This window comes from Stenotrophomonas sp. 116085_Sma, from assembly GCF_056479585.1.
The window spans coordinates 3,537,693-3,594,290 of the sequence record NZ_CM151057.1; the positions used below are offsets into that span (position 1 = coordinate 3,537,693).

Annotated in this window: 51 protein-coding genes and 1 pseudogene (2 of these 52 running past the window's edge); 24 read left to right on the forward strand and 28 right to left on the reverse strand. The window is 62.4% G+C overall.

The window, feature by feature from the left end:
• The 3 genes from ACZK0Z_RS16590 to ACZK0Z_RS16600 all read right to left on the reverse strand — a co-directional run.
• Positions 1–782, reverse strand: the 5' end (the start) of a protein-coding gene (locus tag ACZK0Z_RS16590; protein WP_169448808.1) for a DUF6119 family protein. Its footprint begins 862 nt before the window's first position; the window shows 782 of its 1,644 coding nt (coding positions 1–782); it begins with the start codon at positions 780–782; the stop codon falls past the left edge of the window.
• A 170-nt stretch (positions 783–952) separates the two neighbouring features.
• Entirely contained in the window at positions 953–3,925 is a 2,973-nt protein-coding gene (locus tag ACZK0Z_RS16595) for a M16 family metallopeptidase (protein ID WP_197577798.1), read from the reverse strand.
• Between the two features lie 62 nt (positions 3,926–3,987).
• Positions 3,988–4,563 (reverse strand): DUF6624 domain-containing protein, encoded by a 576-nt coding sequence (locus tag ACZK0Z_RS16600; protein ID WP_197577799.1) that lies wholly within the window; start codon positions 4,561–4,563, stop codon positions 3,988–3,990.
• 330 nt (positions 4,564–4,893) lie between these two features.
• On the opposite strand from ACZK0Z_RS16600, the gene ACZK0Z_RS16605 reads away from it, so the two are divergent.
• The 5 genes from ACZK0Z_RS16605 (at position 4,894) to ACZK0Z_RS16625 (ending at position 12,408) form a co-directional block, all read left to right on the forward strand.
• Positions 4,894–6,291 (forward strand): site-specific integrase, encoded by a 1,398-nt coding sequence (locus tag ACZK0Z_RS16605; protein ID WP_478449178.1) that lies wholly within the window; start codon positions 4,894–4,896, stop codon positions 6,289–6,291.
• A 119-nt stretch (positions 6,292–6,410) separates the two neighbouring features.
• On the forward strand, positions 6,411–6,779 hold the full coding sequence (locus tag ACZK0Z_RS16610) for an H-NS histone family protein (protein ID WP_080104296.1): 369 nt from the start codon (positions 6,411–6,413) through the stop codon (positions 6,777–6,779).
• Positions 6,780–7,578: 799 nt separating this feature from the next.
• Complete coding sequence (locus ACZK0Z_RS16615; protein ID WP_197577800.1) at positions 7,579–8,061, forward strand: hypothetical protein; 483 nt, start codon at positions 7,579–7,581, stop codon at positions 8,059–8,061.
• Between the two features lie 254 nt (positions 8,062–8,315).
• Positions 8,316–10,490, forward strand: coding sequence for a methyl-accepting chemotaxis protein (locus ACZK0Z_RS16620; protein ID WP_238562386.1), 2,175 nt, complete (start codon positions 8,316–8,318; stop codon positions 10,488–10,490).
• A 184-nt stretch (positions 10,491–10,674) separates the two neighbouring features.
• Positions 10,675–12,408 carry a sensor domain-containing diguanylate cyclase gene (locus ACZK0Z_RS16625; RefSeq protein ID WP_080104293.1) on the forward strand — a complete coding sequence of 578 codons (1,734 nt, stop codon included), beginning with the start codon at positions 10,675–10,677 and terminating at the stop codon, positions 12,406–12,408.
• A 285-nt stretch (positions 12,409–12,693) separates the two neighbouring features.
• On the opposite strand, the gene ACZK0Z_RS16630 is transcribed toward ACZK0Z_RS16625, so the two are convergent.
• Positions 12,694–13,170: a BLUF domain-containing protein gene (locus tag ACZK0Z_RS16630; protein ID WP_197577820.1), complete on the reverse strand. Its 477-nt coding sequence runs from the start codon at positions 13,168–13,170 to the stop codon at positions 12,694–12,696.
• Between the two features lie 311 nt (positions 13,171–13,481).
• Here ACZK0Z_RS16630 and ACZK0Z_RS16635 point away from each other — a divergent pair, with 311 nt between their 5' ends.
• From ACZK0Z_RS16635 to hxsA, 4 genes are all read left to right on the forward strand, one after another.
• The gene (locus tag ACZK0Z_RS16635) at positions 13,482–13,787 is read left to right on the forward strand and encodes a hypothetical protein (RefSeq protein WP_197577801.1); all 306 of its coding nucleotides are present in this window, start codon (positions 13,482–13,484) and stop codon (positions 13,785–13,787) included.
• 97 nt (positions 13,788–13,884) lie between these two features.
• Positions 13,885–15,270 carry a His-Xaa-Ser system radical SAM maturase HxsB gene (hxsB, locus tag ACZK0Z_RS16640; protein ID WP_458998387.1) on the forward strand — a complete coding sequence of 462 codons (1,386 nt, stop codon included), beginning with the start codon at positions 13,885–13,887 and terminating at the stop codon, positions 15,268–15,270.
• Positions 15,257–16,426 (forward strand): His-Xaa-Ser system radical SAM maturase HxsC, encoded by a 1,170-nt coding sequence (gene hxsC / locus ACZK0Z_RS16645; RefSeq protein WP_197577803.1) that lies wholly within the window; start codon positions 15,257–15,259, stop codon positions 16,424–16,426. Before hxsB ends, hxsC begins: the two co-directional genes overlap by 14 nt.
• Positions 16,427–16,428: 2 nt before the next feature.
• A complete protein-coding gene (gene hxsA, locus ACZK0Z_RS16650; RefSeq protein ID WP_197577804.1) occupies positions 16,429–17,091 on the forward strand; it encodes a His-Xaa-Ser repeat protein HxsA in 663 nt (220 codons plus the stop codon).
• Positions 17,092–17,742: 651 nt separating this feature from the next.
• Here hxsA and ACZK0Z_RS16655 read toward each other — a convergent pair.
• Complete coding sequence (locus tag ACZK0Z_RS16655) at positions 17,743–18,357, reverse strand: hypothetical protein (protein WP_414489307.1); 615 nt, start codon at positions 18,355–18,357, stop codon at positions 17,743–17,745.
• 61 nt (positions 18,358–18,418) lie between these two features.
• On the opposite strand from ACZK0Z_RS16655, the gene ACZK0Z_RS16660 reads away from it, so the two are divergent.
• Positions 18,419–18,718 carry a hypothetical protein gene (locus ACZK0Z_RS16660; RefSeq protein WP_065183090.1) on the forward strand — a complete coding sequence of 100 codons (300 nt, stop codon included), beginning with the start codon at positions 18,419–18,421 and terminating at the stop codon, positions 18,716–18,718.
• 435 nt (positions 18,719–19,153) lie between these two features.
• On the opposite strand, the gene ACZK0Z_RS16665 is transcribed toward ACZK0Z_RS16660, so the two are convergent.
• Complete coding sequence (locus ACZK0Z_RS16665) at positions 19,154–19,588, reverse strand: BLUF domain-containing protein (protein WP_197577805.1); 435 nt, start codon at positions 19,586–19,588, stop codon at positions 19,154–19,156.
• A 218-nt stretch (positions 19,589–19,806) separates the two neighbouring features.
• Here ACZK0Z_RS16665 and ACZK0Z_RS16670 point away from each other — a divergent pair, with 218 nt between their 5' ends.
• The 7 genes from ACZK0Z_RS16670 to ACZK0Z_RS16700 all read left to right on the forward strand — a co-directional run bounded on the left by ACZK0Z_RS16670 (position 19,807) and on the right by ACZK0Z_RS16700 (position 29,299).
• Positions 19,807–20,172 carry a hypothetical protein gene (locus ACZK0Z_RS16670; RefSeq protein WP_197577806.1) on the forward strand — a complete coding sequence of 122 codons (366 nt, stop codon included), beginning with the start codon at positions 19,807–19,809 and terminating at the stop codon, positions 20,170–20,172.
• Positions 20,173–21,406: 1,234 nt separating this feature from the next.
• Positions 21,407–22,132, forward strand: a complete 726-nt coding sequence (locus ACZK0Z_RS16675; protein WP_032954087.1) for a response regulator — start codon at positions 21,407–21,409, stop codon at positions 22,130–22,132.
• Between the two features lie 3 nt (positions 22,133–22,135).
• Positions 22,136–23,212, forward strand: coding sequence for an ATP-binding protein (locus tag ACZK0Z_RS16680; protein WP_005416065.1), 1,077 nt, complete (start codon positions 22,136–22,138; stop codon positions 23,210–23,212).
• Positions 23,213–23,306: 94 nt separating this feature from the next.
• Complete coding sequence (locus ACZK0Z_RS16685) at positions 23,307–24,233, forward strand: ABC transporter six-transmembrane domain-containing protein (protein WP_005416064.1); 927 nt, start codon at positions 23,307–23,309, stop codon at positions 24,231–24,233.
• 384 nt (positions 24,234–24,617) lie between these two features.
• Positions 24,618–25,649 carry an efflux RND transporter periplasmic adaptor subunit gene (locus ACZK0Z_RS16690; protein WP_336339790.1) on the forward strand — a complete coding sequence of 344 codons (1,032 nt, stop codon included), beginning with the start codon at positions 24,618–24,620 and terminating at the stop codon, positions 25,647–25,649.
• A gap of 79 nt (positions 25,650–25,728) precedes the next feature.
• On the forward strand, positions 25,729–28,872 hold the full coding sequence (locus tag ACZK0Z_RS16695; RefSeq protein ID WP_197577808.1) for a multidrug efflux RND transporter permease subunit: 3,144 nt from the start codon (positions 25,729–25,731) through the stop codon (positions 28,870–28,872).
• A 40-nt stretch (positions 28,873–28,912) separates the two neighbouring features.
• Positions 28,913–29,299, forward strand: coding sequence for an MFS transporter (locus ACZK0Z_RS16700; RefSeq protein WP_197577809.1), 387 nt, complete (start codon positions 28,913–28,915; stop codon positions 29,297–29,299).
• A gap of 1,127 nt (positions 29,300–30,426) precedes the next feature.
• Here the strand turns inward: ACZK0Z_RS16700 and ACZK0Z_RS16705 are convergent.
• From ACZK0Z_RS16705 to ACZK0Z_RS16715, 3 genes are read right to left on the reverse strand one after another with little or no spacing between them, the layout of a single operon-like run.
• Entirely contained in the window at positions 30,427–30,921 is a 495-nt protein-coding gene (locus ACZK0Z_RS16705; protein ID WP_308303961.1) for an ABC transporter permease, read from the reverse strand.
• Between the two features lie 45 nt (positions 30,922–30,966).
• Positions 30,967–31,329 (reverse strand): hypothetical protein, encoded by a 363-nt coding sequence (locus ACZK0Z_RS16710; RefSeq protein ID WP_197577810.1) that lies wholly within the window; start codon positions 31,327–31,329, stop codon positions 30,967–30,969.
• Positions 31,326–32,189, reverse strand: a complete 864-nt coding sequence (locus ACZK0Z_RS16715; protein WP_197577811.1) for a hypothetical protein — start codon at positions 32,187–32,189, stop codon at positions 31,326–31,328. Before ACZK0Z_RS16715 ends, ACZK0Z_RS16710 begins: the two co-directional genes overlap by 4 nt.
• A 207-nt stretch (positions 32,190–32,396) precedes the next feature.
• On the opposite strand from ACZK0Z_RS16715, the gene ACZK0Z_RS16720 reads away from it, so the two are divergent.
• Complete coding sequence (locus tag ACZK0Z_RS16720; protein ID WP_232054054.1) at positions 32,397–32,684, forward strand: helix-turn-helix domain-containing protein; 288 nt, start codon at positions 32,397–32,399, stop codon at positions 32,682–32,684.
• Positions 32,685–33,088: 404 nt separating this feature from the next.
• Here ACZK0Z_RS16720 and ACZK0Z_RS16725 read toward each other — a convergent pair whose 3' ends face one another.
• Positions 33,089–34,111: a TauD/TfdA family dioxygenase gene (locus ACZK0Z_RS16725; RefSeq protein WP_197577812.1), complete on the reverse strand. Its 1,023-nt coding sequence runs from the start codon at positions 34,109–34,111 to the stop codon at positions 33,089–33,091.
• A gap of 112 nt (positions 34,112–34,223) precedes the next feature.
• Here ACZK0Z_RS16725 and ACZK0Z_RS16730 point away from each other — a divergent pair, with 112 nt between their 5' ends.
• A complete protein-coding gene (locus tag ACZK0Z_RS16730) occupies positions 34,224–34,883 on the forward strand; it encodes a hypothetical protein (protein ID WP_197577813.1) in 660 nt (219 codons plus the stop codon).
• 59 nt (positions 34,884–34,942) lie between these two features.
• Here the strand turns inward: ACZK0Z_RS16730 and ACZK0Z_RS16735 are convergent, their stop codons facing one another.
• The 3 genes from ACZK0Z_RS16735 to ACZK0Z_RS16745 all read right to left on the reverse strand — a co-directional run bounded on the left by ACZK0Z_RS16735 (position 34,943) and on the right by ACZK0Z_RS16745 (position 38,231).
• Complete coding sequence (locus ACZK0Z_RS16735; protein ID WP_197577814.1) at positions 34,943–35,386, reverse strand: hypothetical protein; 444 nt, start codon at positions 35,384–35,386, stop codon at positions 34,943–34,945.
• Positions 35,387–35,520: 134 nt separating this feature from the next.
• Positions 35,521–36,294, reverse strand: coding sequence for a nucleotide-binding protein (locus ACZK0Z_RS16740; RefSeq protein WP_197577815.1), 774 nt, complete (start codon positions 36,292–36,294; stop codon positions 35,521–35,523).
• 11 nt (positions 36,295–36,305) lie between these two features.
• Positions 36,306–38,231, reverse strand: coding sequence for a site-specific integrase (locus tag ACZK0Z_RS16745; RefSeq protein WP_197577816.1), 1,926 nt, complete (start codon positions 38,229–38,231; stop codon positions 36,306–36,308).
• 106 nt (positions 38,232–38,337) lie between these two features.
• On the opposite strand from ACZK0Z_RS16745, the gene mutS reads away from it, so the two are divergent.
• The 3 genes from mutS to ACZK0Z_RS16760 all read left to right on the forward strand — a co-directional run bounded on the left by mutS (position 38,338) and on the right by ACZK0Z_RS16760 (position 43,508).
• Positions 38,338–40,959 (forward strand): DNA mismatch repair protein MutS, encoded by a 2,622-nt coding sequence (mutS, locus tag ACZK0Z_RS16750; RefSeq protein WP_404830717.1) that lies wholly within the window; start codon positions 38,338–38,340, stop codon positions 40,957–40,959.
• A gap of 195 nt (positions 40,960–41,154) precedes the next feature.
• On the forward strand, positions 41,155–42,798 hold the full coding sequence (locus ACZK0Z_RS16755; RefSeq protein ID WP_049429957.1) for a catalase: 1,644 nt from the start codon (positions 41,155–41,157) through the stop codon (positions 42,796–42,798).
• Positions 42,799–42,905: 107 nt separating this feature from the next.
• Positions 42,906–43,508 (forward strand): DUF937 domain-containing protein, encoded by a 603-nt coding sequence (locus tag ACZK0Z_RS16760; RefSeq protein ID WP_049429956.1) that lies wholly within the window; start codon positions 42,906–42,908, stop codon positions 43,506–43,508.
• Between the two features lie 111 nt (positions 43,509–43,619).
• Here the strand turns inward: ACZK0Z_RS16760 and ACZK0Z_RS16765 are convergent, their stop codons facing one another.
• The 3 genes from ACZK0Z_RS16765 to ACZK0Z_RS16775 all read right to left on the reverse strand — a co-directional run bounded on the left by ACZK0Z_RS16765 (position 43,620) and on the right by ACZK0Z_RS16775 (position 45,627).
• A complete protein-coding gene (locus ACZK0Z_RS16765; RefSeq protein ID WP_336339792.1) occupies positions 43,620–44,813 on the reverse strand; it encodes a glycoside hydrolase family 5 protein in 1,194 nt (397 codons plus the stop codon).
• Between the two features lie 157 nt (positions 44,814–44,970).
• The gene (locus ACZK0Z_RS16770; RefSeq protein ID WP_049446976.1) at positions 44,971–45,378 is read right to left on the reverse strand and encodes an RNA-binding S4 domain-containing protein; all 408 of its coding nucleotides are present in this window, start codon (positions 45,376–45,378) and stop codon (positions 44,971–44,973) included.
• A gap of 9 nt (positions 45,379–45,387) precedes the next feature.
• Positions 45,388–45,627 (reverse strand): hypothetical protein, encoded by a 240-nt coding sequence (locus ACZK0Z_RS16775; RefSeq protein ID WP_049446978.1) that lies wholly within the window; start codon positions 45,625–45,627, stop codon positions 45,388–45,390.
• A gap of 62 nt (positions 45,628–45,689) precedes the next feature.
• Between ACZK0Z_RS16775 and ACZK0Z_RS16780 the strand changes: the two genes are divergently transcribed.
• A complete protein-coding gene (locus tag ACZK0Z_RS16780) occupies positions 45,690–47,162 on the forward strand; it encodes an MATE family efflux transporter (RefSeq protein WP_049446980.1) in 1,473 nt (490 codons plus the stop codon).
• A 108-nt stretch (positions 47,163–47,270) separates the two neighbouring features.
• Here ACZK0Z_RS16780 and ACZK0Z_RS16785 read toward each other — a convergent pair whose 3' ends face one another.
• The 10 genes and pseudogenes from ACZK0Z_RS16785 to ffh form a co-directional block, all read right to left on the reverse strand.
• Complete coding sequence (locus ACZK0Z_RS16785) at positions 47,271–47,678, reverse strand: DUF1801 domain-containing protein (protein WP_049431216.1); 408 nt, start codon at positions 47,676–47,678, stop codon at positions 47,271–47,273.
• Positions 47,679–47,716: 38 nt separating this feature from the next.
• Positions 47,717–48,151 (reverse strand): DUF1801 domain-containing protein, encoded by a 435-nt coding sequence (locus ACZK0Z_RS16790; protein ID WP_049431215.1) that lies wholly within the window; start codon positions 48,149–48,151, stop codon positions 47,717–47,719.
• Positions 48,152–48,231: 80 nt separating this feature from the next.
• A complete protein-coding gene (locus tag ACZK0Z_RS16795) occupies positions 48,232–48,612 on the reverse strand; it encodes a DUF6404 family protein (RefSeq protein ID WP_049431213.1) in 381 nt (126 codons plus the stop codon).
• Positions 48,613–48,694: 82 nt separating this feature from the next.
• A complete protein-coding gene (gene rplS / locus ACZK0Z_RS16800) occupies positions 48,695–49,096 on the reverse strand; it encodes a 50S ribosomal protein L19 (RefSeq protein ID WP_005415736.1) in 402 nt (133 codons plus the stop codon).
• 154 nt (positions 49,097–49,250) lie between these two features.
• Positions 49,251–50,009 (reverse strand): tRNA (guanosine(37)-N1)-methyltransferase TrmD, encoded by a 759-nt coding sequence (trmD, locus tag ACZK0Z_RS16805; RefSeq protein WP_049431211.1) that lies wholly within the window; start codon positions 50,007–50,009, stop codon positions 49,251–49,253.
• Between the two features lie 8 nt (positions 50,010–50,017).
• Entirely contained in the window at positions 50,018–50,530 is a 513-nt protein-coding gene (rimM, locus tag ACZK0Z_RS16810; RefSeq protein WP_049431209.1) for a ribosome maturation factor RimM, read from the reverse strand.
• 44 nt (positions 50,531–50,574) lie between these two features.
• Positions 50,575–50,835, reverse strand: a complete 261-nt coding sequence (rpsP, locus tag ACZK0Z_RS16815) for a 30S ribosomal protein S16 (protein ID WP_005408594.1) — start codon at positions 50,833–50,835, stop codon at positions 50,575–50,577.
• 99 nt (positions 50,836–50,934) lie between these two features.
• A pseudogene (locus ACZK0Z_RS16820) lies at positions 50,935–51,745 on the reverse strand (aminotransferase class IV family protein).
• A complete protein-coding gene (locus ACZK0Z_RS16825; protein WP_049431204.1) occupies positions 51,742–52,818 on the reverse strand; it encodes an NAD(P)H-dependent flavin oxidoreductase in 1,077 nt (358 codons plus the stop codon). The pseudogene ACZK0Z_RS16820 and the gene ACZK0Z_RS16825 overlap by 4 nt, the downstream one beginning before the upstream one ends.
• Before the next feature lie 91 nt (positions 52,819–52,909).
• A complete protein-coding gene (ffh, locus tag ACZK0Z_RS16830) occupies positions 52,910–54,286 on the reverse strand; it encodes a signal recognition particle protein (protein ID WP_014036403.1) in 1,377 nt (458 codons plus the stop codon).
• Positions 54,287–54,408: 122 nt separating this feature from the next.
• On the opposite strand from ffh, the gene ACZK0Z_RS16835 reads away from it, so the two are divergent.
• On the forward strand, positions 54,409–55,203 hold the full coding sequence (locus tag ACZK0Z_RS16835; RefSeq protein ID WP_049431201.1) for a cytochrome C assembly family protein: 795 nt from the start codon (positions 54,409–54,411) through the stop codon (positions 55,201–55,203).
• 100 nt (positions 55,204–55,303) lie between these two features.
• Here ACZK0Z_RS16835 and ACZK0Z_RS16840 read toward each other — a convergent pair whose 3' ends face one another.
• Positions 55,304–55,768, reverse strand: coding sequence for a YqhG/Tai3 family protein (locus ACZK0Z_RS16840; RefSeq protein WP_049431198.1), 465 nt, complete (start codon positions 55,766–55,768; stop codon positions 55,304–55,306).
• A gap of 94 nt (positions 55,769–55,862) precedes the next feature.
• On the reverse strand, positions 55,863–56,598 hold the 3' end of the coding sequence (locus ACZK0Z_RS16845) for a tetratricopeptide repeat protein (RefSeq protein WP_197632046.1). 1,571 nt of this gene lie beyond the right edge of the window; only the last 736 of its 2,307 coding nucleotides appear in the window; its start codon lies beyond the right edge, outside the window; its stop codon occupies positions 55,863–55,865.

Here is a 56,598-nt window from a genome sequence, read left to right on the forward strand (position 1 = left end):
CCTGCGATGCGGGCCCAGTCCACCACATCCGGAATAGCAAGCCAACAACCCTCTACCCGCCCACCTTGCTGCCAAGCGATCTTTAGCTTCTCCACCAGCAGGGCATCTAGCTCTACTGCACGTTGACCCTTGGGCCTCAGCTGGCGAACCTGATCAACCCAAGGAAACTTCTCCTTGTAGTCGGTGGAAGAGTAGGCCCGAAGATAGCGGCGCAGCTGCCTCCTCAGCTCCGGGATATCCGCTTTGCTGGTGAAGTTGAGGGCATCCGATCCCGACAACCGGCGCCCCATCTCAGGCGCATCGGGATAGCCCACGATGCCCCGAATAAGGTCGCGCTCGATATCGATGCCGAATTCCAACGCAGCAGATGCCTGACTGGTTTGCACACGGCTGTTTTGGTCATCCACGAAGGCACGCTTATCCACACTACGTAGAGCATCCTGCCGCACGGAGTTCAGTGTTACGAGCAGCCCAAACCGCTCTTCAAAAGCCTCGGGCTTTAGTAGATGCCTTCCTTGGCCAAACGTAACGGCGAAAAGACGCTTGTCCACAGGAACGATGAGGACGGCTGCGGAGGACTGGACATGTCCAAGCTTTTTCTTGTCCACAAAGGGCGTGAACAAGGGAGACCACTTCGGCTCCCGTGGTGCGGTCGGCTTCACGAACAGAGTCCCGTAGTGGGACGCACCATCTACTACGGGAATGCCAGGAACTTGGACGGCGATCGCGTCGTAGTCCGTCTTTATGTCCTCACGCAGCAAGTAGACCGTGTAATTGTTCATACCCCTCCCTTGGACAAACAATTCAGCTGTGGTGCTACTACCCCGGCTGGGCGCCCCATGCCACTGATTCCTCAGAGCAGCCCATTCGCCCGCCGGAACGCCTAAGACGCATTGCATACAAATCTTCGTACCTGAGATCTTTGCAAGCAATCTAGACCCGATTGCCGCGTCTAGTTCATCCCACTCCCGCCCGACCGGGGCTTCTCATTTTGCAGAGGCGCACCTTGCGAATCGATCACGATCACCTCACCCAGCCCCATGGCACGCACGGGTGCCTCGATACGGGACAAGTCACCCACCACGACCCACGTCAACCTGCCGGCATCCAGCGCGGCGGCAGCGGCCCGGACCTCGTTGAGATCGAGTTGTCGAAGGGCGCTGCTGCGCTGCGTGGTCCAATCGTCTGGCCGGTCGAACCGCACGATGTCTGCGATCTCCGAGGCGACGGCCTCCCGCGTCTCGAAACTGCCCGCCAGACGCCGCACCTGGCTGTCCCGGAAGCGTGCAACCTCGTCCTGCCTGGCAGGCGCCGGTCCGGACGCGTACTCCGCAATCTCGCGGTGAATCTCCGCCATGGCCTCCGCCACGCGGTCGGACTGCACCGGCGCCACCACGCGCCAGGGTCGCGCTATCGGGGCGTTGGCCGCACTGGAGATCACCCCGTAGGACCAGCCCTTGGCCTCTCGTAGATTCATGTTGAGGCGTGCACTTGGCGATCCTCCCAGAACGGAATTGGCGACCTCGAAGGCCAACGTCTGGGGGTCTGAACTCGGCGCGACCAGTTGCCCGGCCACCAGGGTGGCCTGCAGAGCACCAGGGCTGTCGACCAGATACACCCGTGGCCTCGCCTGCGCGGGCAGGCGGTCGTCGATGCGCACCTCAGGGATCCCACCCGACCCGCGCCAGTCACCCAGATGCCTCTCAAGGACCGGGACCAGCTCCTGGAGCGTCGTATCCCCGACCACGACAAGCGTGCCCCGCTCCGGCCGGATCCAGGCGCGGTGGAACTCCACGAGGTCATCGCGGCGCAAAGCCTCAACGGAGGCCTCGGTGCCCAGTGCATTGAAGGATTGGGCGTACGGATGATCCAGCCCGTACAGCAACGCAGGCAATAGGATCGTGGCCAAGCGCTGCGGGTTGGCCGCCTCCTCCCGAAGCGCACCCACCTTGGCGGCACGCATGCGATCCATCGCTGCCGGCTGAAAGCGCGGTCGGCGCAGCATGTCCGCGTACAGCGCAACCGAATCGTCAAGCGTGTCTCTGAGACCGACCAGGGTCACCGCGCCGCTGCCCACGTCGACACTGGAACCCAGCTCCGCCCCCAGCGATTCAGCGCGCGCCGCGAACGCCAGAGCGTCGTGATCCCCGGCCCCTTCTGCCAGCATGCTGAACGCCATGTCTGCCAGACCCGCGGTTGCCGCGGGATCCACCGGGAACTGATAGGACATGCGAACAAGCGGGACGTCCTCCCGTCGAGCCAGGATCACGTGGGTGCCGTTCGACAGCGCCGCCCGCTCGATCGCAGGGAATCTCAACTCCGGATAGCTTTCAGGAAACGGCGGCCCTGCGCTGCGATCCACGCCCGGTGCTGCAGCGCGATGGCTTTTGCCTGAGCTTTGCGCGTGGGACACCGCGTCAGCCGGCTCGTCCTCCTCAGCGAACGCAGCGCGGGCACCTGGAATGACCGTCAGGATGTGATCCCCCTGCCCCAGCCAACGGCGAGCGACGCGAACCAGCTGGTCGGGCGCGACTGCTGCCACCACGTCAGCGGACCGCCGATAACAGCCTGCATCGCCTTCAAATACCTCACAGGCGGCGAGCACTTCTGCCTTTCCGTCCATCCCACCGTTACGCTCGATGCTCTTCACGAACTCGGCCCGCATCGCGGTCCGCGCGCGTTGCACCTCATCAAGGGTGGGACCGTCCGTCAGCAGACGCTGAAGCTCCACCTCCATGGCGGTTTCCACGGCCGACGGGGCGACACCGTCGCGCAAGTTGGCGACGATCATGAGCCGCGATCCGAGCTGCCCCCCTGCCTCGGCCGTGACGTCAGTGGCAAGTTGATCGGAGTGCACCAGGCGCTTGCCCAGCCGGGAGGCATTGCCTCCTCCCAGGATGTAAGCCAACACCCGCAGCTGATCAAAGTCCGGCGTCCCACGAGCTGCGATGTTCCATGTCCGGTGAACCCGCGCTTGAGGGACCTGATCGGACAAGGTTTCCCGGGTGGTAGACGCCCGCTTGGCGACGTCCACGGGATCCCTTGTTACGTCGGGCGCCGATGGGATATGCCCAAAATAGGACTCGACTTTCTTCCTGGCCTCTTCAACGCCAACATCACCTGACAGCACCAGCACCGCGTTGTTTGGGCCGTACCAGGTCCGGAACCAATCCTGGACGTCGGCAAGCGTGGCCGCCTGCAGATCGCGTGCGGATCCGAAGGTCGAATGATGGTACGGGTGCCCCGGCGGGTAGCTTGACCGGGAGAGCTGCTCCCATACGAGTCCGTAAGGCACGCCACGCCGCTGCAGCTTCTCGTTCTCGACAATGCCCCGTTCGGTATCCAGCGCCTTCTGATCGATGGCACCCAGCAGATGACCCATGCGATCGGACTCCATCCAGAGCGCCAGGTCCAGCGCCGTGGATGGAACCACCTGCATGTAGTTGGTGCGCTCCGGCGTAACCGTGGCATTGACGTCGGTGGCGCCCACGCGTTGCAGCGGGCCGTAGTAGGCGTCGCGGTAATGCTCGGTGCCGCGGAACATCAAATGCTCGAAGAGGTGCGCAAAACCCGTGCGACCGGCAGGCTCATCACCGGATCCGACCTGATACCACAGGTGAACTGCCACGATGGGGGCCTTCCGGTCGGTGTGCACGATGACACGCAGCCCATTGGGGAGCGTGAAGCGCTCGAAGGGGATGTCCATCGCATGCGGAGCTGCAGCCGGAGCGTGCGACGCCGCTTCCGGGTTGCGCGCCGCTACTGGCACGGTGAAAGCGCCCACTGCTAGCGCCGTCCAAAGCAGCCTCTTCGCACCACCCACGAAAGCCCCCATGCGTCCATCCCCCGCCAAGTAGTTGCCCGCCAGCAAGCCCTGCGACACCACGTTGGCCCACCGGAGTTGTTTGGGGCTCTCAAGGTCCATTTCAGAAAAGCAGGCCTCACCCCTGCCTCTCCGCGCGCAGTGCCCCAACTGCTGATTCGATCTTAACGCCCAAACTGCTCGCAGTGCTTGGAGACCATCGCTTGATACTCCGCCATGGGCGTCAGGCCCATTTGAGCACGACGCTGCTCAAGCTTCTCAGGCGCCTCGACCGCGCGGGGCTCCCAACGCCCCTTGTCCACACAACGCCCCTGCGTTCCGTAGCGCTGGGGGTCGTGGGTGCGGTCCCAAAGGTAGGCGTAATTGGACGCTTTGACCTGCCCCGTGGCTACCAAGGGCTGCATGGCTTCCGCAACAGAGCGCTGGAACGCCGGGTCCTTGTCGGCATGCTGGGCAAGCAACCAAGCCGCGTCCGCCCCGTCCTGGCCCACCTGCGCCACGGTCGGCCAGCCATGGGCCGCAACGATCGCCTTCAGCCGAGCGGTGTGCACCGCATCGACAGCACTGAGCACTCTCTCCTCACCCTCGGTGGTCAGCGGGAGGTCCCGCACCGCCTGATCGGCATCCTTCATCCGCAGGAGCTCACCGCGCAGCTCGGGGTCAGTGGGCGTCCCACCGCTGGCAGCCAGGGGCGCGAAGAGGATCGCAATCCCTAACAATGGACCGAGTCGTTGCGCCACAGTTCCACCTCCCAAGTGATTTCTCAGCAATCAACTGACCGCGCCGTTTAACAGCCGTACAGAACTAAGCTAGCATCCCAGAGGAAGTTGTTAGCTTGTAGAAATTAAACAGTACACAAATGACTGCGAAAAGCTACAAGACCATGCATCGCAAACCCTTGATTTAAAAGCGTTGTGACCGTCATCCTGCGCAGTAACACCTTTGCGCGTTTACGCCTTACAACCACCGCCACGGAGAAAGCCTAAGGCAAAAACAGAAGACATCTTTTTCTATTGACGATTTTGCAGCCTGTTTTATCTGTACTTCCATCGAAACGATGGAAGCCAGAAATGCCCCTGAAGAAACTTCTACACCCCCTGCAATCCTACGTGGACGATCCCAGGGACTCCTTGCAGATGACCGACATCCGCATCGGAAGGGTTCGTATCGGAAAGCTCGTGGTCACCGGCCGGGAGGCCGCGGTCCACGCTCAGGACATCTTCAACACCGTCTGTGAGCGAACAAGGCGTCCGCGCTCAACGAAGAACGGCACTCGCTACCCCGAGCCACTGCCTGTAGCGACACCAGGTCGTTCGCTTTCCGTGGAAATCGGTGACTACCTCCGCAATCGCGGTGACTACAGCTGCCTCGCCAAGGAGACGGTCGAAGCCACCGCACGCACCCTGCGCTTGCTGTTGCTGACCTGCGGTGACATCCCCGTCTCGCGCATCGACCACGCCCATATCTACAGGGTTTGGGACTTGATTCGCTGGCTACCGGACCGGTTCCTATCCGACCCGGCATACCGGGGCTTCACTTACAACCAAGCAGTGGAGTGCGGCAAGCAACTCAGCGTCGCACCACCAGCCCCGGCCACCCTTGAGAAACACCGTCGGTTCCTGTCGACGTTCTTCAAGAAACTCGAAAAATCCAAGGCCATCGTTGCGTCCCCTATGGTCGCCTTCGACGAGATCAAGAAGGACTTGGTAGTGGATCCCGACAAGCCAGAGCGTCTGTTCGACGATGCAGAACTCAAGCGCATCTTCGACCTGGGGACATATGTCCCATGGGCTAGCAAGTACCCCCACCGCTGGTGGCTCCCCATTCTCGGTCTCTGCACAGGCGCGCGCATCAACGAGATCGCCCAGCTCAAACTGGCGGACGTGGTGCAAGAGGCCGGCGTCTGGTGCATCCGGATCCAGAAGACCATCGATCCCGACCTTGCGCATAAGACCCGCGATCGGAGCCGGCAGCGCCTGAAAGGGAAGTCAGCCATTCGAACCCTCCCCATCCCTTCCCAAGTGCTTGATGCGGGCTTCCTGGACTTCGTGGAGGATATCCGCGCTTGTGGCCATCCTCGATTGTTCCCCCACCTGACCGCCGGCGTGAACCGCAAGACGGGTGAGTCGAACCAGCGCTACAGCCAGGCCGCGCTCAACCAGTTCAGCACCTACCTGAAGAACCTAGGCTTCGGGAAGGGTATTGGGCTGCACGCGTTTCGGCACACCATCACCACAGAGCTCCACCACAAGGGCGTGCCCGATGAAGACATTGCGTTGCTCACGGGCCACAGCATCAGTAAAAAGGTGCCGGTGCTGCATGAGGCCTACTTCCACAAGAAGCCCGAGCTCGCGCGAAGGAAACAGATCGACCTTTTGGCTCGCTACGCGCCACCGGTGGAGCTACCGCGCTACCAGAGGGGTCAGTTCGCGAAGCAACTGAGCGACCCAAGAAAGTTCTACCCGTAAGCTATTGGCAATGGCCGAGCCGCTGCGGAATAACGTGGTGCCGTTGCCATGGGTTGTCGGTATTCGCATCGAATCGAATTTCGAACTACGCTATCCCTTCTGCACCTCGGATAGAACAGATGACCATCGATGTCAGCCACTTGTCGGCAAAAGAACTAAAAGCCCTGATCGCCCAAGCAGAGAAGCAGCAAACCAAGGTACTGACTCGCCCCAAGGCCGCCGCCATGCGAGCCAAGATCAACCAGTATGTCAAAGATCACGGTTACACGATTGAAGAGCTCTATGGGACGCTTTCAAGTCCATCCCCTGAACAGCCCAGCAAGCGAGCAGTCCGGAAGCCGAAAAAGACGGCCGGCAGCAAGGTGGCTCCTAAGTACCGCAACCCAGCTGACCCAACTGAAACTTGGACTGGACGCGGAAGGCAGCCCCGATGGATGGCCGCGCTGGTAGCTCAGGGTAGCTCGCCCGCAGATTTCCTTATCCGATAGAACCTGAGCGGCGTCAGGGCATCACCTCCTGAACTCCTATCCATCGCAGGAATGAGCATGGCGGGATGTGCACTGGCGCCGCCGACTGGCGCCAGTGACCGCGAAACAGGCCCATCAGCCGGCCTCAGCCTTGCCAAGTCATTTCGTGGTTCTTAGCTGCGCAACGAAGCGCTCGGTCTGGCAAAGACCTTACAGTCAACGTAAGAATTGCTAACAGTTCATGCGGCATGGTGCTTTTACGTGGCTCCTCTCCGGCGCGAACCCTTCGCCCACGTGTCTAGCCCAAAATCGGCACGACACATGACCTCGCCTCACGCTTTCCGGATCATCAGGATCCGGCCGTTGCTTAGCCCGAATGGAGCCATCGAGCGCACCGAAGCCTTTCAATGCATATGTATGCAATGCGGGGACGAAGCGCGGTATTCGGAGCTTTGCGGTCTTCGCGTGACCGTGAACAATGTCGAACCCACTTGCCCCGCGTGCAAAGCAACTGGCTGGTTCAGCCATTCGGACCTCTTACGCGGTTGGACTGAGCAAGTACGCCGCGACCGCAGCATCGCTTTGGGGGCCCTGGACGCAGAAAAACCCCGCGGGCAGTAAGTCTTGAGCCGCAGTCTGCCCTCCACGCAGAGCCGGCGCAGGAAGACGGCCCGTCAACCATCCGGCCAGCTGATTTCGCACGCCGCCCAAGTGCGCGCTACAACCGCCACTGAACCAACTTTCGTCTCGCATTGCCGTTGTCAGGTCCGGCACACATGTCGTCCTTGCGCCCGAGCATGGGCGCTCTTAGGAGAAATGCATGCCGCATCATGAACTCATTGCGATATCTGGCGTTGTCGAGCACGTTTTTGCCCATCGCTTCACCGTACTGTCTGATGGAAAGCACTACCTCGCGGACCTGGGGCCGAAGGGCGCGGAGTCGTTTGCCGTGTCACCGGGGCTGGAGGTAGACCTAGAGGGAGAATGTCGCCCTTCCGAGATCAAGGTCCTGCGCATTGCACGCAAAGGAGAAGAAAGCACTGAGGTCGAACACAAAAAGCCCCACCATGGCGGCGGGCCAATCTCTCGGCGTCGCGATGGCGCGCAGACAGACGCAGAAGTAGCCGTCCTTGCCGCAACTGAGGCTGGATTTGAAAGCACAGGAAAGCCGAGGCGCCACCCGAAGCACTTCGAGGTGCTTGCCCGCCAAGGTGGTGGCGAGTGGATGGAACTGCACGTGGACCTGAGTGGAAACATCTACAAGCAGAAGCCCGCCGCGCCGCACAAGTGGCCGCTTGGATGACCAACCAGAAGCCCCGCTAATGCGGGGCTTCTCCTTCCTGCACGAGTCAAAAGCAGGGGCGACCGGCGCCACGCCCACGCGCAGAAGACATTCAAGAGCGGCACGAACATGGCTTCTGCTCGACGGTCTTTCAGTTGCCTAAAGAAGTGCTCGGAGGGGCCGTTAATGCCTTACTGCCTGCCGGGCCCTCCCCCTGCGCAGCCGTCCCGGCAGTCGGGAATCGACTGACTATGGGACTTCACAAAATGTACACAATGCGCCGCCTGAAAGTGGGACCTCGCCTGACCCTCGGCTTCGTCATCCTGCTGGCCCTGATTGCCACCATTCTTGGCATCGCTCTGCACAGCACCTACAAGCAGCGCCAACAGTTTGAATCGGCGGTCAATGTCCGTGTCACCCGCATGGGTGAACTCTATGGCCTGCTCGCGCTGAACAAAGAAATGATGCTGCTTCGCCGGGACATGCTTCTGAAGAGAGGCGTCGACGTAGCGACTGACACCGACAAATTGGAGAAGCTGACGTCAGAGTATGACCAACGCTGGGCTGCCTTCACGTCAAGGCCAGCCACCAACGCCTCTACGCAAGCCATGAGGCAGCGGGTGAGCAGCGCCGCCCTCGCAGCCAGTACTCTTAACAATGAACTGGATCAGCTCATCAGTGCCGGCGACTACGATTCAGCCAACCTGCTCCTCGTCACCAAAGTCAGGCCTGCCTCCGACAGTTGGAATTCGGCTCTCACTGACTTCACCACGCTCCAGCATCGCTTGGTGAAGGAAGGCGCGGAAGAAGCGGCCGCGCTGTCGGCCAGGACCACCGGGCTTCTCACCACCTTTGGAACGTTGAGTCTGATCATTGGAATCCTCGCATCTTGGCTGATCTCGCGGAGCCTGACTGGGCCCCTTTCGAAGGTCTCAGCCTCGATCGAAGCGGTAACGCGTGGTGACCTGAATGTGCGTCACAGCGACGATAGTCCTGACGAGGTCGGACAAATGCTTCGCTCCACTGACGGCATGATTGAGATGCTCCAGCGCTTCTCTGACCAGACTAGCACCATGATTCACAAGCATGCCGGCGAGGACATCAGCTTCCGCATGCAGACGGACTTCCCTGGCGTTTACGGCGACCTGGCGGCGGGCATGAACACCATGGTCTTTGAACACTTGGATGCCATTGTCGACGCTATTGAAGTGCTGAACGAGTATGCACAAGGCAACCTAAGCCGTGACGCGAAGCGTCTGCCTGGCTCTCGGGCGATCCTGCACGAATCGATGGACGCAGCGAAGGCCAGCTTGGAAGCGATCAATGGAGACATCAAGCGACTGGCTCAAGCAGCCTCCGTCGGCGACTTCAGCGTTCGAGGCAATGCGCAGGCCTATCAGCATGACTTCCGGGTCATGATCGAAGACCTGAATAGGTTGATGAGCACAGCGGACGAGAGCTTGAGCGCGCTTTCGAAGGTGCTTGGCGCAATGGCCGAAGGCGATCTGACCCAACGCATTGACGGAAACTACCAGGGCGTTTTCGCAACGATGCAGCGCGATGCGAACCGAACTGCGGGCAACCTCACTGAGATCGTCCAGCGAATTCAGCTTGCTTCAGCCTCCATAGCCACAGCGGCCGATGAAATTGCAGCCGGGAACAGTGACCTCTCACGCAGGACCGAATCGCAGGCTGCGAACTTGGAGGAAACCGCCGCATCTATGGAGGAGCTGACCTCGACGGTGCGACAGAACGCTGAGCATGCGCAGCAAGCCAACGCCGCTTCGGAAGGGGCTGGCGAGGCAGTCGCCGCAACCACCCGTGTCGTGAGCGAAGTGGTTGACGTCATGGGACAAATCAATGCGTCGTCCCAGCGAATCGGTGAGATGGTGACACTGATTGACGGCATTGCCTTCCAGACCAATATTCTTGCACTGAACGCGGCAGTTGAAGCAGCTCGCGCAGGCGAGCAGGGACGCGGATTCGCAGTGGTCGCCTCTGAGGTGCGCACGCTTGCTCAACGGGCAGCGGCGTCCGCCAAGGACATCAAAGCACTCATTGATGAGTCGACAGGTAGGGTTGAGGCTGGAATCGCTATTGCCCGGCGGTCGGACGCGAGCATGAGAGAACTGAAGAATTCAGCAGCCCAGACTGGGGAGATCGTGCGCCAGATCGCCCAAGCCAGCATTGAGCAAGCCACTGGAATTGAGCAGGTCAATCAAACCATCGCTCAGATGGATGAAGCAACCCAGCAGAATGCTGCGTTGGTGGAAGAGGCTAGTGCCGCGGCCCGATCCATGGCCGAGCAAGCAAATGAGCTGGAAAAGGCTGCTTCCCTCTTCAGGATCAAAGCAACCGCCTCGAACGAGCCCCGCCTAACCCCTGTTCGGGCGCGTGGAATTCCGACGCGGGAAGAGGCTCGATCCGTAGCAGAGTGGTCAACCTTCTAGAGCCTAAGACACAGCCCTGATCGCCGCCGGCCCCATATAGGGCCGGCAGGTGGGCCGCGCTTCCTGGATTCATACTGAAGAACGCCCCCCCCTTGGTTATCCAATAGCTGGGGCGTATTGTCGACTCAAGCAACTCGCATTACTTGGCACAAACCTAATGTCCCCCACTCGCTCTGAAGAACGAATGGCTGCCTTGGGAAGTCTGAATGCGCTCGATGATGTGTCGGGCGCATCCTTGGATCGACTAACGGAGCTGGCTTCGCACGCGTTTCAAGCACCGGTAGCGTTCGTCTCACTCGTGGAAGCGGATCGGCAAAGGCTGGTCTCTAGAAAAGGGCTTCCGATGGCCCAGATGCACATCCGAGACTCGATATGTGCATACACCATCGGTTCCACCGAGGTAATGGTGGTGCCGGATCTGAGGTTGGATGCCAGGTTCGCCTCCAATCCACTCGTGACAGCCTCGCCACACCTACAGTTCTACGCCGGCGCTCCACTCTTCACCAAGAACGGAGTGGCGATTGGAGCGCTGTGTATCATGGACAATGAGCCGCGGAGCTTTTCGGCAGAAGAACGACGCCAGCTGGAAACACTCGGCACAGCAGTCATGAATGAGCTCGAGCTTCGAGCACTGACGGGAAGGCGTGATCCGGTCAGCGGGCTTCCGAATCGCCACCAGTTCTCCCTTGATTACACATCTTGGGCGGCACGCACTCCAAACCGGCAGTGTTACGCCATCCTGGTGGATGTGCTTGATGCCCCACTCGCAAGCGAAGCTGGGCAGGTTTTGGGCATGGCTCCACTTGAAGCGCTCATCAACCGTGCCGGCGTACGCATCAAGGTGGCGCTGGATGGAATTGCCGAGGTCTACCACGTAGGTGTCACTCGTTTTGCATTCGTTCTCGCGCTTCCAGGCCGTGAAGCAGTCGAGCGACTGGTCGACGAACTGCAGGCGCGCCTGACTAGGCCGATGATGGCCGCAGCTGTTCCAATGTCTCCACTGTTTCATGCGGGCATCTGCGAGGTCCGGATGGGGGATGACAGCTCGGATGACGTCATTCGAAAGATGCTCATCGGATTGCATTCGGCGATTTCCGCCAAGGCGACCAGACGTTGGTACTCTTCGAACCGAGACGAAGCCCTCCAGCGAGGCTACCGCCTCGCAGCGGACGCTCGGCGCGGACTGTTGGAAGGCGAGTTTCACTTGGTCTACCAACCCCGCTTCAGAGCTTCTGATCTCTGTCCAGTTTCCGCTGAAGCCCTCATCCGCTGGAACCATCCAGACTTTGGGCCGGTGAGCCCTAGGGAGTTCATTCCCGTGTTTGAGCGCACTGCGCTCATGGGGGAAGTATCGGAATGGGTTATCGACCAAGCACTCACACAGTTAAAGCGCTGGCGGGAGGACGGCTTGACCTTGAGCTTGTCCATCAACTTGTCCGCACGTGACGTGGCCCGCCCTGGGATTGCCGAAGAACTGGTAGCCAAGATCCTCGACAAAGGCCTTGAGTGCAAAGACATTGAGATTGAAATCACCGAAGGCGAATGGCTACATGCCCAGTCGTTGCCTGGTGAACAACTTAAATTGATGGCCACCGCGGGGATCAAACTGTCCATCGACGACTTTGGCAGTGGATACAGCAACTTTAGCTACCTGACTGAGCTACCAGTTAGCTCGCTGAAACTAGACAAGTCCCTAATCGACAACGTTGCCAGCGATGAACGATCCTGTTTGAAGGTTCAAGCCATCGTCAAGCTGGCAAAGCGCCTCGGTTACACCACTGTCGCAGAGGGCGCCGAGTCCGAAGATCAAATCATCAAGCTACGATCGCTGGATTGCGATGAGCTCCAAGGCTATGCCCTATCTCGACCACTTGGCTCAACTCAGTTGGCCGAGCTGCTTACATCCAAGTGCCGCTGATCAAAAGACAGAGAGTAACCTCCTACACTCTAGCTTAGACCAAGCTGCCGCCTGCCCCACAAAGATTGAACGGAAGGCTGCCATGGTATGACTGGACTTCATTACAGCCTTTCGGATCTGGTCTGAGTTGTAGATGAAAAAGTCATTTTTGCCGTGCCGTGCCGATGCTGAAGCTCGGTTCGCAACCGTGCTTCAGCTGCCTCTGTAGAGACGTTGTAGCGCACCCAAACAGTGATGCTCTCCAAGCGCTGGCTTCCCAGAGCGGTGAGATTACCAGCGGGCAACTTAGACCAAGTGCTCCATGCCACGGCTTCGGTCGAGCCCTGCACTTCTAGAGACGAACAACAAAAGCCGATCCATCGCTGTTGCGTTCATGGCTTCGCCGTCCCCTCGCACCTTGAAGCCGACCCAATCGGCAAGCGCAGTGGAAGTAAGCTCGCTTGCCTCTACGGGGAGCCACTTCATTGGCCAGAAGGGAAGCCGGCGATCAGCGACCGTGCCTCTTTGTAGCTCCTGGATATGATGGTGACTAGAAGCTCCGAGAACACGCGAGTACGCAACGTCGAGTCCGTCTGACGGCCCCTCCAAGTATTGAAGGAAGCGCTCGCCGTCAAAAAGGAGAACTCCGCTAACGCCTGCGCCTCGATTAAAGCGAGCCGCGTCATCCACAAGATCATCCAGCTTAGCTGCCCGCAATCCCAACTTGTCTCCCATCGGCGGGTCCGAGGCTTCGCTGATATACACCACGGCCCTAATAGGCATCGCGCGCTCCTCGTCCATATTGTCGAAGCACGTTAGCAAAGCTGAATGATAAAGTGTTCTCGAAGGTTCCGAACTGAGATACTGATCCTGAGGTATTCAGGAAGGTGCGCACTTCCCCTTGCCAGCCTCATTCGTTCAAGCCATCGAGCGCAGTAACTGCAGTGGTTACCCACGAAAGGATCAGGGATACTTACCTGCCTGACGGCCCCGACTGCGCTGACCGCCCCCCTTTCCACGCGCCAGCCAGCGGCAACCTGCTTGCAACCGAGACGTCTCAGGAGCAAAGTTCCCCCATCCAGGGGGGATGGGCAATGGAACGCTCGCAATTCACTATTGATCGCACACTGTATTCGGACGAGGTGACCGCTCGCGCGGCGCATCGCTATACCGACGAGTTTGGTGTGGAGGTGCGCAGCCAAGGCGCCAACCTCACCGTTTTCTTGTGGTCTCTGGACGGCTCTAAGTTGTCAGAGGACCTCTGGGCCCGGTTTTCCCGAGACTTGCTGGACGAGCGCCTGCGAGCGGCTGTCCGAGCAGAGACCAACGGGCTGCAGCAAGAGTTGCTTCGCGCAGCGCTAAGCCAGGCACATCCGGTGGTCGCCCATGTCGAGGTTTAGGTCCGCAGAGGCTTTCGCCGGCCCATCGGCCTACCAACTGTTGCCTCTACGGTTCAGACGCCTTCCCTGGGACGAACACCGTGCTTTTGTCTCGTCCATGGCAGGCGACTGGCTCCTGATGAAGATGGAGGACGTTCAGTGCCTGGTGACCCACCAGTTGCCGACCAACTCAGCCCTCTTTGCAGATTTGGAAGCCCGGCACCTGGCCGTCGCCGGGATCGACCGAAGCAGCTTGGCGCCCCTGCTCAGTCAAATCCGCAGCCGAAAGTCCTACCTGATGGGTGGACCCGCTCTCCACATCTTCGTGGTTTCCCTGCGTTGCCACCACACCTGCAACTACTGCCAGGTGTCGCGGCAGGAGACGAGCGCTACTGCGTTCGACATGGAAAGCGCGCACGCCGAACAGGCGGTGGAACGGCTGTTCGAATGGCCGAGCCAAGAACTGACGATCGAATTCCAAGGGGGTGAGCCCTTGCTCAATTTTGAGCAAGTGAAGGCCATCACCCGGCGGATCGTCGAGCGCAATCGGAGCGCCCGACGCACCCTGCGCTTCGTGCTGGCATCCACCCTGCATGACCTCACCGACGACCAGCTGGCGTTTCTAACCGAGCATCGCTTCAAGTTGTCTACGTCACTGGACGGTCCCGAATGGCTTCACAACGCCAATCGCCCCCGGCCCGGCCGCGACAGCTACCGGCGGACCGTGGAAGGGATTGAACGCGGACGTTGTTGGCTGGGAGACGATGGCGTCTCGGCGCTAACGACACTGACCCGCCAGAGCCTCGAGGTTCCTGAGGCCATCATCGACGAATACCGGAAGCTGGGTTTCCACAGCATCTCCTTGCGTCCTTTGAGCCCCTACGGGTTCGCCACCAAGACGGCCCAGCGCACCGGCTACCCCACGGAAGACTTCCTCGCCTTCTACCGGCGCGCCTTCGACCACTTGCTGTCGATGAACCTGGCCGGCTACGCCATGGAAGAGTCCTACGCGTCTCTCCTTCTCTCCCAGCTCTTCACTTCGTTCGGGCACGGTTACGTCGATCTCCGATCGCCCTCCGGAGCCGGGTTGGGCGCCGTCATCTACGACCACGACGGGCGGGTCTATCCGTCGGACGAGGCACGCATGCTTGCCGCCATGGGGGACGATGCCTTTGCCTTGGGCCACGTCAGCCAACCGGTCAGCCAATGGCTGTCCTCGCCCGCCATGGCCCGCTTGCTGGACGCCGGGGTCGCCGAGGCCCTACCCACGTGCTCCGACTGCGCGTTTGTGCCGATGTGCGGCGCTGATCCGATCGAGCACTACGCCCGCCAAGGGGATCCGATCGGCCATCGGCCCAGCAGCGACTTCTGCCAGCGGAACATGGGGCTCTTTGATTTCCTGCTGGAGCGCTACGAGAAGGCTGACCGGAACATCCAAGGGTTGATGCGCTCCTGGGCCAATCCGAAGCCATCGGTGGAGGCCGCCGTCCATGCTGCCGCTTGAAACCAGAGCGGAGCTGGCGCCGTCGGCGAAGGCCAGACTGCTCAAGGTCGTGTCCCTGGCAGAGTTTGCCCAATCAGGGCTTCCCTTGGAGCGTCTGGCGCTGGACCTGCGGGACGTCCCAGCGGACCACTTCAGCCGTGACCTGCTAAACCTGCCTTGGGGCGCTGTCTTGCCTTCAATCGGGTTGCGTTCCCCCGGTGAGGTTCCTCTCGTTCGCCTGGAAGGTCCGCCGGGTGTTTGCAAACCAGGGGATGTGGTGGAGCTCAATCCCCTGCAGAAGAAAGTGGCGATCCGCTACCGGCGCGGAGACACCGGCAATGTCTTGTTCGCGACCGAGCGCTGCAACAGCTACTGCCTGATGTGCTCTCAGCCGCCCCGGGACGTTCAAGACGATTGGCGGGTAAGGCACCTCCTGGACCTGATCGACCTCATCGATTCGGAGGAACCTTCGCTGGCGATCAGCGGCGGGGAACCGACCCTGCTGAGTGACGGGTTGGTCGACGTGGTGGCCAAATGCGCGCACGTACTGCCCAACACCCACCTGCACATCCTGTCCAACGGTCGCCTGCGTGAGCCTGGCTTGCATGCCAAATTTGCAGGGCTCCATCCCAACTTGAGCTGGGGCATTCCACTCTACGGGGACCGCTATGCCCTGCATGACTACGTGGTGCAAAGCGAGGGTGCGTTCGCTCAGACCCTTCGTGGGCTTTACGCATTGGAAGCCGCCCAGCAGCGGGTGGAGATCCGAGTCGTGTTGGTCAAGCCCACGGTCGAGCGCCTGGCACAGCTGGCCCGCTACATCTGGCGCAACCTACCCTTCGTCGAACACGTCGCACTGATGGGCATTGAGCCCATCGGGTTTGCCAAAGCGCATCAGCGTGAGCTTTGGGCCGATCCAGCGGACTACGGTGAGGTCTTGTCCGACGCGGTGGGGCTACTGGCCGAGGGCGGAATTCCGGTCTCGCTCTACAACTTGCCCCTGTGCGCGTTGGACCGATCGCTTTGGCCCTACGCCGTGCAGAGCATTTCGCCTTGGAAGAACGACTACCTGCCCGCCTGTGACGGCTGCTCGGTTCGGCGGCGGTGCGGCGGCTTCTTCTCGTGGGTCACACCGGCCTGGACCAGCCGGTCCATCTCTCCCGTCCTGGAAATCTGATCATGTCCAACGCACTGATGATCGTCGGCGCAGCCACCTTGGGAACCTTGGGCACGGAGCCGCCCAAGGGCCAGTCCGACCTTTCCAGGCTCTCCGAGATGGACGGGAAATACGCGACCGTCCTGAGCACCTCGTTGAATGCAGGCCGGCACAACCTGTATGCAGGGCACCGCAGCCACAGCTCTCATCGATCACACAGTTCCCATCGCTCACATTCGTCCGGGTCGGGAAGCTCGTATCGCTCCTATACCCCGCCACCGGCGACCTATACCCCACCGCCCACCCGCTACACCGCGCCAGCGGCACCGGCGGCGCCCGCAGCTCCCCGAACCACCGGGAGTGGCGCCAGCCATTTGAATAGCTACCCGACCCAGAATTTGGAGCCGGCCGCCCGAGCAAACTCGAGGTCGACAAATAGCTTGACGCTGGAACCTGGCACCTACGACAAGCCTGTCACGGAGGGACGGGACGCCGATGCGCTCAAGCTGCTGATCATGCGTGTCCAGGCAGCACTCTATTCCAAGGGCTACGATCCAGGTGCCATCGACGGGGTCCTCACTCCTGAGACCCAATCGGCGCTGCGAATGTTCCAATTGGCCCACGGCATTCGAGCGACAGGAACGATGACAACTCCGACGCTCGACGCACTCGGGGTGCGGCTCTAATCAGCACGCGGGCACCATGCCGTGGTTTATGCCTAATGCGAAGAGCTGACCACACACCAGCGTTCGTGAAAGTCGCCCATCTCCGGGGAGCCTGGCCTGACACCCCGTGAGGTCGAGACCAGGATTGGATTGCGCATTGCCTAAGCCATGGCGTACAGGCGAAAGGTGGAGCGCCTCGCTTGGGAGCTCGCTCCCATAGCAGCCGCGTGCATCGATCCGGTGGGCTGGCTCTAGAGCCTTCCTCTGGGGCGTAGAGCTTCGGCCGGAGTGAAACTCTTAACAGTTCATGGTGTAAGGTTGACCCAACTGGCTCCTCTCTGGCGCGAAATCCTTCGCCCCTGTGTCTACCCCCTCTCAGGTATGACACATGACACCCTCGACCGCTTTCCGGATCCTTCGGACTCGCCCTTTGCTGCGCCTGAATGGAACGATCGAGCGAGTGGAATCCCTACAGGCCAAGTGTGGCTCGTGTGGGGACGAGTCACGAATATCGCGTGGCCAAGGCCTTACCGATGCTGTGGGGGGGGGGAGATCACCTGTCCTGCATGCGCGGTGACGGGGATTTTGACCGTAGACCAAGCGTGGGTTCTCTGGGGAGAGCAGATGAGAAAGGATAGGATCCTGGCGCTAGCGGGGCTGGTGCCCGAAGATCTAGATCGCACCTAGATCTTGCGTCACCGCCTGCCCGTCGCGCAGCAACGTCGCCAGAAGCCGACCACCAGCCACCTGCCGCCCTACCCGCGCGTTAAGCCAAGTGGCCTGGATTTTGCCGGCTGCGAGGACATCGGCTGGGGCAAAGCTCTCGGGCCTGCCGGCCAAGGGTTCTCCCGGCGAGGCCAAGCCGCCATCAAGGCACTGAACAATGGCAGGTGTGGTGCTGTCGTTCTTGGCGTACGCAGTGGCCATCATCCGACCATTCCTAGGCGACCAGCCCCCAAGAACCAGCTCAGTCCCGAGATGGTCAATCGGTAGGCGCGCTTCGGCAGCCGCCCTTACGTAGTTCGGCCACAGTTGGTCCAGCACCAAGCCCAGCTCCGCAGAAAGCTGTTCCATCGTGAAATCTGCGCGGAAGCTCGCCTGAAGCGCCAGCTCGTAGACACGAAGAAAAAACTGTGTCGGCCCGCGTGCGGCCATCACGAGATTGTGCTGCGGAATCAGGAGCATTTTGGCGCCCGAAGAGTGGGCGCCGGTCCGGGCATCCTCTGCCAGGGTGTCAACAGCAACGAGGAGCTGGCTAGGGCTCAGCAAGACGTTGAGAATGCTCATTGTGTCTGCCTAATGACCTAGATGGACTATCTCTCGTATTCATCCTCAAGTCGAGTCCGCTATGACATACACCCTGGAGCAACTTGCTGAACGCCTGCACGCATGTGAGGTCGACTTAGAAGCGCATCGGGGATACCTCAAAGCGATGGAGTACGCGCTCGGCGCGACCATCGCCACCCACAGTGATCCGCCATCATTGCGCCGGATCTGGGACCTGATGTTGGTGGAAGCGGCGGACACTCATGCCGGCCTCGATGGCCCGATCTTCACCGCTGCCTTTCAGCAGTCTCTTCGGATGCTCACCGAACAGATATCCCTGATGGACCCAGGCCCTACCAGCCAGCGCCCAATAGATCAGTAAGGATCTGCTCCAGCTTGGTGGCCGCCTCCCGCTGAGAGCTGACCTTGATCGAAAGGCCGCTTTGAGCGGGACCAGGACGAGTCTCAAACCGAGTGATGGTTCCACCCCCGTTTCCATCCACCTCCACTCTGGCGGTTATGATTCTGCCATTGGCGCTGAACGTCCAATCCTGGAAGGCGTGCATTTCTATGCTCGAAGCTGGGTTGTGCAGAATAACCTGCACCAGCCGGCTCTAGGACCACCCGGCTCGACAAGCCCCCTGTTACGCAACCGATCGGGGTGTTGCCGTCCTTGCTCGTTTTTCAAGATCCTGCGCTGTACCCACGTTTTCGCGGGTATTTGCGCCGCAGTGCCATCAAGCGCTCCGGCATTGAAAGCAAACCCTCATCCTGAAACGAACCCCAGTTGCGCCCTCCTACGTGCCCACGGCGCGCACTAGGCCTCGGCTGGCTCGCGGTGTCGGGCAACGAGCTCGGCGAGCTGCTCCATGCCCGTCACGGGCTCAAACCTGCCCTTCAAACGCTGTGAGAAGTTGGTCCAGTCCGCTCGAACCAAGGTCTTCAAACAGGGAGTGGACACCCGCATGAACAGCAGAGGCTGATCGGAGAAGCGAAGCCTTTGGACAGCACCTCTAGCGAGCTGCACAAGCTCTGAGTGGATGTCCAGCGACTCCACATAGACCATCGTCGCACCTACCGCGCTGGCGGTCCCCTCAAGGTAGGTGAAAAAGCGGCTTCCATCGAAGCACACAACTGCGCGCGAACCACATGCCTCATTGAACTCAGCGCCGGCTGCCATCAGCTCGGCAATCCGCACTTCAGTCAGCTCCTCTACTGCTGAGCTTACAAAGACAACCGAGCAATTGAGCATGCCTAACAACCTCGAGTTAAGGCGTCAGCCTACGCCGCGCTTTGTGCTCTGGGTGTGCAGGAAGCAAAGGCGAAAGCGAGAGGTCAGTCAGTCGCGGGACCTTCACGCTCGCGCAACTATTCTCGCCGACGCCGCTCAATGCTGAGCGGTCAAGAACGGCATCGGACTCTTCTTGCGCAACTCGCAGGAAGCGATCAGCCCAGAGTCATCGCCACTGCATGATCAAGAGCAATCCCCTACACGCTCCGCCCTTCGAACTAAACTCACCTCAATTCGTCTGGAAAACCAGGTTCAAGGACAAATGTGTCTATACCGGATGCGGAGTGGGTCTTCCCGGGCGAATTGACAGCGATCACCGTGCCGAAGTCCACGCAACCAAGCAGGCGCTCGCAGCCCAGCTTGCGCATGTTCGGCTCTCGCAGTGCCACGAGGTGTTCGTCAGGAACACGACTGCCGCATTGATCACCGTCCACCATTTCCTGTCCCAGGCGGCGGAAAAGGATGCTGTCTTCTTCCTCTGCGCAAATGCGGAGGTCGCTGGGGAGATCATGGCGGCGCTCAACGTGGATGACAGACCGGCTTGAAGGTCTCTGTTCGTCAAACGCGCCATTGCACGATGGAAAGAGGCTGAGGCCTGCATTAGCACGCCGCACAAGCAATCGCCTGGCTATACAGGCAATCCAGGCGCACCCGTATCGAGCGGCAGCTCCATCTTTCTCGGTAAGGCGCAGGGACGAAAGAGACCAGGATGGCCCGACGATCGTTAGTAAGCCAGGGCATGCAAGGCCACCCATGAAGACTTCGAGCATATCCAACCCCGGCGCACTGTAACACCCGACCTGATGCCGGCCGCCGCTCACCGAAGCACAGGCCAAGAATGCTGAAGCGCTCAATTTTCTCATCATGCGCGTCCAAGCGGCGACCCGCTCCAAAAGCTACCCCAGGGGGGATGGGCGAGTCCCGACTCCGCTCTCCAAACGGCACGGAGTATTCCGATTGGACCGCAGCATTCGGACGCCTCCGCCGTGGGGAGTCGCTCTGGGGGCCAATCTAAACGCCATATAGCAACACGCAGACACTTCAAAGATCCGCCCAGACCTGAACAGGACTATGTCTTCACGAAACGTCCACACATTCTCGATAGTGCCTCCATGTTACGCGGATAGGCTGTGCACCTTTCCTTCCGCCTCCTGCCTTGAACCGACTCCACCCCAAGCTGAATGAGATGGACGTGCGCGGCGCCTATATCGCGTGGTGCACCCCCTCTCCTTTCGTACTGGCAGTAATCGCCGCGTTAACAGCGTGCTGGCTGATACTAGATGCCGCGCCTGCCCTCGCCGTCTTTGCAGGGCTTGGAGCAAGTGCTCTGGTATGGTTCCAGAGCGCAGGGCCAAGGCAGCTGGTACGTTCCGGAACAGTCGCATCGGCGTTACTGGTGGGACTCTCCGCATGGCTGACCATGGGTCCACGTCCACATCCGCGTGAGGGGCTGTGTACCTTGATCCTGTGCGCACTACTGGCGCTGGTGATGACCATGGTGTTGGTACGTGTGCAAGCGGTCCTGGAAATGGCAACCCGTCTTCAAGCGCGCACCCTGGCGACCCCACTGGAAACCGACTGTAGCCTGCCGCCGGCAGCACTCTCAGCTCAACTGATGCACGCACTGTCTGACGGAAAGCCGCTGCATCCGGACGTGCGCCGTGTACTGACTCAGGTGGCACTGTCGTGCGCGGCTGCGGAGAAGGCGCAGTGCTCGAGAATGCTCCGATCACGCTCATTCAGCGCATTGCCTGTTCCATCACAACAACACCCTTCTCAATGAACAACACACACCGCCAAGCACGATCGCCATTGGTTCTGATCGCTGAAGATGAAGGCGACATCGCGGACATTCTGAGCGCTTATCTAGGCCGCTCAGGGCTGCGCAGCGCCCGTGCTGTGGATGGTGAATCTGCGCTTGCGCTGCACCGTCAACTGCGCCCTGATCTCGTCCTACTGGATGTGCAAATGCCGAAGCTGGATGGTTGGCAGGTGCTCACGGAGCTGCGCCGCAGGGGCAACACTCCCGTCATCATGCTCACCGCACTCGATCAGGACGTGGATAAACTAACCGGTCTGCGGGTCGGCGCGGATGACTATGTGGTCAAGCCCTTCAACCCGGCGGAGGTCATTGCCCGGGTCCAGGCCGTACTTCGCCGCAGCGCAGCGGCGGAGATTGGAGATACAGGTTCACCAACAGATGTTATCCGCCAAGGGCCTTTGGATATTGATCTGCTTAGCCATGAGGTCTTTGTACGCGATCATCAACCGCAGCGGGTGCCAGAGTTGACCTACACCGAGTTTCGCCTGCTGGCACACTTGGCTCGCGCGCCACGTCAGGTGCACAGTCGTATAAGTTTGCTCCACGCTTGTCTGCCCGAAGGCGAGACACAGGAGCGCACGATTGACAGCCATGTCAGCAAACTGCGTCGAAAGCTTGAGTCTGTCGGAATTAACGGCATCCCGGCAACGGTCCGCGGTGTCGGTTACCGCTTCTTGGAGTAAAGCATGGCTATCACCGGCAGGACCATCGGCCACCAGATCACGCTGTCCATCACGATCGCTGCGGTGGCGTCGGCGATACTTTCGATTGGCGGCTTCTACTTCTTGTACTACTTGATAGTGAAGCTGTATCCCAACTGGTATCAAGAGCCAGACTCCATGACTCCATCGGGACTTGAGTGGCTCTGGATCGCCCTGACGTCGATTGTGGTGGCCGTGCTGGCTGCCCTAGTTGCTTCAAGGCTGACTCGCCGCATCATTACGCCGCTAAACTCCGTGGCTGAGAGCCTGCGCAGTGTTGCCAGCGGCGACCTGAACGCACGAGCCCGCGGAGGAGACAGCTCGATGGTGGAAGCAGCTGCACTGGTCCGCGATTTCAATTCAATGGCCGAACAGCTGAGTCAGATGTCCAGAAACCGGGTGTTCTGGAATGCAGCAATTGCGCATGAGCTCCGCACACCGATCACCATTTTACGTGGACGCGTACAGGGCATGGCCGATGGAGTGTTCGAGCCAGGACCGGAACAATTCGATAAAATGTTGACCCATCTCGAGGGGTTAACCCGCATCATCGAAGACCTGCGGGTCGTCAGTCTCGCCGAGAGCGGTCATCTTGATCTCCGCCTCCAGCGAGTTGACGTCAGCGAAGAAGTCAGAGAGGTTGTAGATGCGATGTCCGATTCATTGAGAGAAAGCGGCTTCACGATCTCGGTCGACGCGCCGTCGTCACCCGCTGATTGTGACCCGTCGCGCATCCGCCAAGCGACTCTGGCTCTCTTGGAAAACGCTCGTCGCCATGCCACGCCCTGCCCTCTGCGTATCCGAGTTGTTCGGGATCATGGCGAGTGCATGATCGCGGTCCAGGACAGCGGGCCAGGTGTACCCGAGGCCCTGAAGGAAACAATCTTCGAAGCATTTCAAAGGACTGACCTCTCGCGCTCCCGCCAAAGCGGCGGTTCCGGACTGGGTTTGGCGGTGGTGCGCGCAATTGCTGTCGCCCATCAAGGCACAGCTCAGTGTCGCTTGAACGAATGCGGAGGAAGTTCGTTCGAGATCCGATGGCCCGTACATACTCCCCGCTGAACGCCGCGCGCCTCTCCACGCAATCTCCATCGTTCCTCCACGCCCGCTCCAAAGCGGTGACGATACTGGGAGAAACGAGGAACGTGACGCTCTCATGACGAATTCACTTGGCCCGGCTGCGGCGGCCAGAAGCATTGGCCAGCAGAACGCCGCCGCCACCTTGAAGGCCATCCTGCGAACCTACCCACTGCAGCTCGCAGGTACGTTCTCGCTGGTCGCGCTAGAGAACGCCCTGATGCTGGCCTACCCCCTGTTCGCGGGCTTTGCCGTGGATGCAATTATCCGCGGGAATGTGCAGCAGGCCATCACGTATGCTGGAGTGGTTCTGCTTTTCTGGCTAGTTGGTGCAGCGCGTCGCGCAGTCGATACGCGCACCTTCACTCGGATCTATGCAGACCTGGCGGTCAATGTGGTGCAGGCCCAGAGGCGTCTCGGTCAGACCGTGTCCACGTCAGCCGCGCGCGTGGTGCTGGCACGGGAGTTCGTGGACTTCTTTGAGAAGCACGTGCCTATTATCGCCACGGCTCTAGTGTCGATGTTCGGCGCTGCGGCGATGCTGCTAGCGATTGAGCCATTGGTGGGTACGGCCAGCGTTGTCACCCTGCTCTTCGCGTTGCTGCTGTTGCCGGCATTCGCACGGCGCAATGAACAACTACATGGCCGACTGAACAATCGCCTCGAGCACGAAATACGGCTAGTCGACCGAGTCAGCCCCTCGGTACTGCGCCGCCACTACACCACGCTTTCACGTCTACGCATCTTGCTGTCTGACCGTGAGGCTGGTGCATTCTTGGTGAGCGGTACTGCGGCGGCCACACTATTCGCTTTGACTATAGCGCGGCTCGCAAGCACCGATCACGTGACGCCTGGCCATGTCTATGCGGTGATGACCTACCTTTGGACCTTCGTCGGCAGTTTGGACGACGCACCGTCGATGGTGGATCAGCTGGCAAGACTGAAAGATATTGGCCGTAGGGTTAGTCCTGGAATAGAGGAACGCGACGGCGAGAGAGCGCGATGAAGCGCATCTGTACCGCTGTAGTCGCCACGAACTGAGTTCTCACCTCTTCCGTAGTTCTCTGTGGTGAACCCGCACCAATCGCCCGATGTGCCCCGGCACATCAGTCGCTAGATCCTTTGCTTCTTCGGAGTACAAAGCGGGTCGCGACGCCAGAATCGCTTAAGCAGTGGATCGGCGGTGTTGCATTGCGCGTGATCATCCATCGTTAACCCCACTTCCATAACTCGACTCTCGTGGATCGAGGTTCTTCTCGGATATCAATGAATGAGTGCTACGAACAAAATTCGCTTCATATCGTGTCTTGCGCTCGCGAGTCTTCTGGCGGCCTGCGGGGGCAGTAAGGAAACGAGCTCAGAGGAGCCTAGCGCACCGACGTTCGAGATCGTGACCGTCCACGCCGGCGAACAGTCGGAACAACAGGAATGGCCCGGTCGGATCTCTCCAGTCCGAATTGCAGAGATACGCTCGCGCGTTGCTGGCATCGTGCTCAGTCGCGAGTTCGAGGAAGGGGCCGAAGTGAAGGCGGGCCAGGTCCTGTTTAGGATTGATCCATCAGCTTTTCGTGCCGAGCTATCGCGAGCCGAGGGGGAGCTGGCAAAGGCGAAGGCTGAACTCAATGAGGCTCGCACTCAAGAGCGCCGACTCGGTCCGCTAGCAACCATCAAGGCGATCAGCCAACAGGACTACGAAGTCGCACTGACTCGTCTGAGAACCGCCGAGGCGGGGCTGCAGTCGAACAAGGCCGCAGTCGAGAGCGCGAAGATCCAGCTCGGGCACGCCACGGTACGATCCCCCATTGACGGACGGATCGGCCGAGCCCTGGTCACGGAAGGAGCGCTGGTAGGCCAAGATAGCAGCACCGCCATGGCTATCGTTCAGCAGCTGGACCCGATCTACGCCGATTTCAGCCAACCCGCAGGCGACATGTTGCGCATGCGCGCCGCGGCTACCGGATCAGCGGGTGCTGGAGACCCAACTGTAACCATCGAGATCCCGGAGACGGGCGCCGTACGTTCAGGCACGCTGCTGTTCACGGACATTGCCGTCGACCCGGAAACCGAACGCATCGCCATGCGCGGCCAGTTCCCAAACAGCGATGGCATGCTGCTCCCAGGCATGTTCGTGCGCGTTCGCATCAACACCGGGAAGGCGTCTCCTGTAGTTCTTGTTCCGCAGCGTGCTATCCAGCGCGACGCCGCTGGCAAGGCATATGTGATGTTGGTCGGCGACGACAATGCTATTCACGTCCGAAAGGTCGAGACTTCCCGCATGCAGGATGGTAACTGGCAGGTGATCCGAGGCCTGCGTGAAGGTGAGCGTGTAGTTGCCTCCGGTGTTGAAAAAGTCAAAGAGGGCATGAAGGTGCCTAGCGCTAAGACTCGCACCCAGACCGCTCCAAGTCCAACTCAGACCTGACGACTTGATGCCTGGAAGAAGGGCATTCATTGAGCGGCCATTCCAGCTCTGACTAAGAACGCGAAACCGGAACATTCTCATGTCCAGATTCTTCATCGAACGACCCAACTTTGCCTGGGTCGTGGCAATCTTCATCTGTTTCGCAGGAATGCTGGCAATCCCGCGTCTCTCCGTTGAGAAGTACCCTGAGGTTGCACCTCCGCAGGTGAGTATTGCCGCGTCGTACGCTGGAGCGTCTGCGAAAGTTGTCGATGAGACTGTGACAAGCATCATTGAGCAGGAGCTCAATGGCGCGCGCAACCTGCTGTACTTCCAGTCCAACAGCTCCAATGGCTCCGCCGAGATCACGGCGACCTTCAAGCCCGGCACCGACCCGAACCTCGCCCAGGTCGACGTACAGAACAGGCTCAAGAACGCTGAATCCCGGCTGCCGCCTACGGTGACGCGCAGCGGAATACAGGTCGAGCAGGCAAGCGCAAGCTTCCTCATGATCTACACGCTAACCTATAGAGACGGCGTTCAATCTCAGGACGTCGTCAAGCTCAACGAACTCGCGGCACGTAGCGTCAACGATGAGATTCGCCGCATCCCCGGCGTCGGCCGCGTCCAGTTCTTCGGTGCGGACTCGGCAATGCGAGTTTGGATCAATCCGCTGAAGCTCGCTGGGTTCGGCTTGTCCATACAGGACGTCAACAGCGCTATCACCGCGCAGAACATCCAGGTTCCTGCGGGCAGCTTCGGTGACTCTCCTGCAGAGCCTAGCCAAGAGCTAACCGCGAACCTGCTGGTGCAGGGCACGATGTCCTCACCAGAAGAGTTCGGGCGAATCATCTTGCGCGCCAAGCAGGATGGCTCAATTGTGCGTCTGTCGGACGTAGCGCGACTGGAAACGGGTCTTCAGGACTATCGCTTTGCAACCGAGAGCAATGGCAAGGTCTCGGCGAGTGCTGCAGTGCAGCTTGCTCCCGGCGCCAATGCGGTCGCAACCGTGGCGTCCGTCAGGAATCGCCTTGCCGAGCTCTCGAAGACGTTCCCCGCTGACGTCACGTACTCCGTTGGGCTTGACAGTTCCAAGTTCGTGAATGTCGCCATCAAGAAAGTGCTGATGACGCTCGCTGAAGCCATCGTACTCGTATTTCTGGTGATGCTTCTGTTCCTGCAGAACATCCGCTATACGATCATCCCGACCATCGTCGTCCCAGTGTGCCTTCTGGGAACATTGGCTGTGATGGGCATTATCGGCTTCTCAGTCAACATGATGACGATGTTCGGCTTGGTGCTTGCCATCGGCATTCTCGTGGACGACGCGATTGTCGTAGTCGAGAACGTTGAGCGCTTGATGGTTGAAGAGGCGCTTTCACCCAAGGATGCCTCGATCAAAGCAATGAAGCAGGTGAGCGGCGCGATTGTCGCCATCACGCTGGTTCTATCTGCGGTGTTCCTACCCCTCGCCTTCATGCAGGGCTCCGTTGGCGTCATCTATAAGCAATTCTCTGTCGCGCTGGCGGTCTCGATCCTTTTCTCAGGTTTCCTGGCGCTGACCATGACACCAGCCCTGTGCGCGACGCTCCTCAAGCCCGTTGAGGCAGGGCACCACACTGAAAAGAAGGGATTCTTCGGTTGGTTCAACCGCTCGTTCGGGCGTGCCACCAACGCCTACGATGCAACCAACAAGCGACTCATGCGCAGGAGCGGGCGGCTGATGCTTCTCTATGCGTCCCTATTGGGGTTGCTTGCAGTCATGTACCTGCGTCTACCCGAATCCTTCGTCCCTCCCGAGGATGAGGGCTACATGATGCTGGATATCCAGCTGCCTCCAGCCGCTTCGGAATCCAGGACGCGCAAGGTGGCCGCGCAGGCAATCGAGTACTTCGCGACGCGTCCAAATATTGAGGAGGTCACTGTCATCTTCGGCTTCAGCTCCTCTGGTTCCGGCGCCAATGCGGCCATGGCCTTCCCCACATTGAAAGACTGGTCCGAGCGCGGCCGCAAAGAGACTACGGCAACAGAAGTTACTGCAGCCAATGCGTTCTTCGCAGGTATCAAGGATGGCACCGTGCTGGCGATGAGCCCTCCACCAGTAGATGGACTTGGCAATTCCGGAGGCTTCTCGATGCGGATCCAGGATCGCGCGGGAGTCGGGCGTGAGGCTCTGACCACCGCGGTAAACCAGCTCTTGGAGCGCGCCGGAAAATCCTCAAAGATCGCGTATGCCGCTATCGAAGGCATTCCCGACGCACCGCAGCTTAGGCTGAAGATTGATCGTGAGAAGGCCGAGGCACTTGGTGTGAGCTTTGATAACGCCACTAATGTGCTGTCCAGCGCCTATGGATCGGCAATGATCAATGAGTTCGTGAACAAAGGACGAATGCAGCGCGTGGTAGTTCAGGGCGATACACAGTATCGAATGTCGCCTGACTCATTGAAGGATCTCTACGTCACTAGCCGAGACGGTAAGCAGGTTCCGCTTACCTCCTTTACTGATACTTCTTGGGAAGTTGGCCCGGTACAGATCAGCCGCTACAACGGTTATCCGTCGTTCGCGATCACTGGGGACGCCGCGGCAGGAAGCAGCTCGGGCCAAGCACTTGCGGAGATGGAGAGAATTGCCTCGCAGTTGCCCGAAGGCATTGGGTACGAATGGACCGGCCTGTCCTTCCAAGAGAAGCTCGCAGGTTCGCAGGCGCCCGCACTGCTGTCGATCGCGCTGGTCGTTGTATTCCTGCTCCTGGTCGCTCTCTATGAGAGCTGGTCCGTTCCATTGGCGGTGATGCTGATTGTTCCGATCGGCGCAATCGGCTCGGTTGCAGCAGTCAGCCTGGCTGGAATGTCCAACGATGTGTACTTCAAGGTTGGCCTCATCACCATCATTGGCTTGGCGACGAAGAATGCAATTTTGATCGTGGAGTTCGCCAGGGAACTGCATGCCGAAGGCATTAGCGTCTTCGAGGCGGCGCTGCGGGCGGCAAAGCTTCGTTTCAGGCCAATTGTGATGACCTCGCTTGCGTTCATTCTCGGCGTGGTCCCACTCACCATCGCGTCAGGCGCTGGTGCGGCCAGCCAGAACGCCATCGGCACAGGCGTGATCGGTGGGATGCTGGCAGCCACCGTTCTAGGTGTCCTCTTCATTCCAATCTTCTATCACTGGGTGATGTCAACGTTCTCCAAGGATCGAACGCGCGATAGCTCCGCAGACACTGACTTGTCGCGGAAGACGAGCTAGTGCCGACACATGCCCCCCCACCGCCTCATCGGCAGCCATCATGAGTAACGCGACGGCCGTTAAAGCAGGCTCTGCCAGCGCACTTGAGGCCACAAGCTACGATCTCGGGACAGGGCTTTGCATTACTGGATTTGGACTTCTTGTGACGAAGCTCTATACAGCTGGAATCGAGGTCCCGCCAGAAGTGCAAGACCTGATTCCGGAAGAGGCGACTCACTCGATCGGCGAAACCGCAATGGCGGCGGGAAGCCTAGCGACTGGTGATGCAGAGGTATTGATGGGTGCTGCTCGCCTGGCTTTTTCTCAGGGTCACGGAGTAGTGCTGCTGATGGCCGCCGGCGCAGTTGCCATGCTGTCCGCTAGCCTGTTCTTTATTCTCAAAGACTCGCCAGCCCATCAAGTCAATCCTTTGCAGCCCACGAAGTAGCGCATGCCCAGCCTCATCGTTCGGTGCAGAATTCATCACGTCTCGGTACACTGCCATGACTGATACAGGTCTGTTCTACGTGCTGGAAATCGAACCCTTGAATGACATGCGAGGGAACATCCAAAGCGTCGTGTCCATCTGCGTGCGCTGCAGTGTTTGCCAGCATGTCAATCATTTGAAGTGGCCTGCTCTTCAATCCATAACGGGCGGAACGGTTCTCGCGTGCACTGACTGCGGAAATCGGCAATCGGTAAGCAACGCCCGACTCGTCGTGGAAGTCGCCAAGCCTTATGTTGGGGACCCGATAAGCTGACTACTGAGTCGCTCGACCCAACTTCTGGCGCGAGATCAGAGGAGTCAGAGCCAGGCCGAAGAATGCTCGCAGCTCGCAGCTCGCAGCTCGCAGCTCACAGCTCACAGCTCACAGGTCGTGCCCTCCACCAAGCAGGCGTCGCCGCTGTAGTGGTCACCGCGACAGCCCAAAACAATTTCAGCGCCTCACTGCGCTGGTAGGCACTTACACGTAGGCGCCTCAGCTGTCGGAACCTGCAGCAATCAACATCTCGGAAAATGCGGTTCGTCAAGAACTACAACGCCACTCCTGAGCGCGCTTCGGTCGACGCTACCATCCGGACATTCTGCATATTGGCTGCGGTTGTCCCATCCGAGCTGGCCGCCGACAGGCTTCACGCCGCCTTTCAGATAGTGCAACCCATTTCGCGGTTTCACCTAGTACTGCGAACTGCCCTGCAAATCTGCGAATAAGCCTTGGGATACGATTGCGATCCTCAAAATGGATGATTAGATGCGTTAATCTTCAACAGAGGTAGAGACGATGGACCATGATCGCGGGGATTGGAGGGAAACACGCTTGACTAACAATTGGCGGCAGGCCACCGAGGCCCTCCCAATCTTGATCGTCGAACGGAACGAAGCTTCCGTCATGGGCACCGACGCGTTGATCGCTGCGGCCCAAACCGGCCTCAGGGACGCCTGCGAGAACTACCTGACGGCTTTGATCGAGCATCGAAGGGCGTAGGCGGCCACCGTCGCCGGCGTCTTTCGCGAACCGCCGAAAGGGGGGCACTTGCCCCCCTTTGACGGTTCTCAGAAGCTCCCGGCCCGCCCTACAGATTGGTGGCGCGCCACACGCGCCCGATCAACCCGCCCACCAGTGGCGCAATCGGGAAGACGGTGTAGAGGGCGGCCAACGCCAGCGGCGGGACGGAAACAAAGAAATTGCGTTCCGATTCAACCAGGCCGGGGTAGAAAATTCCCACACCGATGCTCGCCAGCTGGATCGCCACCACGACCAGCGCGCCCATCATTGCCCCTTTCCAGAAGCCGCCGCGCCTAGGCTTCAGGAAGGGATTAGCCGCCCTGGCTGCCCGAACGCGCGCCGCCCGCCAGTTCAGCACGTAAAGCAGCAGTAGGAGCGCCAACAAGCCGACTCCAGCAGCGAACGCTGCCAGGGCCTGCCAAGCAGACCCCAGCTCTTCAGAAATCTCTGCACCGCCTGCGAAGGCAAGCAGGCCAGCACCGCCCAGGAGGACCGTTGCGGGTGCAAGCAGGCCCCACTGCATATGGGACGCCGTCGAGTGAGAGCGGACATGGGCATTCATGGAACCTCCAAATGAGCGGAAACGAGGGCGGGTTACAAGGACCGATCAGGGCTTCTTCTGTGCGTCGATGAGCACCCACTGCCCTGCCCGCTTTTCGAACACCAGGTCTACCCGGGCCGGCACAGGTGCAGGAGCCTCCTTCAGTTGGCGACCGCCCTCGAAACCGATCACATCGAGGGTGCCGCCCGTCACGCACGTCGTTCGCTCGGGCCCGGTCTGACTACAGTCGGCGCTCAAGTTGTCCCAGCCACGCACTTCCACGCGCTGCCCCAGTTCGGCCACCAGGTTCGCGTTCAAATACTGCTCGTAACCCTTCGCCACCTGCTCCACCGACGGTCCCTGGTCCGCCTTGCTGCATGCGGCCAAGACGACCACGACTACTGCAGCGGGCACCATTCCACGCTTCATGCACCTTCTCCTTGGTTCTTGGTGACGTCTACTTCGATCGTTTCGTTCCGGTAGCCCAAGCTCACTTTCTCGACCGTGACGTCCATCTTGGGCTCCGTGCCGTCGATCCAAACCCGATTGACGGAGAAGACGACGCGGTCGTCTTGGAACAAGCGGCCTTGCCGCGACAGGTTGGCCGCTTCAGCGGGGTCCATCCGGATCAGCAACCGGTAGCGCCCCGCGTTCGGCGGGCTGGACACGCCCGTGGGCGTCTTGCGGATCCAAGGGACGAAGTTCTTTCCGGTGACACTCAAGCCAGCAAGTGAGATCTGCGGCATCGGCACGAACACTTCCATGACGCCCCGATCCGCGTTGTAGCTGACCCCACCCAGCGCCTTGAAGTTCGGGCGAACGGCATATCGTCGGATCCCCTTAAATCGCTCCAGCCGGGCGTCGAAAGCAGGCCCGAAGCGCTGCTCGATCACCGCCGCAGGCGGCTCCGCCTCTTTGCTGCCCGTCGTCCTCTTTGCGGCCACCCACGCCTGCCGCAAGCACCACTGCCGTTTGTCAGGCCTCAACTGGTAGGCGGAATGGGCCATTGCCAGCAGGCCCATGTCGCACATGTCGATCCCTTGCGCGCCGGTGGAGGACAGCCCTTCGCGCAGGTGCTGAGCGCCCTCGAGGGCGTCCTCGTCCAAGTCCCAATAGATGCCGGCCTGCTCGGCGTACAGGGGATGGGCCACCTTGGCCTGTGACCCAGACTTTCCAGAAAGGACCCCACCGATCTGCCGAAGCAGGCCCGATGCGGTCGTGGATTGGGCGCTGGCGCCCGTCGATACGGCCAGCGCGAGCGCGCCAGCCAGAACTGCCCCGTTCTTCATACAGCCCCTCGTTCCTTTGGATGGACTTGCCACGGACTTACGTGCCACGTAGAGTCTACCCGTGACGTAGGGCTTGGGTCATCATCGGTGCATGCCTGCACTGCATCCGTTCAGCCTGTGACTACGCCGACAACCCCGCGAGCGATCGTGGCCGCGCGCTTGCGTCAAGCCCGCGAATGGCGGGGCCTGAGCCAACGGGAAGTGGGGATGCGAATGGGGCTGGACAAAGACACGGCGTCGGCACGAATCTCCCGCTACGAGTCGGGGGCGATGTCTATCAGCCTCGAAGCACTTTTCGAGCTGGCGCAGGCGCTGGACGTGCCGCCTGCCTACCTGCTGGCGACCACGCCGGCGATGGCGGACGCCATTTTGGCGCTGGGCAATCAAAACGAGGCCCAGCAGGCCAAGCTGTCTCAAGCCCTCGAAGGGCTTGCCGCGCTTCCACCGGGGAAGCGGAAGCAAGCCATTGAGCGTCTCTTGGCGCATCCCGAATAGGCGATGGCGATTGTCAGAGATTGGAAGCCAGCATTTCTAAGGCATCTCAACAGAGTCAGCTTGCCCGCATCCTTGACACGGGCCGTCGCCATCATCCGCCTAGCCTTCGGCGACCAGCAGTCCAGAACAAGCTCACTACCTCGGCATGGCGGTCGTGAGCGGCCTTGGTGCCATTCGAGTGACAAGCAGACCACCATCATTCACCAGCGAACGCCTACAGCGGATGTGGCAAGTCAATGGCAATGCCCCTCTGCCTGCCAGCTTGCCGCTGTGTAATCGTCGCCCCTGCCTCCGGGTGGCCGATCAACAGTCCAGCCAAGTTCAGTGAGGCCTTGAAAGGAGTCCGCCTTTTCAAGGCGAACGCAATGCCCAGCCACCACGGCCCGTTCTTGACGAATTCAGGCTTACGGAAATAGACAAAAACGGCTTCCTTGAATCAGGTATGCCTGCGCGTGGCGACCGTCAAGAGCATAGGAGCGAACGAGCCAGCGGCTTTCTCCACCTTTGGCGTCGCCAACCTTGCTCCGTCCATGCAACGCCCGGCGGTTGCTCACCAAGAGGATGTCGCCGGGCTCAAGGGGAACAGCCTGGACATGGCTGGCCACAGCACTCTTAAATGCCTCAAGTGCGTCCCTCCCTACCTGGTCGTCCTCGTCGGCGGTGACTTTCGTGTGGCTGAACCTGACCCACCGTTCTGCGTTTACCGTGTCACGAATTACTGCTGCGCCACGCACTGAATGCCTAACTCCCAGCTTCGCAATCGTTCCGTCTTTGAAAGTGTCCTGACAAATGACGGTGAATTTCCGCTGCATCAATTCCTTGATCACGCCTTCGTCAAGGTCTTCCAGAATTTTTGCGAGGGGCATGATGGTCGTAGGAACTCCATCCGGATTGCGCAGCGCACCTAAGCAAACGAGATCTGGGGAGGGCGCAACAGCTGGATAGTGCGGATCCTCCTCCCCAGGGAAAGGGAAGCTCATGGCATCTGTATGCCCGCGCATCTGCTTCTGCGATTTGAACGCCGTTTGTCCGTCGCCCCCCATACCGACGAGGTTCACGAAGAGGCTGCCCCCGTTCTCTGATCCATAAGACACGGTTAGCTTGCCGATGAGAGCATTGGCTCCAATCACGCAAAGCTGAAGCGCAGCGGTGGTCCCCGTCATTGGAACGGGGACAAATGAGGAGGGTGTCTCGGGGAGGTCTTCTCCGGGAACAAATACCCCTTTGAACAAGGCGACACCGTTTTGCTCCAAGTCCGCTTTGATCTGAGCCGCAGCAGCCACGCAATCAATTCTCTGCGCCAGTTTTGCGCAAATTGCCTGTCCGGCAAGAACTGGATCAAGGACCGCCGTCGAAAGCGTGCCTGTGTTTTCCGTGCAAAATTCAGCCACAGAATCACGTAGGGCGTGCGCAATAACTACATCCATGTTTCCCCCTGTAGGCCCCCAAACTTGACGGGCCTAAATTTAGTGATACAAAATTGATACACCCTTCACGTAGGCGCTGCCAGTGTTAGCTACCAGTCTGAGGAGTCAGCCGATGCCCTCTACTACCCGTGAGAACGATCTGAGAGATCTTCAGCGACTCATCGAACACGCATCGAGCCAACTGCATTCGAGAGCGAAGCTGATAGGCGCAGCTTGCACATATTACAATGATAGCAACCATGCTTTTGAAGTTCATACCACTCTTGGGAGAAGGGAACTACTTCTTGGTAAGGGCCTCAATGAGGAGCAGGCGCTTGCGGCCGCGGTTGAACTTTTGATGCCCGATCTCCTCAAGCGAACGACTGCGCACATTGCCCCTAAGGCTGTATCCGCCGAATCACTTCCGAACAACGCTCGTGTTGTACGGCGGCCACGTCGAACCATTGGAGTTTCGGCACCGGAGTCCTTGTGGTCTGCAGTGAAATTCGCGGGAGAAGGCGCGAAGCAATCGACAGTTGTTCGAATGCTGCTTCGTAAGGGTATGAACCTATTCGACGAAGGACTGAAGCACGATAGGTCCAGCAAGGTCGACGAACGATTTGAGGAAGCGCTGACTGCCTACCGTGGCCCCAGCAGGCCGGTCATGGCGCGAGTCGATGAGCCGCTTTACTGTGAGCTCTTGGTCACTGCCCATGAACACGGTCGGACCCTGTCGTCGTTCTCCGCAAGCTGCTTGGCTGTCGCTCTTAATGCCCAACAAGCGGTGGGCTGAACTTAGCTCTGCATCGGTCGCGTTGAGGCAGACGCGACAGACGGAATGCTAAGGATGTATCAGCCCACCTTGTCGGGTCGCCGCTTGGCATGCAGGAAGCTAGCGAAATCGTCGTCGCCAATGTTCTTGGCCTCTTCCTCTGGCTCCCCCTCTTCCACGCTCGCCCCCGCAGTAAGCAGTGCCTCGGCGACCTGACACTTAACCTCGAAATCGAGCTCCAAGTCACGGGCCAGCCAGACCAAGGGCGGCTGATCCTCATCATCGTCTGTGTAGGTATACGCGTCCGGGCCCAGCCCGGTAGCCAAAAGCGCCGTCACCAGTTCGACATTGCCCATCACGCAAGCGTTGTGCAATTGGGGATACATCAGAGACCGCCCACGCTCCTGGAGGCTTTCTGGCAGCGCCTTCACTGCGTCCAGCATCTCATCGAAGCGTTCGCGGAAAGCCTCACTGCCCCCGTAGAGGTCGTCGAAGCCCATGGCGGCTGCAATGCTTGCGTTCATATCTTTTCCTCTCTGAGGTTGAAGAACCATCACCTATCCAAGTGGGTGCTACGCGCTACGGCATCGGCTTAGGCCAATTGCGCGCTGTCTGTAAAACATGCCCATAGTCGCCTCCCCCGGGGCCGTCTGCCGCGTTACGACACTTCTTTGTCTCGGGCAAAAGGCCGCACTGGCACACCCATCGCATCCCCTGATGCCCAGCGCGCCTCCAGATCATTGGCTCGCTGGGCGGCTTGCGCTCCGCAGAGTTCGTGCATCGCCGCCTTCAGTACCTTTACGTAGGCGGCATGGTAGGGCTCACGCGTCTCTCCGTTGACCCAGGGCGCCTGCAAGGCCACCTCGACCGTGGCATCCCATACATCGCCCCGTTCAAGTGCACCGCTCAGCACATCGTCGCTCACCACCAAGACATGACCGGCCACCTGGCCGTCCACCAACGCCCACTCATGGGGAACCACGGCAATGTCATCGAGCGTGGCCAGCGTGGCAATGCGTCCCAACTTCTTCTGCAGCCTGCTTGCATCGTCCCGGGCCTGCCGCAGGGCCAACTCGATTTCGAGCTCGCGGACCCGTTGCTGGGCTGCGTCCAGTTCGTCGATCAGGCGACGCTCTTTGACACTGCGCCCCACGCGTGAGGCCTGCCAAGCGACAAGTTCGGTGTAAGGGTAACGAACATGCTCGTTCGCCCCTCCACCAGAGCGGCCGGCGCCTTTCACAAAGGGCGGCCCTGCCGGAGGCGTTCGGCGGCGCCACTCGCCAAGCGTGTCGAAGTGCACCCCCAGGTAACGCGCCGCTGCCTTGGTGCTGATCGTAGGAGGCGGCAAGCCTGCGGCGGCTTTGTTCAGTTCAGCATCCAGTGCTGCAGAGCGCTGCTCGAGGTAGTCCTCTTCTTTACGCTGGCATTCCATTGGGTCGCTCCTTATTGAGCGTTGCGCCGGTTTCTTACTGAGAAAATGGAGACTGGGGCATCGCCGGATTCGTCCAACCGAGGCTTGTCCGTCCCCTTCAAGCGATTCCAGACACGAGGACTGGTCGCGACCATGTGCTCCTCCACGCGGCCCATAGCCTCGCGGAGCTTTGACCATTCCTGCTCGGTGTAGCGTTCGGAGACAGCGGCCATGCGATCCTCGCCGCGGCCCAACGTGCGGTGGTGGAGCAGTTGAGACACAATCCGACTCTCGCCGAACAGGAGGGCGGCGTAGCGACCAAGCGTGCGGCGCAGGTCGTGGAGGGTCAGACCAATGTCCACCTCTGCCCGCAGATCGAGCAACCCCGCGTCCCGGCGCACGTTTGCCACAATGCTTTTGCTGTCCGAGTAGTGCCCGGTCGTGCTGCGATCTGATCGGGCGGGAAAGACAAACATGGTTTTGGCCAGCGCGCGGCGTGCACTCTCCACCTCTTTTTCCAGCCGGTCCAGCAGGTCCCGGCGTGCACGCCTGGCTCGAGCGGCGCCCAACACTTCTTCAGCGTCCGCCAAGTCTTGCTTGAGCTTGGTTTCGTCCGCGCGCTCGTCGAAACGCCGCTGCAAAATCTTTTCAGCAAAGTAGGCCACCGGCAGGTAGCGCTCCTCACCGTTCTTGGTGTCAAACAGGTAGACCTGAGAGCCCGCTCGCCTCGTGTAAGGGTTGACCTCATCCGGCCCGGCCAACCAGACCCAGGACACTTCCGACTGGCGCAGCTCGCCCGGGGAGCACCGGTCAAACCAGCGCAGGGGAGCGGCCTCGCCGCGGCGGGTGCCCCAGAGCAAGGTCAGCAGCAAGTAGTCTGCGCCGGTGGCGTTCAAGCCGCCCTGCTCGTCCCGTCGCGCCAAGATCACCTTAAGGACCGTGGGAAGCGTCTCGTCCCCCAACGGATTGCGCACTTCCGCGCGCTCGTAGTGCCGGCGAAGTGCTTGCGAGTCCCGCAGCATGTCGTCGTCGTGGATGACTTGGAACGGGTTGTAACGCAGCACCGGCTCCCGCTGCTGCTGAGCCGCCGTTTTGCGTTCCCGCTTCAGCGCTAGGTCGACCGCCCTCTTCGCGTCTGTGAACGCGTGCTCGGTCGACGCCAAACCGGCCGCTTTCACTCGCTGGATGTACTTCCCGGTCACACCCAACGCTTCGAGCTGTTGCGTGGAGAGCGCGGCCCAATCCGACTGGTTGGCTAGTGCTTGGCGCATCGGGGTGGGGATCCGGTTGGAGCGCACCATGGACGATCGCCGCAGGCCGTCGAACGCACGGTGGATGTCCTTGTCCAACAGCTGAAGGATCGGTTTGTCCGCGAGCCCGACTTCCGGGCGGGCAAACCGCGCCAAGCTGTCTTGGATCGCCCGGATGCTGGCGGGCTTGGCTTTCTTGTTGCGGACGCGCTTCTGCAGGTCCTCAACGTAGGCCGCAAAGCAATCCGCCAGCGTGAGCCCCTTCAGTTCCACCAGCTGCTCGGCTCGGGCCTCTTCCCTCGAAGGATGCTCGCCCGTTTCTCGAACGACCGCCAACTTCCGTCGCGCCAGCTCGTAGGCTTGCTCCGGTCCGATGTCGGTGACGCTGCCCAGGGAGAACCGACGAACCCCGGCCGGGCCTCGGACCACGACTTCATAGGTGGTGCGGGTGGTGCCCACGTAGAAGCCAAAGCCCGTTGGCGCCCCCTGATTGCCGTCCAGGACGCGGTAAGGCTTCCCGGCGTCTGCCGACGGCCGTGGGGCGATGACCACCCTTCCCTGCTTGCCTTCGACCGGGCCCTTGGCCACGCTCAATTCGCAGATTTGCCGGTAGGTCAGCTTAAACTTGGTGCCTCGGCGGCGCGGGGCCTCTGCCTGCGCCGCAACAACCGTATCCATGGTCGATCCGCTGTCTGTCCGTCGCAACATCGATTTGATCCTCTTTGATTGATCAGCGCAACAGCGGCGCAACGAAGAACCCCGTTACTCGCCGTCAGCTGCCGGGATCGACCGCTACAAACCGTAGGAAGTTCTCTTGCAAACCACTGATTCAAAAGCGAAACCGTCTACATCGAAGGCCAGTGCAGAGCACACGCCCCTCATGAAGCAGTTCTTCGCAGCCAAGTCCGACTATCCGGACCTGCTGCTGTTCTTCCGCATGGGCGACTTCTACGAGCTGTTCTACGACGACGCCCGCAAGGCCGCACGCCTGCTCGACATCACCCTGACCCAGCGCGGCAGCTCCGGCGGCGCGCCGATCCCGATGGCCGGCGTGCCGGTGCATGCCTACGAGGGCTACCTGGCCCGGCTGGTGGCGCTGGGCGAATCGGTGGCGATCTGCGAACAGATCGGCGACCCGGCGCTGGCCAAGGGCCTGGTCGAACGCAAGGTGGTGCGCATCGTCACCCCCGGCACCGTCACCGACGAGGCATTGCTGGACGAGCGCCGCGACACCCTGCTGATGGCGTTGTCGCGCAGCAAGCAGGGCTACGGCCTGGCCTGGGCCGACCTGGCCGGTGGCCGCTTCCTGGTCAATGAAGTGGAAACCGACGACGCCCTGGAAGCCGAACTGGCGCGCCTGGAACCAGCCGAGCTGCTGGTGCCCGACGAGGAGAACTGGCCGGAGTTCCTGCGCCAGCGCACCGGTGTACGTCGCCGTGCACCGTGGCTGTTCGATGCCGACAGCGGCCGCCGCCAGCTGCTGAACTTCTTCAAGCTGCATGACCTGAGCGGCTTCGGCATCGACGACAAGCCGCGCGCCACGGCGGCAGCCGGCGCCCTGCTCGGCTATGTCGAGGAAACCCAGAAGCAGCGCCTGCCGCACCTGACCTCGATCGCGATGGAAACCGCCGGCGAGGCGATCGCGATGAACGCCGCCACCCGTCGCCACCTGGAACTGGATACGCGCGTCGACGGTGATACCCGCAACACCCTGCTGGGCGTGCTCGACAGCACGGTGACGCCGATGGGCGGCCGCCTGCTGCGGCGCTGGCTGCATCGTCCGCTGCGCCTGCGCGAGGTGCTGGTGCAGCGCCACCATGCGGTGGAAACCCTGATCGATCGCGGCAGCGACGCCGACATCCGCGAGCAGTTCCGCCGCCTGGGCGACCTGGAACGCATCCTCACCCGCGTGGCGCTGCGCTCGGCGCGCCCGCGCGATTTCTCCACCCTGCGCGACGGCCTGGGCCTGCTGCCAGCGGTGCGCGAGGTGCTGGCGCCGCTGGACTCGCCGCGCCTGCAGGCCCTGCACGCTGCATTGGGCGAACACGACGAGTGTGCGCACCTGCTGGCCAGTGCCATCGCCGACATGCCACCGCTGAAGCTCAGCGATGGCGGCGTGCTGGCCGATGGCTTCGATGAAGAGCTCGACGAGCTGCGCCGCCTGTCCACCCATGCCGACCAGTTCCTGGTCGACCTGGAACAGCGCGAGCGCGAGAGCAGCGGCATCGCCACCCTGAAGGTGGGCTACAACCGCGTGCACGGTTACTACATCGAGATCAGCAAGGGCCAGTCCGACCGCGCGCCGGTGCACTACACCCGCCGCCAGACGCTGACCAATGCCGAGCGCTACATCACCGAAGAACTGAAGGCGTTCGAAGACAAGGTGCTGTCCGCGCGCGACCGTTCACTGTCGCGCGAGAAGTACCTGTACGAGCAGCTGCTGGATACGCTCGGCGGGCAGCTGGAGCCGTTGAAGCAGTGCGCCGCCGCGCTGAGCGAACTGGACGTGCTGGCCGCATTCGCAGAGCGTGCGCAGGCGCTGGACTGGTCGCGCCCGGAGCTGCAGGCCGAGCCCTGCCTGAAGATCGAACGTGGCCGCCATCCGGTGGTCGAGGCGGTGCGCGAGCAGCCCTTCGAACCGAACGACCTGGACCTGCATCCGGACCGTCGCATGCTGGTGATCACCGGCCCGAACATGGGCGGTAAATCGACCTACATGCGGCAGAGCGCGCTGATCGTGCTGCTGGCCCACATCGGCAGCTTCGTGCCGGCCAGCCGTGCGCTGATCGGGCCGATCGACCGCATCCTGACCCGCATCGGTGCCGGCGACGACCTCGCGCGCGGGCAGTCGACCTTCATGGTCGAGATGGCCGAGACCAGCTACATCCTGCACCACGCCACCGCGCATTCGCTGGTGCTGATGGACGAGATCGGCCGTGGCACCTCCACCTACGACGGCCTGGCACTGGCCGACGCGGTCGCCCGCCACCTCGCCTACCAGAACCGCTGCTACACGCTGTTCGCCACCCACTACTTCGAGCTGACCGCGCTGGCCGACGAACAGCACGAGGGCGGCCGCAGCGGCATCGCCAACGTGCACCTGGACGCGGTCGAGCATGGCGAGGCACTGGTGTTCATGCACGCGGTGAAGGATGGCCCGGCCAACCGCAGCTTCGGCCTGCAGGTGGCCGCGCTGGCCGGCCTGCCTCGTGCGACCGTGGCGCAGGCTCGCCGTCGCCTGGCCGAGCTGGAGCAGCGTGGCGGTGAAAGCCATGCCGCCGAATTGGCACCGCACGCACTGGATGCACCGCAGCAGTTCGGCCTGTTCGCCGCCCCGACCAGCAAGGCACAGGAAGCGCTGGCCGCGATCGATCCGGACGAGCTGACCCCGAAGCAGGCGCTGGAAGCCCTGTATCGGCTGAAGGCGCTGCTGTAACCACAGCGCCGCGGGAGGCCTTGGGCCCGGGGAGTTACCCCGGGCTATCGAAAGACCCTGCGAATCCGATTCTGAATTTCAATTGACAGAATCTATCAATCTGAACGGATCAATCGATTATTCATTTCATCTGGCCCTAGCTACAGTCGAGTGAAGATGTTTTCCCACGTCTTCACCGCCACCAGGAGCCAGCCGATGAGCCAGTCCGACAACAACAACGCCAAGTGCCCGTATCACACCGCCCCGTCGCCGGAGCAGGGCGCCGAGCAGCAGCGCGAGCTGAGCACCACGCCCAGGCAGAAGCATGGCGATGACCCGGTCACGCCGATGACCACGGCCTTCGGCGCACCGGTGGTGGACAACCAGAACAGCAAGACCGCCGGCCCGCGCGGCCCGCTGCTGATGGAAGACGTGTGGCTGCTGGAGAAGCTGGCCAACCTCAACCGCGAGATCATTCCCGAGCGCCGCATGCACGCCAAGGGCTCAGGCGCGTTCGGTACCTTCACCGTCACCCACGACATCAGCAAGTACACCCGCGCCAAGCTGTTCGAGAAGGTCGGCAAGCAGACCGAGATGTTCGCCCGCTTCACCACCGTGGCCGGTGAGCGTGGCGCCGCCGACGCCGAGCGCGACATCCGCGGCTTCGCACTGAAGTTCTACACCGAAGAAGGCAACTGGGACCTGGTCGGCAACAACACCCCTGTGTTCTTCCTGCGCGACCCGCGCAAGTTCGCCGACCTCAACAAGGCGGTCAAGCGCGACCCGCACACCAACCTGCGCAGCGCGCGAAACAACTGGGATTTCTGGACGCTGCTGCCCGAAGCCCTGCTGCAGGTGACCGTGGTGATGAGCGACCGCGGCATCCCGCGCAGCTTCCGCCACATGCACGGTTTCGGCTCTCACACCTACAGCTTCACCAATGCTGACAGCGAACGCTTCTGGGTGAAGTTCCACTTCGTCAGCCAGCAGGGCATCGAATCGCTGACCGACGCGCAGGCGCAGATCCTGGTCGGCCATGACCGCGAAAGCCACGGCCGCGACCTGTTCGCCGCGATCGAGAAGGGCGATTTCCCGAAGTGGAAGCTGTTCATCCAGGTCATGCCGGAGCTGGAGGCGGAAACCTATCGCGTGCATCCCTTCGACCTGACCAAGGTGTGGCCGAAGAGCGACTACCCGCTGATCGAAGTGGGCCAGTTCGAACTGAACCGCAACCCGGTCAACTGGTATCAGGACGTGGAGCAGTCGGCATTCGCACCGAGCAACCTGGTGCCGGGCATCGGCCCGTCGCCGGACAAGATGCTGCAGGCGCGCCTGTTCGCCTATTCCGATGCGCAGCGCTACCGCCTGGGTGTGAACCACCACCAGATTCCGGTGAACGCCGCACGCTGCCCGGTGCACAGCAACCACCGTGACGGTGCGATGCGCGTGGACGGCAACTATGGTGGCCTGCCGCACTACGAGCCGAACAGCTACGGCCAGTGGCAGGAACAGCCGCAGTACCGCGAGCCGCCGATGAAGATCCGCGGCGACGCCGACTTCTGGAATTTCCGTGAAGACGACGCCGACTACTTCAGCCAGCCCGGTGCCCTGTTCCGCAGCTACAACCAGGCCCAGAAGGACCGCCTGTTCGCCAACACCGCCCGCGCCCTGGGCGATGCGCCGGACTTCATCAAGCAGCGCCATATCGACAACTGCAGCAAGGCCGACCCGGCCTACGGCGCCGGTGTGGCCGCGGCCCTGAAGGCGCTGGCCAGCCAGCCGTCGGATCCGTTCAAGCCGGCGCAGCCGGAAACCGACTTCCCGGCCGCCACCCCGGGCGCGGAAGACATCGAGCTCTGACCGTCCCTCCGCCCGTACGCACGCCGCCCCCCTGTGGGGCGGCGTCGCCGTTTTAACGGCCCGCGTCGTATCGTCTGCACGCCCAAACCCAATCAAGGAGCCCCCTGATGAGCCTGACCGATGAACTTCTCTCCAAACTGCAGGGCGCCCCGCTGCAGCAGGTGTCGCAGCAGCTCGGCATCAGCGACACCCAGGCCTCCGGTGCGATCAGTGCCGCACTGCCGGTGCTGATGGGCGCGCTGGGCAACAACGCCTCGCAGCCACAGGGCGCCCAGGCGCTGCTCGGCGCACTGCAGAACAACCACAGTGGGCTGGACCTGGGCAGCGTGCTCGGTTCGGTGCTGGGCGGCGGTGGCGGTGGTGCCGCCAGTGACGGTGCAGGCATCCTCGGCCACATCTTCGGCGGCAGCCAGCAGAAGGTGGAAACCGGCCTGGCCCAGGCCACCCAGCTCGACAGCGGCCGCACCAGCCAGCTGCTGCAGATCCTCGCCCCGATCGTGATGGCCTTCCTCGCCCAGCGCCTCGGCGGTGGCCAGGCCGATGCCGGCTCGCTCAGCCAGGCGCTGGGCCAGGAGAAGCAGCAGGTGCAGCAGCAGGGCGGTCTCGCCGGTGGTCTGCTTGGCAGCCTGCTGGACCAGGACGGCGATGGCCAGCTGGGTGTGGGCGACCTGCTGAAGCTGGGCGGCAACCTGCTCGGTGGCAAGCGCTGACCGAAGATGTCGCCGGGTATGGCTCGGCGCTATCGGGGCGTCGCGTTGATTGGTATCCGCCGAGCGCATGATCGGAATTTCAATGGGTAGCGCCGGGCCATGCCCGGCGTCTTACCGGTTGCCTGCCTTCAGCCGCTCCAGGATCGGTGCGAGCAACGGCGCCTGCATCGAACGCGGCGGTGCCACGGTCTTCCCCTTCTCCTGCGCCTGCCAGTACGACCACGGCAGCGGCCCGTCGCCCAGCTCGTAGTCCATGCCATCCCAGGCATCCTCGCGGAAGGCGTAGAACGCCCAATGCACCTTTTCCTGCTCCAGCACCTGCAGCACATCCTGCAGGTAGCGCTGGCAGTCGGGCCAGCGCCGCATGCAACCGAACTCGCCCACCACAATGCGGTTGGCCCCCACGCCATGCGTCTTCGCCCAGTCCATCGGCTGCTGCAGGTAACTGCGCACACGCGTGGCATCCCAGCGTTCGCTGTGCTCGCCAAACGGCACCACGCCCGGGTAGCGATACGGCGTGGTGCGCTTCTGGTTTGGCGCGCTGGTGGCGGCATACGGCTCATACATGTGCACGCTGTACAGGAGTTTCGCGTCTGCCAGCGGCGCCGGCCAGTAGTTGAAACCGTCGGCAGCGGCGTACCAGCCGGCATCCAGCATCAACGGCATGTCCGCATCGACCGCGCGGATGCTGGCGATCAGTTCCGAATAGAAACGACGCAGATCGCGCGGCCCGTCCTGCACACCGGTGTACCACTGGCGCATGGCCTCTGCTGAAGCATGCTCGGCCAGGCCAGCACCGTATTCGGGAACCGGTTCGTTGATCAGGTTGTAGGCGGCCAGCGCGGGATGGCCCTTCAATGCCTTGGCGAGGTCGTTCCAGAAGCGCCGCGCGGGAACGTGGTTGTCGAAGGATTGCCACAGGCGCGGGTCGACCTTGCCATCATTCTTCTGCTTCCAGCGCAGCAGGGGCAGCGACAGCGGCACCAGCACCACCTTCAGGCCCGCGGCATTGGCGTCATCCAGCGCGCGGCGCAGGGTCGCCACATCCGCCTGCACCAGCCCTTGGTAATCGTCGGCGTCGCCCATCAGGAAATCGCGGCCGCCGGCACTTTTCCACTTGTCCGGGCTCAGCCGTACCCAGGTCGCGCCGGTGTCACGCAACGCCTGGAAATAGGCACGGTCAGGTGGTGCTTCGTTGAAGCTGTTGCCACCGCGCTGCGGCATATCCCAGAAGGTGATGTCGGCGGCGGACGCCGGGACGGCAGTGGCGAGGGTCAGGCACAGCAGGCTGCGGCGCAGGCGCATTGCGATCTTCCATGAGAAGGAAGATCCAACCTGCGGGGCGCAAGCCGAACGGTAGCTGAGCGCGCGCGGCACAGCGCACGCCGCGCGGCCATGAACCGGTAGATACCAACTTTGGTTGGCAGCCAGGCACAACGCCCACCAAGGTGGGCAACTACCGTCAAAGCGCGTCCAGGTCACCCAGCGCGCGGATCAACCGACGTGCGCGCTTGTCAGGCTTGTGCTCCGGCGGCTGGAACCCGTCGCGTGCGGCGATGCGCAGCGCACGCTGCTCGGCACGACGCGCCTTCGAGGCCTCGCTCTCGGCATACAGCTGCTGCGCCGCCGGGGCCGGCCCGCGCTGATCGCTCAGGCCCAGCACCTGGATCTCGAAATGCTCCTCGCCACGATCCACCTGCAGCTGCTCGCCCACGCGCACCGCGCGCGAGGATTTCGGACGCTGGCCGGCGACGCTGACCTTGCCGGTTTCGATGGCCTGCTTGGCCAGGCTGCGGGTCTTGAAGAAACGGGCCGCCCACAGCCAGATGTCCAGGCGGACACTGGGCGACAGCGGGGAAAGTTCATGCATCGATCTGGACTACTCCGGTGGCTTGTTCAGAGGGCGCGGATGGTCGGGGTCGGTCCGGCAACCGGTGCCGCCGATCAGCGTCGGCACACCCGCGGACAGATCCTGGCGCTGGCTGCCGACCAGGCACTCGGGGCGGTCGGTCGGCCGCACCTGGGTATCGCCCAGCCGGTCACCTGTCGAACATGCGGCCAGTGCGGCGCCGATCAAGGCCAGCGCCAGAGCCCGCGTCACCTGCAGTCGTTGATGCATTGCCACATCCCGCAAACCGGCTTGGTGCTAGTGTGCGCCTCCCGGGATTCGATCACCACTCCATGGCCAAAGCGCCGCTTGACCTGACCTCCGGCCCGATCGGCCGCAATCTCCTGTTGTTTTCCCTGCCGATCCTGGCGGGCAACATCGCGCAGTCGCTGAACGGATCGGTGAATGCGGTCTGGGTCGGGCGCTTCCTCGGCGAGGCGGCGCTGACCGCCACCGCGAACGCCAACAACATCATGTTCTTCCTGATCGGCTCGGTGTTCGGCTTCGGCATGGCCTCGACCATCCTGATCGGCCAGGCGATCGGCGCGCGCGACATCGCGCAGGCGCGGCGCGTAGTCGGCACCAGCGCCACCTTCTTCATCGGCCTGTCGGTGATCATCGCCATTGCCGGTTGGTTCATGGCGCACCCCTTGCTGGCGGCAATGGGTACGCCAGCCGCCTCGCTGCCGCTGGCCGAGGCCTACCTGCGGATCATCTTCCTGGCGATGCCAACGCTGTATGCGTTCGCCTTCCTCACCGCCGCGCTGCGTGGTGCCGGCGATTCGCGCACGCCGTTCCGCTTCCTGATGGTCTCGGTGGCGCTGGACATCGTGCTGAACCCGGTGCTGATCTTCGGCATGGGGCCGTTCCCCGCGCTCGGCATTGCCGGTTCGGCCTGGGCCACCCTGGTCGCGCAGACGCTCTCGCTGGCCGGCCTGCTGCTGTACATGCGGCACAAGCGCCACACGCTGTGGCTGGGCCGCGCCGACATGCGCCTGTTCAAGCTCGACCTGACCATCCTCAAGGCACTGGTGCTCAAGGGCGTGCCGATGGGCCTGCAGATGGTGTTGATCTCGCTGTCGGTGATCCTGCTGATGACCATGGTCAATCAGTACGGCACCGATACCGGCGCCGGTTATGGCGCCGCGCTGCAGCTGTGGAACTACCTGCAGATGCCGGCGATGGCGATCGGTGCAGCGTGCTCGTCGATGGCCGCACAGAACGTCGGTGCGCAGCGCTGGGACCGTGTACGCGGCACTGCGCGCCAGGGCGTGCTGTTCAACTTCCTGCTGACCGGCGCACTGATCCTGCCACTGGTGGTGTTCGACCGGCAGCTGCTGGCGCTGTTCCTGCCTCCGGCCAGCCAGGCGCTGGACATCGCCCGCCACCTCAATCACGTGGTGATCGGCTCGTTCCTGTTCTTCGGTGTCAGCTTCGTCATCTCCGGCGTGGTGCGCTCCACTGGCGCGGTGATTCCGCCGCTGCTGATCCTGGCCGGTTCGCTGTGGGGCGTGCGTGTGCCGTTCGCCGAACTGCTGCAGCCGTACTGGGGCGCCGACGCGATCTGGTGGAGTTTCCCGGTCAGCTCGTTCGTGTCGATGCTGCTGTCGCTGGCGTATTACCGCTGGGGTGGCTGGCGCAAGGCGAAGATGATCGGCAAGCCCTCCCACGCCGAGGAACTGGCCACGCCGTCGGAGATTCCGGCTTGTCCGCCGTCGCCGGTGGCCGATCCGGACGCCGCGCTGGATGCCACTCCGCCGCGGTGAGGCGGGTGCGAACCGTTGGCCCGCACGGTGCATCGGGTAGGTGCGGACCGTTGGTCCGCACAGGCACAGCCTCCCAGCCGAGCGTGGGCTCGGCTCTACGGGAAGCGGTCAGCGTTTCTTCTTTGCGGCGTTGAACTTCGCGGCTTCCCGCAACAACGCCTTCAACGCCGCGGCATTGGGCATCGCACCTTCATGGATGTCGATCGCACGCCGCGTGTTGCCATCCAGGCTGGCGTTGAACAGGCCCTTCGGATCGGCCAGCGCCGCACCGTTGGCGAAGGTGAGCTTCACCGCCTGCTTGTAGGTCTCGCCGGTGCACAGGATGCCGTTGTGCTCCCACACCGGCGTGCCACGCCACTTCCAGGTTTCCTGCACGTCAGGCAACGCCTCATGGATCAATGCACGCACGCGGGCCAGCGTTTCGCCGCGCCAGTCGCCCAGCTCGGCGATGCGCGCATCGATCAGTTCAGCCGCCGTGGTTCCGGCGTCGTCAGGGTTCGGCGCGTGCGTGGTCATCAGCGGTTCTCGTCGGCAAGGAGATCGTAACGGTGGACTTACATGCGTTCTCCAGGCAATGCGGCCGCCTGGCGCACCCAGTCGAGGAACTGTGCCTCATCCCGCACGCCATCCTGCTCGATGTGCAGGTAACGCGTATCGGCACTTTTGGACGGCTCCGGCGGCACCGGCCTCAGCGCGGCGCCGCGGAAGAACGCGACCTTTATGTAGCGGGTGAAGCAATGGAAGCTGAGGAACCAGCCTTCGCCCCTGGCCACCGAGTACATCGGCGAGTTCCACTTCACCGCCTTGTGCACGCCGGGTACGGCCTGTTCGATCAGCGCATCCAGCTGTTCGCCGATCGGACGTTTCCAGTCCGGCATGGCGGCAATGTAGGCCTGCACCGGGGCATTGCCCTCGCCCTTGGCGATCTGCGGGTTGCCGCCGGACAGCAGTGTTGGGGCGGCGGAGGGTGCGGTTCGCTTGGCGGGCATCGCACGGCACGTCCATCGGGATGATGCCGTCAGCCTAGCGCGACGCGCGCCTGCTGGTCACGGCGCGGTGCGCCATCAGCTCAGTCCGCCTGCCGCGCGCGGAACTGCCGCCAGTCCGGCAGCTTGCGGTGGCGGCGCAGCGAGCGCATCAGGGCCGCCATCACCACGCCGAACAGCGCGCCGGCCAACAGACCGGCCACCAGCAGCAGCGCCAGCGGGCGCTCGCTGCCCTGCCACAGCATCAGCCATATCAGCGCGGTCCAGAACAACCCGAACAGCAGGCCCTGCACCAGCGCATTGATGCCGAAGCCGGCCAGGATCGGTGGCGGCAGCGCAATGCCCAGGCGCCATAGCAGGCGGTACAGCAGCGGCGCCGACTGCACGCGCGCCAGCCCCTTGCCGTCGAGGAAGCGCAACGCCGACTGGATCACGGCGGGATAGCGCGGATTGATGTCGTTCATCACCTGATCGTGGCCGATGCGATGCCGGAAACGCAAACGGCCACCCGAAGGTGGCCGTCGCGGCAACAACCGAAGTTGTTTATCAGGCCTTATCGGCCAGACGGGCAGCCTTGGCGGCAGCAGCGGCAGCCAGGTCTTCCTTGATGCGGGCAGCCTTGCCTTCCAGGCCACGCAGGTAGTACAGCTTGCCGGCGCGGACCTTACCACGACGCTTCACTTCGACCGAGTCGATGATGGCGCTGTGGGTCTGGAAAACGCGCTCGACGCCGTAGCCGTGCGAGATCTTGCGGACGGTGAACGAGGAGTTCAGGCCGGCGTTCTTGGTGGCGATGACGACGCCTTCGTAGGCCTGCACGCGCTCGCGGCTGCCTTCCTTCACCTTCACGTTGACGACAACGGTGTCGCCCTGGCTGAACTTCGGCAGTTCACGGGTGATCTGGGCGGATTCGAATTCCGCGACGATGGACTTGTTCAGCTTGCTCATGGGTTACACCGATTCTTGTTCGGGTGGGCGTGTCGTGTCGACAACGTAGGCTCATGCAGTCACCGGACTGTGCTGCACGTTTGTTGTGGGTACTGCGCGCGCCGGCCGAGGCTGGCGGTAATTGACCATGATAGCCGATAAAGCCGGCCCTGCGCTAGGGGTCGGCCTTCTGTCTCTGGGCTTGGCGGGCCTGTTCCAGCAGCTTGCGGTCAGCCTTGCCCAGCGCCTGTTCATCCAGCAGGTCCGGGCGCCGCTGGGCGGTACGGACCAGCGACTGCTGGCGGCGCCAGGCGGCGATGGCCGCATGGTTGCCCGAGCGCAGCACGTCCGGCACGTCACCCAGCGGGTGCTGGGCCGGCTGGCTGTAGTGCGGGCAGTCGAGCAGGCCCAGGTCACCTTCGAAGCTGTCCTGGGCGGCCGATTCAGCGTCGTTCAGCGCCCCGTCCTGCAGGCGGGCCACGGCGTCGATGATCACTGCCGCACCCAGTTCGCCGCCAGACAGCACGTAGTCGCCGAGGGAAATCTCCTCGTCGACATTGGCCTCCAGGAAACGCTCGTCGATGCCTTCATAACGGCCGCAGAGCAGGACCATGCGCGGCAATGCCGCCAGTTCCCGCACCTTGGCCTGGGTCAACGGCGCCCCCTGCGGGCTGAGGTAAATCACCCGCGCCGGGGTCGGATCAGCGTCGCGGATCGCCTGCAGGCAGGCCTGCAGCGGCTCGATCAGCATCACCATGCCCGGGCCACCGCCGAACGGACGGTCGTCCACCCGGCGGTAGTTGCCTTCGGCGTAATCACGGGGATTCCAGCCATGCAGGCTGAACAACCCCTTCTCCTGCGCGCGCCCGACCACGCCCAGTCCGGCGGACTGGGCGAGGAACTCGGGGAACAGGGTGATGACGTCGAAACGCATGCTCACACTCAGAACTCGGGATCCCAGTCGACCACGACCAGGTTGGCCTCGAAGTCGACCGATTTGACGAAGTCCGGCTGCACGAACGGAATCATCCGCTCGCGGTCACCCCGGACCACCACCACGTCATTGGCGCCGGTGCTGAACAGGTGCGAGACCTGGCCCAGGGCAACGCCCTCGGTGGTCTTCACATCCAGGCCTTCCAGGTCCACCCAGTAATACTCATCGGGCTTCGGCGGCGGCAGGGCACTGCGGGCCACGTAGATCTCGGTGCCGCGCATCGCTTCGACCGCATCACGGTCCTCGACACCGGGGAAACGGGCGACCAGGTGCTTGCCGCTGTCGCGGCCACGCACACCTTCAATCGTGGTTTCCACGCCGGACGGGCTGCGCACGATCCACGGCTGGTAACGGAAAATGGCGGAACGTGGCTCGGTCCAGGACTCGAGCTTGATCTCGCCGCGCACACCAAAAGCGCCGACAACCCTGCCCAGCAGGATGCGGCGCTCGATATCTTTCATCTGCTTCAACCAAGAGGGCCACGCCGAAGCGTGGCCCGTCAGGATCAGGCCGCAGCGGCCTGGGACTTGGTCGCTTCCTTGATCAGGTTGCGGACCTTGTCGGTCGGCTGGGCGCCGTTCTTGACCCAATGGTCAACGCGGGCCAGGTCCAGCTCGATGCGCTTCTCGCCGCCCTGGGCGACCGGGTTGTAGAAACCAACGCGCTCGATGTTGCGGCCGTCGCGCGCGCTGCGCACGTCGGTGACGATGATGTGGTAGAACGGACGCTTCTTGGCGCCGCCGCGGGTCAGTCGAATCTTGACCATGGTGTTTTTCCTATTGCCCAGTCGCCAGGATGGCGAGGTAAGCGGGCGATTATAGCGGCAGAGCTCGGCCGAGCCAACCCCAGGGGTGAACTCCCGGGGTCAGATCCCTTTTGCGCCGCAAAAGGGATCACCCCAATCTGTCCCAAGGCACCGCCGCCAGCACCGCCCTTCCCTGTTCAGCCAAGGCCTGCGAGCCGGGCAGGACATGCCCGTCGATGGCCTCCAGCGCCCACAGGCCGCTGGCGTTGCAGGCGAAGGCGGCCTTCACACCGGCCAGATCCGCCAGCTGCAGAGGCTGCGTGGCCTGCGGGCCCGGCCAGTGCCGCTTCAGCAGCGCCTCGGCCGTACCGCGCAGGGCCGGCGCCTGCGGCCAGAGCAACCGTTCACCATCGTGCACAGCCAGGTTCCAGGTGCTGCCTTCACTCACGTGGCCCTCGGCGGTCACGAACAGCACATCGTCGAATCCTTCCGCCATCGCCGCGCGACGCTCGGCGAACAGGCCAAAGGTGCCCACATGCTTGAGCTGCGGCAGTTCACGCTGCCAGGCCACGCTTCGCACGCGCTTTGAGGCGGTCAGCGTCACCGGCGCGGACACCGCCACCAGCACGTCCACCGGCACCGCCGCGAGCGGGTTTCGGAAATCGAAGCGACGCGAGTACACCGTCACCCGCAGCGAGGCATCGCCCAGGCCGGCCTGCCGCAGCGCCTGCGCCATCCAACCCCGCACCTGCGCCGTATCCAGCTCGCTGCCGAACAGTTCGCGCGTGGCCTGCGACAGCCGCGCCAGATGCAGGTCCAGTCCCTGCACGGCGTGGTCGCGCACCTGCAGCGAAGTGAAGTGGCCGTAGTTCACCAGCGCCGGCAGCAGATCCTCGACCTGTGCCGGCAGGCCGTTACAGGTCAGCGTCATCGCAGCAGTGCCTGCGCCTGTTCCCACATGCCGCGCAGCACGTCGGCGGCCGGCTGTGCCGGCGCCATCCACGCCGACTGCCCGGCCCAGGCCTGCATCGCCGCCAGGCGGTTTTCCTGCGCAGCCTGCTTGCGCATCGGCGCGGTCAGGCCGCGCTGCACCGGATACGGACGCGGCGCCGGGGCGCCTTCCGCAGCGGCCGCGCGTACATAGGGTGTCGCCAGGCCGCGGCCCAGGCGGCCACTGAAGGCGCGGGTCGGCCAGGTATCTTCCGGTTCGCTGGCGGCCAGCCCATCGGCCCACGCCGAGGCGATCGCCGCTTCGGGCGTGCGCAGGAAGGCGGTGCCGATCTGCACGGCGCTGGCCCCCAGGGTGAGTGCGGCCGCGATGCCACGGCCATCGGCGATACCGCCAGCGGCAATCACTGGAATCTGCAGGTGATCGGCCAGGCGCGGCAGCAACGCGAACAGGCCGACCAGCTGGCGCTCGGCCATTGCCGGATCGAACGCACCGCGATGGCCACCGGCCTCCATGCCCTGCGCCACCACCGCGTCCGCACCGGCGTCCTGTGCGGCACGCGCTTCGGACAGCGTAGTCGCACAGGCGATCCAGGCAATGCCGGCGTCCTTCAGCTGCTGCACGTGGCGCGGCAGCAACACGCCCATGATGGTCGAGGCCACCGCCGGGCGCGCGGCCAGCAGTGCGGCGAACTGTTCTTCGAAGTCGGCGGGCGTGGCATCGGCGGCGCTGGCCGGCACGTCCGGGCCCCACTGCGCCAGGAAAGCGCGGCTGGCGGCCTCGGCGGCAACGTCACGGGTAGGTACGGGGTCCGGCACCCACAGGTTCACCTGCGCCGGGCCGGTGGAGGTCGCGCGGAAGTCCTCCATCCAACGACCGATATCGGCCGATGACGACAGCACCGCGCCCATTGCCCCCATGCTGCCGGCATTGGCCAGCGCGGCCGACAACGGTACCGGGCAGGCGCCGGCCATAGGTGCCAGCAGGATCGGAAGCTGCAATGAAAAACGCCGACAGAAGGTGTCGGCGCGTTCAAGAATCGGCGATGCGTTCACGCGACATACCCGTTGGAGAAGTCGCCGCCCAGCATACGCCAGTCATTGTGACCGGGGCCGGATCGCAATGCGCGCCGGCCCCGTCGCTGCATCAACGGAACGGCATGCCACGGCCGCCCATGGCACCCATCATGCCCTTCATGCTCCGCAGCATGCCCTTCATGCCGCCGCCGGCCATCTTGCTCATCATCTTTTCCATCTGCATGTACTGCTTCATCAGCTTGTTGACGTCGGCCGGGGTCACGCCCGAGCCCTTGGCGATGCGCGCGCGGCGCGAGCCATTGAGCAGGTTCGGGTTGCGCCGTTCCTTCTTGGTCATCGAGCCGATGATGGCGATCATGCGCGGCACTTCCTTGCCCTGGCTGACCTGCTGCTTCAGATGGTCGGGGATGTTGCCCAGGCCCGGCAGCTTGTCCATCAGGCCGCCAATGCCGCCCATGTTCTGCATCTGCTCCAGCTGGTCACGCATGTCGTTCAGGTCGAACTTCTTGCCCTTGGCGACCTTCTCGGCCAGCTTGGCGGCCTTGTCCTTGTCGACCTGCTGCTCGACCTGCTCGACCAGCGACAGCACGTCGCCCATGTCCAGGATGCGGCTGGCGATACGGTCCGGATGGAACACATCCAGGCCTTCCGGCTTTTCGCTGACACCGACGAACTTGATCGGCTTGCCGGTGATGTAGCGCACGCTCAGCGCGGCACCGCCACGGGCGTCACCGTCGGTCTTGGTCAGCACCACGCCGGTCAGCGGCAGCGCGTCGCCGAAGGCCTTGGCGGTGTTGGCCGCGTCCTGGCCGGTCATGGCGTCGACCACGAACAGGGTTTCGGCCGGGTTCACCGCCGCGTGCAGGGCCTTGATCTCGGCCATCATCGCTTCGTCGATGGCCAGGCGGCCGGCGGTATCGACCAGCAGTACATCCACGAACGACTTGCGCGCATCGTCGATGGCGGCGCGGACGATGGCTTCCGGCTTCTGGTCGGCGCTGGACGGGAAGAACAGCACGCCCACCTGCTCGGCCAGGGTCTTCAGCTGCTCGATCGCGGCCGGACGGTACACGTCGGCCGAGACCACCATCACCTTCTTCTTGCGCTTTTCCTTCAGGTGCTTGGCCAGCTTGCCCACGGTGGTGGTCTTGCCGGCGCCCTGCAGGCCCGCCATCAGGATGATGGCCGGGGCCGGAACATTCAGGTTCAGGTCGCTGGCTTCAGCACCCATCACCGCGGTCAGCTCGTCGCGCACGACCTTGATCAGGGCTTGGCCCGGGGTCAGCGACTTCAGCACTTCCTGGCCGACCGCGCGCACCTTGATGCGCTCGATCAGGGCCTGCACCACCGGCAGTGCGACGTCGGCTTCAAGCAGCGCGATGCGGACCTCGCGGGTCGCCTCGCGGATGTTCTCCTCGGTCAGGCGGCCACGGCCACGCAGGCGCTCGATGGTGCCGGAAAGGCGCTGGGTCAGGGACTCGAACATGCGGCGCAACCTGTCTGAAAGCGGGGGACAATAAGGCAGACAGTATAACGGGTCCGCCCCTGCCCCCGGGCTGCGACGCTGCGGCCGTCGCCACCACCGCGGGGGTATGCGAAACTGCAACGATGACAATCGTTCTCATCGCCGTCCTGCTGTACCTGGCTGCCAGTGCCCTGCTGGTGCGCGCGCTCGGCCGCGATGGAACCCCTGGCGCGCCCACCTGGCTGTGGCCGGCCCTGCCGGCGATGCTGCTGCATGGCAGCTACCACGTGTTGGTCGCAATGCGCACCAACGGCGGCCCGGACATGCACTTCTTCGCCGCGCTGTCGCTGGTCGGCCTGGGCATGGCCTGGCTGACCTCGCTGGTCGGCGCGCGCGGGCGGATGTCGGCGCTGGGCGTGGTCGTGTTCCCGCTGGCCGGGGTGCTGCTGCTGGCCTACCACGGCTACGGCCACGAACCGAGCAAGGTGCTGGGCTGGCGCCTGGCCAGTCATGCCTGGCTGGCACTGCTGGCCTACGCGACGCTGAGCATCGCCGCGCTGCTGGCGATCATGCTGTGGCTGCAGGAGCGTGCATTGCGCCGTCGTGAGTTCCGCCCGTGGCTGCGCGCACTGCCGCCGCTGGCCGACCTCGAATCCCTGCTGTTCCGGGTGATCACCGTCGGCTTCGCGCTGCTCACCCTGACCCTGGTCACCGGCGTGCTGTTCGTCGATGACCTGCTGGCGCAGAAGCTGGTGCACAAGACCGTGCTGAGCGTGTTGTCATGGATCGTATTCGGCGTGTTGCTGATCGGCCGCCGTCGCTACGGCTGGCGCGGCATGAAGGCGGTGCACTGGACGCTGGCGGCGATGCTGTTGCTGCTGCTGGCGTTCTTCGGCAGCCAGTTCGTGATCGAACTGGTGTTTGGGCATACGCGGTAGAGGCGTGCCGACCAACGGTCGGCACCCACCCCAACATCACCTGGTAGTGCCGGCCGCTGGCCGGCAACTGAACCACGCCCTGCGTGGATGCCGCAGACGATCAAGGCAGCGGCTGGGCCAGGATCTTCCGCACCGAACGGCCACTGTTGGTGAGGATGTCATCGACCTGCCAGCAGCCCTGCGCTTGGCGCACCATCGGCAGGCGGGTCACGTAGGCCTTCTCCCAAACCGAATAGCGCATCTCGACCTGGCCGGAATTCGCCGAGGCCGCTTTCCAGCTGTAGCGCACCGGGGTTTCGATGTCGCCGTCCTGCGCATCCAGCCACGGATCGGAATCGATCGTGCAGATGCCCTGTTCGCGTTCCTGGCAGGCACGCTCGCCGCGCAGTGCCTTGCCGAAGGCGGGACTGACCAGCGCCGGTGGCGGCTCCAGCAGGTCGCCATCACCCGTCGTTGCCTCGTAGAAGGCGCGGGCCACAGCGGCAGGCTCCTGACAGGTGGGCGCGGCCTGTGCGGCGGGCGCCAGCAGCAGGCCGGCGATCACGAGCATCCCTGTCTTTCGCATGTCCAATCCCTCTGGTCGTGATGGCGATCTTTTGTAGAGCCGAGCCCATGCTCGGCTGCGTCCCAGCATAAGCCGAGCGCAGGCTCGGCTCTACTTACAGCCCGTAGCGCTCGATCACGTCCAGGTGCGGCTGGCGATCCTGGTCGCAGGCCTCGGCCAGACGCAGCCAGCAATGCGGATGCGGCCACGTCGCGGTTTCCTGCTGCAGGAAGCGATGCAGTGCCAGCGGTGCATGGTCCTGCGGCTGTGCCACGGTGAACAGCAGGCCGGGCAGCGTGCCGTCTTCCACATCGGGGTCGGTGACGGTGTAGTCCGGCCGGCTGTGTGACCACACCTTCCAGCCCTGTGCTTCGGCCGCCTCGACGAAGGCATTCCAGGCCTCTTCGCCCGGGTGCGCGCCATCGATCATCCAGCTGCGGGCGAAGCCGCCGCGCTCCAGCACATGCACCTGCGCATAGGTCGGGATGAAATGCTCGCGCGCTTCTTCTTCCTCCGGGGCCGGATGCACCAGCGCTGCATCGAACACCACCCAGTCACCCACCTGCTGGGCGCGGTTGGACGGCGCGTTCTCGACGATGCGCGCGGTCACCGGACCGCTGCGACGGGCGTAGTACTCCATCGGTTCGCCGTTCTCTTCGCTGCGGATGATCACCCATCCCCACGGCTCCTCGACCACGCCGTCCTGGCTGGACAATTCCATGCCTATCGCCGTCGCCGAGCGACGCACGGCGTCCCAGTCGCGCGCCGCGCTGGCGGCACTCATGTGGTCCCAATGCGCGGCATTCGGCTCTTCCAGCAATTCAACCAGCTGCGCATAGCAGGCCTGTGCT

Bases quoted from the DNA above. Each gene is read 5' to 3' on its own strand.
- ACZK0Z_RS16595 (WP_197577798.1), bottom strand. From the start codon at position 3,925: ATGGACCTTGAGAGCCCCAAACAACTCCGGTGGGCCAACGTGGTGTCG.
- ACZK0Z_RS16605 (WP_478449178.1), top strand. From the start codon at position 4,894: ATGCCCCTGAAGAAACTTCTACACCCCCTGCAATCCTACGTGGACGAT.
- ACZK0Z_RS16610 (WP_080104296.1), top strand. From the start codon at position 6,411: ATGACCATCGATGTCAGCCACTTGTCGGCAAAAGAACTAAAAGCCCTG.
- ACZK0Z_RS16615 (WP_197577800.1), top strand. From the start codon at position 7,579: ATGCCGCATCATGAACTCATTGCGATATCTGGCGTTGTCGAGCACGTT.
- ACZK0Z_RS16620 (WP_238562386.1), top strand. From the start codon at position 8,316: ATGCGCCGCCTGAAAGTGGGACCTCGCCTGACCCTCGGCTTCGTCATC.
- ACZK0Z_RS16625 (WP_080104293.1), top strand. From the start codon at position 10,675: ATGGCTGCCTTGGGAAGTCTGAATGCGCTCGATGATGTGTCGGGCGCA.
- ACZK0Z_RS16630 (WP_197577820.1), bottom strand. From the start codon at position 13,170: ATGCCTATTAGGGCCGTGGTGTATATCAGCGAAGCCTCGGACCCGCCG.
- ACZK0Z_RS16635 (WP_197577801.1), top strand. From the start codon at position 13,482: ATGGAACGCTCGCAATTCACTATTGATCGCACACTGTATTCGGACGAG.
- hxsB (WP_458998387.1), top strand. From the start codon at position 13,885: ATGGCAGGCGACTGGCTCCTGATGAAGATGGAGGACGTTCAGTGCCTG.
- hxsC (WP_197577803.1), top strand. From the start codon at position 15,257: ATGCTGCCGCTTGAAACCAGAGCGGAGCTGGCGCCGTCGGCGAAGGCC.
- hxsA (WP_197577804.1), top strand. From the start codon at position 16,429: ATGTCCAACGCACTGATGATCGTCGGCGCAGCCACCTTGGGAACCTTG.
- ACZK0Z_RS16655 (WP_414489307.1), bottom strand. From the start codon at position 18,357: ATGAGCATTCTCAACGTCTTGCTGAGCCCTAGCCAGCTCCTCGTTGCT.
- ACZK0Z_RS16660 (WP_065183090.1), top strand. From the start codon at position 18,419: ATGACATACACCCTGGAGCAACTTGCTGAACGCCTGCACGCATGTGAG.
- ACZK0Z_RS16665 (WP_197577805.1), bottom strand. From the start codon at position 19,588: ATGCTCAATTGCTCGGTTGTCTTTGTAAGCTCAGCAGTAGAGGAGCTG.
- ACZK0Z_RS16670 (WP_197577806.1), top strand. From the start codon at position 19,807: ATGATCAAGAGCAATCCCCTACACGCTCCGCCCTTCGAACTAAACTCA.
- ACZK0Z_RS16675 (WP_032954087.1), top strand. From the start codon at position 21,407: ATGAACAACACACACCGCCAAGCACGATCGCCATTGGTTCTGATCGCT.
- ACZK0Z_RS16680 (WP_005416065.1), top strand. From the start codon at position 22,136: ATGGCTATCACCGGCAGGACCATCGGCCACCAGATCACGCTGTCCATC.
- ACZK0Z_RS16685 (WP_005416064.1), top strand. From the start codon at position 23,307: ATGACGAATTCACTTGGCCCGGCTGCGGCGGCCAGAAGCATTGGCCAG.
- ACZK0Z_RS16695 (WP_197577808.1), top strand. From the start codon at position 25,729: ATGTCCAGATTCTTCATCGAACGACCCAACTTTGCCTGGGTCGTGGCA.
- ACZK0Z_RS16700 (WP_197577809.1), top strand. From the start codon at position 28,913: ATGAGTAACGCGACGGCCGTTAAAGCAGGCTCTGCCAGCGCACTTGAG.
- ACZK0Z_RS16705 (WP_308303961.1), bottom strand. From the start codon at position 30,921: ATGAATGCCCATGTCCGCTCTCACTCGACGGCGTCCCATATGCAGTGG.
- ACZK0Z_RS16710 (WP_197577810.1), bottom strand. From the start codon at position 31,329: ATGAAGCGTGGAATGGTGCCCGCTGCAGTAGTCGTGGTCGTCTTGGCC.
- ACZK0Z_RS16715 (WP_197577811.1), bottom strand. From the start codon at position 32,189: ATGAAGAACGGGGCAGTTCTGGCTGGCGCGCTCGCGCTGGCCGTATCG.
- ACZK0Z_RS16720 (WP_232054054.1), top strand. From the start codon at position 32,397: ATGCGAATGGGGCTGGACAAAGACACGGCGTCGGCACGAATCTCCCGC.
- ACZK0Z_RS16725 (WP_197577812.1), bottom strand. From the start codon at position 34,111: ATGGATGTAGTTATTGCGCACGCCCTACGTGATTCTGTGGCTGAATTT.
- ACZK0Z_RS16730 (WP_197577813.1), top strand. From the start codon at position 34,224: ATGCCCTCTACTACCCGTGAGAACGATCTGAGAGATCTTCAGCGACTC.
- ACZK0Z_RS16735 (WP_197577814.1), bottom strand. From the start codon at position 35,386: ATGAACGCAAGCATTGCAGCCGCCATGGGCTTCGACGACCTCTACGGG.
- ACZK0Z_RS16740 (WP_197577815.1), bottom strand. From the start codon at position 36,294: ATGGAATGCCAGCGTAAAGAAGAGGACTACCTCGAGCAGCGCTCTGCA.
- ACZK0Z_RS16745 (WP_197577816.1), bottom strand. From the start codon at position 38,231: ATGTTGCGACGGACAGACAGCGGATCGACCATGGATACGGTTGTTGCG.
- ACZK0Z_RS16755 (WP_049429957.1), top strand. From the start codon at position 41,155: ATGAGCCAGTCCGACAACAACAACGCCAAGTGCCCGTATCACACCGCC.
- ACZK0Z_RS16760 (WP_049429956.1), top strand. From the start codon at position 42,906: ATGAGCCTGACCGATGAACTTCTCTCCAAACTGCAGGGCGCCCCGCTG.
- ACZK0Z_RS16765 (WP_336339792.1), bottom strand. From the start codon at position 44,813: ATGCGCCTGCGCCGCAGCCTGCTGTGCCTGACCCTCGCCACTGCCGTC.
- ACZK0Z_RS16770 (WP_049446976.1), bottom strand. From the start codon at position 45,378: ATGCATGAACTTTCCCCGCTGTCGCCCAGTGTCCGCCTGGACATCTGG.
- ACZK0Z_RS16775 (WP_049446978.1), bottom strand. From the start codon at position 45,627: ATGCATCAACGACTGCAGGTGACGCGGGCTCTGGCGCTGGCCTTGATC.
- ACZK0Z_RS16780 (WP_049446980.1), top strand. From the start codon at position 45,690: ATGGCCAAAGCGCCGCTTGACCTGACCTCCGGCCCGATCGGCCGCAAT.
- ACZK0Z_RS16785 (WP_049431216.1), bottom strand. From the start codon at position 47,678: ATGACCACGCACGCGCCGAACCCTGACGACGCCGGAACCACGGCGGCT.
- ACZK0Z_RS16790 (WP_049431215.1), bottom strand. From the start codon at position 48,151: ATGCCCGCCAAGCGAACCGCACCCTCCGCCGCCCCAACACTGCTGTCC.
- ACZK0Z_RS16795 (WP_049431213.1), bottom strand. From the start codon at position 48,612: ATGAACGACATCAATCCGCGCTATCCCGCCGTGATCCAGTCGGCGTTG.
- rplS (WP_005415736.1), bottom strand. From the start codon at position 49,096: ATGAGCAAGCTGAACAAGTCCATCGTCGCGGAATTCGAATCCGCCCAG.
- trmD (WP_049431211.1), bottom strand. From the start codon at position 50,009: ATGCGTTTCGACGTCATCACCCTGTTCCCCGAGTTCCTCGCCCAGTCC.
- rimM (WP_049431209.1), bottom strand. From the start codon at position 50,530: ATGAAAGATATCGAGCGCCGCATCCTGCTGGGCAGGGTTGTCGGCGCT.
- rpsP (WP_005408594.1), bottom strand. From the start codon at position 50,835: ATGGTCAAGATTCGACTGACCCGCGGCGGCGCCAAGAAGCGTCCGTTC.
- ffh (WP_014036403.1), bottom strand. From the start codon at position 54,286: ATGTTCGAGTCCCTGACCCAGCGCCTTTCCGGCACCATCGAGCGCCTG.
- ACZK0Z_RS16835 (WP_049431201.1), top strand. From the start codon at position 54,409: ATGACAATCGTTCTCATCGCCGTCCTGCTGTACCTGGCTGCCAGTGCC.
- ACZK0Z_RS16840 (WP_049431198.1), bottom strand. From the start codon at position 55,768: ATGCGAAAGACAGGGATGCTCGTGATCGCCGGCCTGCTGCTGGCGCCC.